47 protein-coding genes and 2 pseudogenes (2 of these 49 cut by a window edge) are annotated in these 57,671 nt (G+C 63.8%); 24 read left to right on the plus strand and 25 right to left on the minus strand.

Annotated elements, in window-relative coordinates; all coding sequences use genetic code 11:
• The 7 genes from NLY42_RS18605 to NLY42_RS18635 form a co-directional block, all read left to right on the plus strand.
• A protein-coding gene (locus tag NLY42_RS18605; protein WP_023670403.1) for a trimethylamine methyltransferase family protein crosses the window boundary here: on the plus strand, nucleotides 1-94 show its final stretch. 1,481 nt of this gene lie to the left of the window's left edge; the window shows 94 of its 1,575 coding nt (coding positions 1,482-1,575); the start codon falls outside the window, past its left edge; the stop codon is at nucleotides 92-94.
• Between the two features lie 89 nt (nucleotides 95-183).
• A complete protein-coding gene (locus NLY42_RS18610) occupies nucleotides 184-870 on the plus strand; it encodes a hypothetical protein (RefSeq protein WP_023691016.1) in 687 nt (228 codons plus the stop codon).
• A gap of 104 nt (nucleotides 871-974) precedes the next feature.
• A complete protein-coding gene (locus NLY42_RS18615) occupies nucleotides 975-1,712 on the plus strand; it encodes a dienelactone hydrolase family protein (RefSeq protein WP_023753432.1) in 738 nt (245 codons plus the stop codon).
• A 95-nt stretch (nucleotides 1,713-1,807) separates the two neighbouring features.
• Nucleotides 1,808-2,986: a BaiN/RdsA family NAD(P)/FAD-dependent oxidoreductase gene (locus NLY42_RS18620; protein WP_023753431.1), complete on the plus strand. Its 1,179-nt coding sequence runs from the start codon at nucleotides 1,808-1,810 to the stop codon at nucleotides 2,984-2,986.
• A 215-nt stretch (nucleotides 2,987-3,201) separates the two neighbouring features.
• Nucleotides 3,202-3,762, plus strand: coding sequence for an RNA polymerase sigma factor (locus tag NLY42_RS18625; RefSeq protein WP_023688122.1), 561 nt, complete (start codon nucleotides 3,202-3,204; stop codon nucleotides 3,760-3,762).
• Nucleotides 3,763-3,764: 2 nt separating this feature from the next.
• On the plus strand, nucleotides 3,765-5,876 hold the full coding sequence (locus tag NLY42_RS18630) for a vWA domain-containing protein (protein ID WP_023753430.1): 2,112 nt from the start codon (nucleotides 3,765-3,767) through the stop codon (nucleotides 5,874-5,876).
• A gap of 240 nt (nucleotides 5,877-6,116) precedes the next feature.
• Nucleotides 6,117-6,383: a hypothetical protein gene (locus tag NLY42_RS18635; RefSeq protein ID WP_023753429.1), complete on the plus strand. Its 267-nt coding sequence runs from the start codon at nucleotides 6,117-6,119 to the stop codon at nucleotides 6,381-6,383.
• Between the two features lie 8 nt (nucleotides 6,384-6,391).
• Here the strand turns inward: NLY42_RS18635 and bmt are convergent, their stop codons facing one another.
• A complete protein-coding gene (gene bmt, locus NLY42_RS18640) occupies nucleotides 6,392-7,414 on the minus strand; it encodes a betaine--homocysteine S-methyltransferase (protein WP_023725605.1) in 1,023 nt (340 codons plus the stop codon).
• A 114-nt stretch (nucleotides 7,415-7,528) separates the two neighbouring features.
• Nucleotides 7,529-8,386: a helix-turn-helix domain-containing protein gene (locus NLY42_RS18645; protein WP_023681768.1), complete on the minus strand. Its 858-nt coding sequence runs from the start codon at nucleotides 8,384-8,386 to the stop codon at nucleotides 7,529-7,531.
• A 224-nt stretch (nucleotides 8,387-8,610) separates the two neighbouring features.
• On the opposite strand from NLY42_RS18645, the gene NLY42_RS18650 reads away from it, so the two are divergent.
• Both NLY42_RS18650 and NLY42_RS18655 read left to right on the plus strand, forming a co-directional pair.
• Nucleotides 8,611-9,621 (plus strand): fatty acid desaturase, encoded by a 1,011-nt coding sequence (locus tag NLY42_RS18650; protein ID WP_031244520.1) that lies wholly within the window; start codon nucleotides 8,611-8,613, stop codon nucleotides 9,619-9,621.
• Between the two features lie 91 nt (nucleotides 9,622-9,712).
• Complete coding sequence (locus tag NLY42_RS18655; protein ID WP_023753428.1) at nucleotides 9,713-10,540, plus strand: phosphate/phosphite/phosphonate ABC transporter substrate-binding protein; 828 nt, start codon at nucleotides 9,713-9,715, stop codon at nucleotides 10,538-10,540.
• On the opposite strand, the gene NLY42_RS18660 is transcribed toward NLY42_RS18655, so the two are convergent.
• The 4 genes from NLY42_RS18660 to NLY42_RS18675 all read right to left on the minus strand — a co-directional run bounded on the left by NLY42_RS18660 (nucleotide 10,505) and on the right by NLY42_RS18675 (nucleotide 17,702).
• Nucleotides 10,505-11,812, minus strand: a complete 1,308-nt coding sequence (locus tag NLY42_RS18660) for a M24 family metallopeptidase (protein ID WP_023753427.1) — start codon at nucleotides 11,810-11,812, stop codon at nucleotides 10,505-10,507. The genes NLY42_RS18655 and NLY42_RS18660 overlap by 36 nt on opposite strands.
• Nucleotides 11,813-11,867: 55 nt before the next feature.
• Nucleotides 11,868-13,436 (minus strand): ArnT family glycosyltransferase, encoded by a 1,569-nt coding sequence (locus NLY42_RS18665; RefSeq protein WP_023744719.1) that lies wholly within the window; start codon nucleotides 13,434-13,436, stop codon nucleotides 11,868-11,870.
• Nucleotides 13,437-13,480: 44 nt separating this feature from the next.
• Nucleotides 13,481-16,051, minus strand: a complete 2,571-nt coding sequence (locus NLY42_RS18670) for a GcvT family protein (protein WP_023753425.1) — start codon at nucleotides 16,049-16,051, stop codon at nucleotides 13,481-13,483.
• A gap of 73 nt (nucleotides 16,052-16,124) precedes the next feature.
• Nucleotides 16,125-17,702, minus strand: a complete 1,578-nt coding sequence (locus NLY42_RS18675; RefSeq protein WP_023753424.1) for a trimethylamine methyltransferase family protein — start codon at nucleotides 17,700-17,702, stop codon at nucleotides 16,125-16,127.
• 271 nt (nucleotides 17,703-17,973) lie between these two features.
• Here NLY42_RS18675 and NLY42_RS18680 point away from each other — a divergent pair, with 271 nt between their 5' ends.
• The 5 genes from NLY42_RS18680 to NLY42_RS18700 all read left to right on the plus strand — a co-directional run bounded on the left by NLY42_RS18680 (nucleotide 17,974) and on the right by NLY42_RS18700 (nucleotide 24,190).
• Nucleotides 17,974-19,167: an MFS transporter gene (locus NLY42_RS18680; RefSeq protein WP_023753423.1), complete on the plus strand. Its 1,194-nt coding sequence runs from the start codon at nucleotides 17,974-17,976 to the stop codon at nucleotides 19,165-19,167.
• A 110-nt stretch (nucleotides 19,168-19,277) separates the two neighbouring features.
• The gene (locus tag NLY42_RS18685) at nucleotides 19,278-20,435 is read left to right on the plus strand and encodes an MFS transporter (RefSeq protein ID WP_023753422.1); all 1,158 of its coding nucleotides are present in this window, start codon (nucleotides 19,278-19,280) and stop codon (nucleotides 20,433-20,435) included.
• Between the two features lie 110 nt (nucleotides 20,436-20,545).
• Nucleotides 20,546-22,603 (plus strand): prolyl oligopeptidase family serine peptidase, encoded by a 2,058-nt coding sequence (locus NLY42_RS18690; protein ID WP_156933746.1) that lies wholly within the window; start codon nucleotides 20,546-20,548, stop codon nucleotides 22,601-22,603.
• Nucleotides 22,604-22,635: 32 nt separating this feature from the next.
• Entirely contained in the window at nucleotides 22,636-22,758 is a 123-nt protein-coding gene (locus tag NLY42_RS18695; protein WP_023670422.1) for a hypothetical protein, read from the plus strand.
• A gap of 52 nt (nucleotides 22,759-22,810) precedes the next feature.
• The gene (locus tag NLY42_RS18700; protein WP_023670423.1) at nucleotides 22,811-24,190 is read left to right on the plus strand and encodes an aspartate aminotransferase family protein; all 1,380 of its coding nucleotides are present in this window, start codon (nucleotides 22,811-22,813) and stop codon (nucleotides 24,188-24,190) included.
• Between the two features lie 425 nt (nucleotides 24,191-24,615).
• On the opposite strand, the gene mmsB is transcribed toward NLY42_RS18700, so the two are convergent.
• Nucleotides 24,616-25,500, minus strand: coding sequence for a 3-hydroxyisobutyrate dehydrogenase (gene mmsB / locus NLY42_RS18705; protein WP_023753420.1), 885 nt, complete (start codon nucleotides 25,498-25,500; stop codon nucleotides 24,616-24,618).
• Nucleotides 25,501-25,523: 23 nt separating this feature from the next.
• A complete protein-coding gene (locus tag NLY42_RS18710; protein ID WP_023753419.1) occupies nucleotides 25,524-26,690 on the minus strand; it encodes an isobutyryl-CoA dehydrogenase in 1,167 nt (388 codons plus the stop codon).
• Between the two features lie 149 nt (nucleotides 26,691-26,839).
• On the opposite strand from NLY42_RS18710, the gene NLY42_RS18715 reads away from it, so the two are divergent.
• Together NLY42_RS18715 and NLY42_RS18720 are read left to right on the plus strand one after the other, a co-directional pair.
• Nucleotides 26,840-27,448, plus strand: coding sequence for a dimethylsulfonioproprionate lyase family protein (locus NLY42_RS18715; RefSeq protein ID WP_023753418.1), 609 nt, complete (start codon nucleotides 26,840-26,842; stop codon nucleotides 27,446-27,448).
• A gap of 2 nt (nucleotides 27,449-27,450) precedes the next feature.
• The gene (locus NLY42_RS18720; RefSeq protein WP_023753417.1) at nucleotides 27,451-28,926 is read left to right on the plus strand and encodes a cobyric acid synthase; all 1,476 of its coding nucleotides are present in this window, start codon (nucleotides 27,451-27,453) and stop codon (nucleotides 28,924-28,926) included.
• Between the two features lie 107 nt (nucleotides 28,927-29,033).
• Here the strand turns inward: NLY42_RS18720 and NLY42_RS18725 are convergent.
• The 3 genes and pseudogenes from NLY42_RS18725 to NLY42_RS18735 all read right to left on the minus strand — a co-directional run.
• A pseudogene (locus NLY42_RS18725) lies at nucleotides 29,034-29,252 on the minus strand (AraC family transcriptional regulator); the annotation flags it as partial.
• Nucleotides 29,253-29,350: 98 nt separating this feature from the next.
• Nucleotides 29,351-29,521: a hypothetical protein gene (locus NLY42_RS18730; protein WP_023670429.1), complete on the minus strand. Its 171-nt coding sequence runs from the start codon at nucleotides 29,519-29,521 to the stop codon at nucleotides 29,351-29,353.
• Nucleotides 29,522-29,573: 52 nt separating this feature from the next.
• A complete protein-coding gene (locus NLY42_RS18735) occupies nucleotides 29,574-30,359 on the minus strand; it encodes a TSUP family transporter (protein ID WP_023753415.1) in 786 nt (261 codons plus the stop codon).
• Between the two features lie 195 nt (nucleotides 30,360-30,554).
• Between NLY42_RS18735 and NLY42_RS18740 the strand changes: the two genes are divergently transcribed.
• Entirely contained in the window at nucleotides 30,555-30,986 is a 432-nt protein-coding gene (locus tag NLY42_RS18740) for a TerB family tellurite resistance protein (RefSeq protein WP_023691035.1), read from the plus strand.
• Between the two features lie 115 nt (nucleotides 30,987-31,101).
• Here the strand turns inward: NLY42_RS18740 and NLY42_RS18745 are convergent.
• The 5 genes and pseudogenes from NLY42_RS18745 to NLY42_RS18765 form a co-directional block, all read right to left on the minus strand.
• Nucleotides 31,102-32,723: pseudogene (locus NLY42_RS18745) on the minus strand (ABC transporter ATP-binding protein).
• Nucleotides 32,720-33,589 carry an ABC transporter permease gene (locus NLY42_RS18750; protein WP_023706066.1) on the minus strand — a complete coding sequence of 290 codons (870 nt, stop codon included), beginning with the start codon at nucleotides 33,587-33,589 and terminating at the stop codon, nucleotides 32,720-32,722. The pseudogene NLY42_RS18745 and the gene NLY42_RS18750 overlap by 4 nt, the downstream one beginning before the upstream one ends.
• The gene (locus tag NLY42_RS18755) at nucleotides 33,586-34,533 is read right to left on the minus strand and encodes an ABC transporter permease (protein WP_023753413.1); all 948 of its coding nucleotides are present in this window, start codon (nucleotides 34,531-34,533) and stop codon (nucleotides 33,586-33,588) included. Before NLY42_RS18755 ends, NLY42_RS18750 begins: the two co-directional genes overlap by 4 nt.
• 325 nt (nucleotides 34,534-34,858) lie before the next feature.
• Nucleotides 34,859-36,334 (minus strand): ABC transporter substrate-binding protein, encoded by a 1,476-nt coding sequence (locus NLY42_RS18760; protein WP_023753412.1) that lies wholly within the window; start codon nucleotides 36,332-36,334, stop codon nucleotides 34,859-34,861.
• Between the two features lie 121 nt (nucleotides 36,335-36,455).
• A complete protein-coding gene (locus NLY42_RS18765; RefSeq protein ID WP_023753411.1) occupies nucleotides 36,456-37,736 on the minus strand; it encodes an acetylornithine deacetylase/succinyl-diaminopimelate desuccinylase family protein in 1,281 nt (426 codons plus the stop codon).
• A gap of 223 nt (nucleotides 37,737-37,959) precedes the next feature.
• On the opposite strand from NLY42_RS18765, the gene NLY42_RS18770 reads away from it, so the two are divergent.
• Nucleotides 37,960-38,391, plus strand: a complete 432-nt coding sequence (locus tag NLY42_RS18770) for a L,D-transpeptidase (RefSeq protein ID WP_023681747.1) — start codon at nucleotides 37,960-37,962, stop codon at nucleotides 38,389-38,391.
• 13 nt (nucleotides 38,392-38,404) lie between these two features.
• On the opposite strand, the gene NLY42_RS18775 is transcribed toward NLY42_RS18770, so the two are convergent.
• The 7 genes from NLY42_RS18775 to NLY42_RS18805 all read right to left on the minus strand — a co-directional run bounded on the left by NLY42_RS18775 (nucleotide 38,405) and on the right by NLY42_RS18805 (nucleotide 47,231).
• The gene (locus NLY42_RS18775) at nucleotides 38,405-39,412 is read right to left on the minus strand and encodes a lipid A biosynthesis lauroyl acyltransferase (RefSeq protein ID WP_031196649.1); all 1,008 of its coding nucleotides are present in this window, start codon (nucleotides 39,410-39,412) and stop codon (nucleotides 38,405-38,407) included.
• 4 nt (nucleotides 39,413-39,416) lie between these two features.
• Nucleotides 39,417-40,445, minus strand: coding sequence for a zinc-binding dehydrogenase (locus NLY42_RS18780; protein ID WP_023753409.1), 1,029 nt, complete (start codon nucleotides 40,443-40,445; stop codon nucleotides 39,417-39,419).
• 36 nt (nucleotides 40,446-40,481) lie between these two features.
• Nucleotides 40,482-41,753 (minus strand): beta-ketoacyl-ACP synthase, encoded by a 1,272-nt coding sequence (locus NLY42_RS18785; protein WP_023753408.1) that lies wholly within the window; start codon nucleotides 41,751-41,753, stop codon nucleotides 40,482-40,484.
• Between the two features lie 42 nt (nucleotides 41,754-41,795).
• Nucleotides 41,796-42,986, minus strand: coding sequence for a beta-ketoacyl-ACP synthase (locus tag NLY42_RS18790; RefSeq protein ID WP_023753407.1), 1,191 nt, complete (start codon nucleotides 42,984-42,986; stop codon nucleotides 41,796-41,798).
• 55 nt (nucleotides 42,987-43,041) lie between these two features.
• Entirely contained in the window at nucleotides 43,042-43,323 is a 282-nt protein-coding gene (locus NLY42_RS18795) for an acyl carrier protein (protein ID WP_010909964.1), read from the minus strand.
• 209 nt (nucleotides 43,324-43,532) lie between these two features.
• Complete coding sequence (locus NLY42_RS18800) at nucleotides 43,533-44,081, minus strand: histidine phosphatase family protein (RefSeq protein WP_023753406.1); 549 nt, start codon at nucleotides 44,079-44,081, stop codon at nucleotides 43,533-43,535.
• Nucleotides 44,082-44,180: 99 nt separating this feature from the next.
• On the minus strand, nucleotides 44,181-47,231 hold the full coding sequence (locus NLY42_RS18805) for a caspase family protein (protein ID WP_023753405.1): 3,051 nt from the start codon (nucleotides 47,229-47,231) through the stop codon (nucleotides 44,181-44,183).
• A gap of 143 nt (nucleotides 47,232-47,374) precedes the next feature.
• Between NLY42_RS18805 and NLY42_RS18810 the strand changes: the two genes are divergently transcribed.
• The 3 genes from NLY42_RS18810 to NLY42_RS18820 all read left to right on the plus strand — a co-directional run bounded on the left by NLY42_RS18810 (nucleotide 47,375) and on the right by NLY42_RS18820 (nucleotide 51,253).
• Entirely contained in the window at nucleotides 47,375-48,325 is a 951-nt protein-coding gene (locus tag NLY42_RS18810; RefSeq protein ID WP_023735255.1) for an AEC family transporter, read from the plus strand.
• Between the two features lie 251 nt (nucleotides 48,326-48,576).
• Entirely contained in the window at nucleotides 48,577-50,034 is a 1,458-nt protein-coding gene (locus tag NLY42_RS18815) for an NAD-dependent succinate-semialdehyde dehydrogenase (protein WP_023753404.1), read from the plus strand.
• A gap of 193 nt (nucleotides 50,035-50,227) precedes the next feature.
• Nucleotides 50,228-51,253, plus strand: coding sequence for an aldose epimerase family protein (locus NLY42_RS18820; protein ID WP_023714373.1), 1,026 nt, complete (start codon nucleotides 50,228-50,230; stop codon nucleotides 51,251-51,253).
• 4 nt (nucleotides 51,254-51,257) lie between these two features.
• Here the strand turns inward: NLY42_RS18820 and NLY42_RS18825 are convergent, their stop codons facing one another.
• Nucleotides 51,258-52,178, minus strand: a complete 921-nt coding sequence (locus tag NLY42_RS18825; protein ID WP_023725631.1) for a sugar kinase — start codon at nucleotides 52,176-52,178, stop codon at nucleotides 51,258-51,260.
• Between NLY42_RS18825 and NLY42_RS18830 the strand changes: the two genes are divergently transcribed.
• Together NLY42_RS18830 and NLY42_RS18835 are read left to right on the plus strand one after the other, a co-directional pair.
• Complete coding sequence (locus NLY42_RS18830) at nucleotides 52,102-52,776, plus strand: FixH family protein (protein ID WP_245260578.1); 675 nt, start codon at nucleotides 52,102-52,104, stop codon at nucleotides 52,774-52,776. The two genes, NLY42_RS18825 and NLY42_RS18830, sit on opposite strands and share 77 nt — an antisense overlap.
• Before the next feature lie 4 nt (nucleotides 52,777-52,780).
• Nucleotides 52,781-53,980 carry a cytochrome-c peroxidase gene (locus NLY42_RS18835; protein ID WP_023696486.1) on the plus strand — a complete coding sequence of 400 codons (1,200 nt, stop codon included), beginning with the start codon at nucleotides 52,781-52,783 and terminating at the stop codon, nucleotides 53,978-53,980.
• A gap of 1 nt (nucleotide 53,981) precedes the next feature.
• Here the strand turns inward: NLY42_RS18835 and NLY42_RS18840 are convergent, their stop codons facing one another.
• Nucleotides 53,982-54,434 (minus strand): Lrp/AsnC family transcriptional regulator, encoded by a 453-nt coding sequence (locus tag NLY42_RS18840; RefSeq protein WP_023688158.1) that lies wholly within the window; start codon nucleotides 54,432-54,434, stop codon nucleotides 53,982-53,984.
• Between the two features lie 163 nt (nucleotides 54,435-54,597).
• Between NLY42_RS18840 and putA the strand changes: the two genes are divergently transcribed.
• Nucleotides 54,598-57,671: the 5' portion of a bifunctional proline dehydrogenase/L-glutamate gamma-semialdehyde dehydrogenase PutA gene (putA, locus tag NLY42_RS18845; protein ID WP_023753403.1), read on the plus strand. Its footprint extends 535 nt past the window's final position; only the first 3,074 of its 3,609 coding nucleotides appear in the window; it begins with the start codon at nucleotides 54,598-54,600; its stop codon lies off the right edge, out of view.

Below are 57,671 nucleotides of genomic sequence, written 5' to 3' on the forward strand. Positions count from 1 at the left end.
CTATGAGGCGCCGTATCTCGATCCGGGCATCGACGACGGGCTGAAGGACTACATCGCGACGAAGAAGGCGTCGATGGCTGACGCCTTCACCTGAAAGGAGCCCGAGTCAGGCGGGGCTAAAGTCGCCAACATCATCCACAAGGAAGTCTGGCGGAGCGCTTTCTCCGACCCGGACAAGAAGGGATGATTGCGCGGCGCCGGGCTGACGAGATAGCGGCCGCGCTTTCCGCCGACGGCCTCATCCTGCGCGGCGGCTTCAATTTCGCAACAAGCGAAACGCCGCCGCATGGCCCTTCAGTTGCCCCCGCCAAATCCGTGCTGTTGGTGGGGCAGGCGGGAGCGGCACCCTGGCCGCATTTCCTGCGCTGGCGCGACCGGCAACCGCAAACCATTGCTAATCCGCTCGACACATGGTCGCGCGCAGTGATCGGTGCGGTGGCGGAGAAATTCGGCGCGCGCGCCGTTTCGCCTTCGGACAGACCTTATCTGCCGTTCCAGCAATGGGCGATGCGAGCGGAGGGGCTGAGACCGTCGCCGCTGGGCATCCTGATGCATCCGCAGTACGGGCTCTGGCATGCCTATCGCGGCGCGTTGCTGTTCGAGGATGAGATCGCGCTTCCTGAACGTCGCGAAGCGATTCACCTTTGCGACGCCTGTGTTGCAAAACCTTGCCTGAAATCCTGTCCGGTTGACGCCTATTCCGCGGATGGTTTCGCTCATCAGGCTTGCCTGGCGCATGTGCGGGGATCGAAGGGCGAACCATGCCGCGGCGGCGGCTGCCTCGACCGCAACGCCTGTCCGTATGGCACGGCCCATCGCTATCCGCCTGAGGTTCAGGCCTTTCACATGACGGCGTTTGCCGGCCTGTAGCCGGGTCGAAAGCCCGCACAAAGTGTTGAACGGGATTGTCAGGGAACGGCTTGCCCTGACGGTGCCTGCTTATATGTATCGCACGACATTTAACGGAGCGGGCCATGGCGAAGCAGGACATTGAGATCAAGACCGGGGACGGCGTGGCGAAAGCCGGGCTGTTCCGCTCGGCGACCGCTTCCTCGTCCAGGGCCGGCATCATTCTCTATATGGACGCTTTCGGTCCGCGACCGGCGCTCGACGCAATGGCGGAACGGCTGGCAGGCGAGGGCTATGCCGTGCTGGTGCCGGATCTTTTCTATCGCAAAGCACCCTACGGGCCGTTCGAGCCCAAGACCGCTTTCGTCGTCGAGGAGACCAAGGTCGCGCTGACGGCGTTGGTCCACGGCACGACACAGGACATGACCATCCGCGACAGCAGGGCGTTCCTCGACACGCTTACCGCTGAAGGTGTCACCGGACCGGTCGGTGTCGTCGGTTACTGCATGGGCGGGGCGCGGGCTTTGAATGCGGCTGCAACCTATCCCGATCGCATCGTGGCGGCGGCGAGCTTCCATGGCGGCAATCTGGCCAGCGATGCCGCCGACAGCCCGCACCGCAAGGCCGCAATGATCAAGGCGCGCGTCTATGTCGGGACATCGGGCGTCGACCGCAGCTTTCCGCCGGAGCAGTCGGCGCGGCTGGTCGAGGCGCTGCGCGTGGCGGAGGTCGACCACGCCATCGAAAACTATGCCGGCATGGCGCATGGCTGGTGCGTGTCGGACCACTGCGTCTTCAACGCGGCCGGCGCCGAACGTCATTGGAAGCGACTGACGACGCTGTTCGCCGAGACGCTGATCTAACGAGGCGTTGCCTGAAGTCGCAACGAACGGGTAGAGACTGCACGATTGGCGCGGCCTGTTAAAACAGCGCCAGTCGAGCGGGAACGAACAGCCTGATGCAATCCTATGATGTCGTGGTGATCGGCGCCGGTGCGGCCGGAATGATGTGCGCCATCGAGGCGGGCAAGCGCGGCCGCTCGGTCCTGGTGCTCGATCACGCGGCAAAGCCCGGCGAGAAGATCCGCATCTCCGGCGGTGGCCGCTGCAATTTCACCAACATCCACACCAGCCCGAAGAATTTCATCTCCGGCAATCCGCATTTCTGCATTTCGGCGCTCAGCCGCTACACGCAAGGCGACTTCATCGCGCTCGTCGAACGCCATGGCATTGCCTATCACGAGAAGACGCTGGGACAGCTGTTTTGCGACGGCTCGGCGCGCCAGGTCATCGACATGCTGGTTTCCGACATGCAGGATTGGGGTGTGGAACTGGCGTTGTCGACCGAGGTGAGGAACGTCAGCAAGACCGCGGACGGGTTTGTGCTGACGCTCTCCGCTGGCAGCGTCGCTTGCAGCTCGTTAGTCGTGGCTTGCGGGGGCAAGTCGATCCCCAAAATGGGCGCGTCCGGTTTCGGCTACGAGCTTGCGGCGCAATTCGGCCTTCCGGTGGTGGAAACACGGCCGGCGCTGGTGCCGCTTACCTTCGACGCAAGAACGCTGGAGCGGCTGGCGCCTTTGGCCGGCAATGCCGTCGATGCCGAAGTCGCCTGCGGCAAGACGCGGTTTTCAGAAGCGATGCTGTTTACGCATCGCGGCTTGAGCGGGCCTTCCATCCTGCAAATATCGTCCTATTGGCGCGAGGGCGACGAGATCCGCATCGCCATGCTGCCGGGGAGGGATGTGGCGGAACTGCTTCGCGCCGCCCGGCGCGTCAACGGCAGGCAAGCGGTGCAGACGGTGCTTGCAAACCATTTGCCGAAGCGCCTTGCGCAAGCAGTCGCCGAGCGCAGTGGGATCGATGGCAATCTCGCTGATTTGACAGACCTGCAAATGAAAACCGTCGAAGCCGCCGTCAACGACTGGCGCATCAAGCCGGCCGGCTCCGAGGGTTACCGCACGGCGGAAGTGACGCTTGGCGGTGTCGATACCAACGGGCTCGATCAGAAGACGATGCAGGCGAAATCCGTGCCGGGGCTGTTTTTCATCGGCGAAGTCGTCGATGTCACGGGCTGGCTGGGCGGCTATAATTTTCAGTGGGCTTGGTCGTCCGGCTGGGCCTCGGGCCAGGTGTGCTGATATTCAGGTGAGGCCGGCCTGCAAACGACGGCTTTCAGTGCTTCCGGTGCTCGCGTACCAAAAGTACGCTCCACTCCGGTTCTCGAAATCCATCGTTTTCGGCTCGGCCTCACCTGAATCTCAGCGCACCTGTTGCGCGTGCATCCGTCGCCTCGGAAAAAAATCTTTCCATAACCCCAAGGATTGGCCATTAGCCTTCGTCCAACAGGCAAATGATGGCGATGATGCTGGATGAAAGCGAAGCCTCCGACGCCGAATTGATCGGGCGGGCGAAGGGCGGAGACAGGGGTGCCTTCGGCAAATTGCTGGAGCGGCACTACGACTTCGTCTATCGCGCCGCCTATCGCTGGTGCGGAAAGAAGGCCGATGCCGAAGACATCGCCCAGGAGGTCTGTGTCCGTCTCGGCAAGGCGATCCGCGACTACCGCGGCGGCGGCGCGTTTACGACATGGCTCTATTCCGTGACGCTGAACGCGGCGCGCGACATGATGCGCAAGACGACGCGCGAAAACGTCAAGACCGAGGCTTTCGGCGCCTACAGCATGATATCGGGAGAGGCATCCGCCGAGCCCGAAGATCCGACTGAGGCGCTCTGGGCAGCGGTGCGGCAACTGCCGGACAAGCAGCGCGATGCAGTACTTCTGGTCTATGGCGAAGGGTTGAGCCATGCGGCCGCCGCCGAGGCGATGGCAATCTCGGAGACGACGGTTTCCTGGCACATCCATGAAGCGAAGAAACGGCTGAAGACGTTGATTCGTTCAGCCGGGGAAGTGTGACCATGGTCGACGACAACGAACTCAACAGGCTGCGCGATGCAGCAGTACCTGCGCCGGGCGAGAGCGCGAAGACACGCGCCTTCGAAGCCGCCATGCGCGCCTATGATCAGGAAAATATTTCTGCCGTCACCCAAGGATCGGTCGGCGGGCTTCGTCTCACAGAGCGAGCACAAAAGCTCTGGAGCGAGATCATGCAAAAGAAACTCATCGCCACGCCAGCCATTGCCGGGCTCGTCGCCCTGCCGATCGCCGGATACGCCACCTTCCACATGCTGAGGGAACAGCCGTTGCCGTTCGGTAGCGACGAGAAGATCACCGAGACGCTGGCCGACAAGCCGGCAACCAATGGGCCGGCGATCAACGCGCCGGTAAAAGAAAAGCAGGCGCCTGAAGGCGACAAGAAGGCCGACGCCGATGTGCGAAGCCGCGACACCACTACGCCGCTTACGCCACCCGCGTCGCCGAAGCCCGAATCGACCGTTGCTGTCGCCCCGGCGCAGCAGGATGCGCTGGGACGCGGCGTGTTGGCCGAGCCTGCGCCAGTTGAGAGCCGCGAGTTGTCGCTTGACGGCACCGCTGCCCCGGCCGGCGGCGCGCGGGTCGACCGCATGGCCGGCGCGACCGAATCCAAGTACCTGGCGCAGCCTTCGACGATGCCGGCCGACCAGATAGCGCCGCAGGAGCCAAACCGCGACCGCGTCGAGGATTTCAAGACCAATCCTGTGCATGCAGCGCTTCAGGATCCGGTCTCGACCTTCTCGATCGACGTCGACACCGCTTCCTATTCCTTCGTCCGCGGCTCGCTGAAGCAGGGCTACCTGCCGCAGGCCGACACGGTGCGCGTCGAGGAGATGGTCAATTACTTCCCCTATGACTGGAAGGGGCCGGACTCGGCTTCGACGCCGTTCAATTCGACCGTCAGCGTCATGCCGACGCCGTGGAACGGGCACACCAAGCTGATGCACGTCGCCATCAAGGGCTTCGACATCAAGCCGGTCGAGCAGCCGAAGGCCAATCTGGTGTTCCTGATCGACGTCTCGGGTTCGATGGATGAGCCGGACAAGCTGCCGCTGCTCAAGTCGGCTTTCCGGCTGCTGGTCAGCAAGCTCAAGGCGGACGACACCATCTCGATCGTCACCTATGCCGGTGACGCCGGCACCGTGCTGATGCCGACCAAGGTCACCGAGAAGGACAAGATCCTCAACGCTATCGACAATCTGCAGCCGGGCGGCTCGACGGCCGGCGAGGCGGGTATCAAGGAAGCCTACAAGCTTGCCCAGCAGTCCTTCGTCAAGGACGGCATCAACCGTGTGATGCTGGCCACGGACGGCGACTTCAATGTCGGCCAGACCGATGACGACGATCTGAAGCGACTGATCGAGCAGGAGCGCAAGACCGGCGTCTTCCTGTCGGTGTTCGGCTTTGGACGCGGCAATCTGAACGACCAGATGATGCAGACCATCGCCCAGAACGGCAACGGCACCGCCGCCTATATCGACACGCTGGCCGAGGCCGAGAAGGTTCTGGTCGAGGATGCTTCCTCGACGCTGTTCACCATCGCCAAGGACGTCAAGGTCCAGGTCGAGTTCAATCCGGACAAGGTCTCGGAGTACCGGCTGATCGGCTATGAAACCCGCGCCTTGAACCGCGAGGACTTCAACAATGACGGCGTCGATGCCGGCGATATCGGCTCCGGTCATTCGGTGACCGCCATCTACGAGATCACGCCGAAGGGCAGTGGCGGCGAGCAGATGGATCCGCTGCGCTACGGCCAGGCCGCGGTCGACAATGGCGGCGTCGCCAACGCCGACGAATATGCCTTCGTGAAAATCCGCTACAAGCTGCCGAACGAAGACGTCTCGAAGCTGATCACCACGCCGGTGACGTCGGCCAACGAGGTCGCGTCCTTCGACCAGGCCAGCACCGACCAGCGTTTCTCCGTCGCTGTCGCCGCCTTCGGCCAGAAGCTGCGCGACGAGGATGCGACCGCGAAGTTCGGCTACGACAAGATCATGGAGATTGCCACCGCCGCCCGAGGAGCCGACCCGTTTGGGTACAGGTCCGAGTTCCTTTCGCTTGTGCGCCTTGCCTCGGCGCTCGGCGGTAACCGGTAGTGGCAATACAGCCGGTTCCTTTCAGACGGGGGTCGTTCTGATACGGGGAACCGGCTACGGGCGGGTGAGGCAGGCCGGCGGGGGAAACCCTGCCGGCCTTTTTTCGGATCGATTGATCCGAAGCGCACAGATGATCCGCCTGATCGTTAAATTGCGCAGCTTTTCCGGAACGTCATCGCAATGCCCTGCTATTATTGCATGGGGTCGGGACTGGGCTTGGGGAGCCGGGAATTGCAGATCATGAACATTGGAAACACGACGCCGGCGGTGAGACACACGCAGGCGTCGGGAACGCTGTCGCCAGAATCCAGGCGCATCATGGATGACGTCGACGCAGCCCGGAATACCGCAAAGTCGGCGCTGACCAATGACCGCTTTCGCGTCATGCTGGAGCAGATCGGCAATCCGCAGTCGTCGGGTGACCTGGTGACGATGAATGAAAGCGCCGACAGCACCGCCCTGGATTTCAAGACGGCGCTATCGCGTTACGCTGAAAACAGCGAATAAGTTCGATATCAGGCCCGGGTGCGGCGGCGTTCGCGGCGGGCTTCGCTGGTCTCGGCGGTGTTTTCCGTCGCCACCTTGTTGCGCATCGGACCGATGCGCTCGACGATCGCCGCGACGGTCGGGCGTTCGGATTTGGTGTGCGCGTCGAGCGCCTTGCGCATGGCGGCAAGGTGCTGGAACGACGTGCCGCAGCAGCCACCGATGATCTTCGCGCCGCCATCCACCGCCAGCCGGACATAGTCGGCCATCAGCTCCGGCGTGCCGGAATAATGGATCTCGGTGCCACGAAATTCGGGAATGCCGCAATTGCCCTTGACGATCACCGTCGCTTCCGGCTTCGCCTCGGTCATGTCGAGCAGCGAGGCCAGGATGTCGGAGGCGCCGACACCGCAATTGGCGCCGACACCGAGCGGTGTCTCTGAAAGTCCGTCGACGACGCCGTGGATATCCCTGGGCAGCAGGCCCATCATGGTGCGGCCGGCAGTGTCGAACGAACCGGTATAGGTGTAGGGCAGGCCGACGCGGATGGCGGCCTCCGCCGCGGCGCGGATTTCGTCCGGCGCAGACATGGTCTCGATCCAGGCGACTTCGGCGCCGCCTTCCTTGAGACCCTCGATCTGCTCGGCAAAAGCCTCGACTGCTTCGTCATAGGTCATGGCGCCGAGCGGCACCAGCAACTCGCCGGTCGGACCGACCGAGCCGGCGACGATGACTTTCCTGTCGGCCTTGTCGGCGACCGCGCGGGCAATCTCTGCGGCGCGCTTGTTCAACGCATGCACGCGGTCCTGCGCATGATGCAGCTTCAGCCGGTGGCGGGTGCCGCCGAACGAGTTGGTGAGGATGATATCGGCGCCGGCGTCGACGAAATTCTGGTGCAGGCTGGTGATGGTGTCGGGCGCTGTCTCGTTCAGCAACTCGGGCGCTTCGCCGGCCTCCAGACCCATGGCGAACAGATTGGTGCCGGTGGCGCCATCGGCGAGCAGCACGCCCTTTTCGGCCAGCAGAGCATCGATGGGATTGTTCGCGGTCATCGGATCGACTTTCAGATATTTGAATGGAATAAGGATATAAAGAAGTCTTTATGTCCAGTCAATGTGTTTGCGACCGGCAATGCCGCGCGGCGCACCTTTCCGGGGCGTTGGGGATCAGGCAGAACCCGATGGAAATGACGCGCCGGCCAGATTGCGCGCGTAGGCGGCGGCCTCATGCGGGTTGATGTCGGCGGCCCGGATCAGATTGTCGAAATGCTGGGTCAGCGCTTGGACCGGCTGGGTGGCGTTCAGCACGACATACATGTCGCCGACATAGATGGCGGCGCGGTAGGGACCGAAGATTGTCAGCGGGATCGAATAGCGCATGCGGCCGTCATAGAGGAACAGGCGGAAGGTGGGGTAGAGATCGTCAAGCAGCGTCGCCATATGGGCAAGCTGCTGCCGGCGGTCAGCCTCGGGAAAGCGGTCCCAGACGCCCAGGCCGCGGGCGAAAATCTCCAGCGTGTGGCGCGGCATGCAGACCTCCATATCGGTCTCAGGGCGCCGGTTGTACTCGATGCGGTACTGCGTCTCGCTGGCCTGCGCCAGACGGCTGCGGTTGGTGATGTTGGCTTCGTAGTCGACCAGCTGGCGTGTGCGCAGGAGATCGGGAATGCCGGCCGGCACATAGCGGATCTTGGTGCCTGCGGCTTCCGCGAACCATTTGGCGAGCAGCGTGCGGTCGAAGCCGTCGGGCGCCTCTTCGATCTCCAGGCTTTCGCGGATTTCGCCGGTGACGCCTTCGTCTTGGGAGAGGCCGAGCAGCCAGTCCAGCGAGATCTTGAATTCGGCGGCGATGTTGAGCAGCGTTTCGGCGCGTGGCAGGCGCGTCGAGGCGCCGGACATCAGTTGCGACAGCGCCGACCGGTCGATGCCGACTGCTGACGCGAAAGCTGACTGGTTGAGATCGGACCGTGTCAGGAGCAGCTTCAGGCGCTCCCGGAAGATTGCCGAAAGGTCCCGTTTGTCCACTGTTCGTTCTCCGCACTCTCTTAGGAAAAATTTGCGCCCGAGCCGTCGAATCAGCACTTCCAGCGTAAATGAATCCGTAGGGTTGTTTACAATGTATAACATCTGCGGTCGAAAATGCGCAATCGCAACATTTTGTACACTTTGTCTCGTTGAGCGGAATCGCTTCTCCTGACACTATGCTGTCAGGAACCAATTCCGGCGACTGAGGGACAGTGGTCGATAGCATGACAGGCAAGCGCATCAAGCGACGCGACGCAGCCGCCATCGAGTGGCCGACCGTGGTGCTCGCTTTCTTCTGTTACGGAATGTGGCTCGCTGCCGGGCTCCTGCTCTGGCCCTCTTATCCGATCCCGGCACTTCTTCTCCTCGGCTTCATCCTGGCCTTGCAGTCGTCGATCATGCACGAAGTGCTGCATGGCCATCCGACGCGCAGCGCGCTCATCAACGAAGCCTTCGTCTTCCTGCCGATCGGCCTGGTCTGGCCGTTCCGTCGCTTCAAGACGCTCCATTTGCGCCACCACGCCGACGAGCGCCTGACCGATCCGCTCGACGATCCCGAGAGCTATTACCAGGCGTTGTGGATGCATGACGATCTGCCGCCGACGATGAAATTCCTGCTCAAGATCAACAACACCATGGCCGGCCGTTTCTTTCTCGGCCCCTGGCTGTCCTGCATCGGTTTCTTCGTCGACGACGCCAGGCATGTGATTGCCGGCGATAAGGTGATCGGCAAGGCATGGCTGCTGCATGCGATCGGCCTCGGCATCGTGGTGCCGATCGTGCAGTTCGGCTTCGGCATTCCGGTATGGCTCTACATTCTGGTGCCGGTCTGGCTCGGCCAGTCGCTGATCGCGGTCCGGACTTTCGCCGAACATCAGTGGTCCGAGCACCCTGAAGGACGCACGGTGATCATCGAGCGCTCGCCGCTGTCGTTCCTGTTCCTCAACAACAATCTGCACTTCGTTCACCACAAGACCCCGACCGTTGCCTGGTACAGGCTGCCAAAAGTGTTTGCCGACCGCCGCGACGAGTGGCTGCGGATGAACAATGGCTACGCCTATCCGAACTATTTCGCACTGATCAAAGCCTACGCCTTCAAGGCCAAGGAGCCGATCGTGCACCCGGTGCTGCGCCGCCAGCCCGAGCCGGGCAGGGCGTTCAAGCCGCGCATCAGGGCGCGCAGCATCAGCGGGCTTGGCAGCGCGCCGGTTCCGGCCGAGCCGCCGAAGGAATAATCCCCGGACTTCCCGAACCCGTGTCGGCCAATTCTGATTGGACGCCGCGTTTTTGCGATCCTTTCCCGAGCCATGATGATTGAGTGTCGGCATGAGTGATTTGGTTGCGGCATTGCCGATGTATGACTGGCCCGAAGTGCGCGACGAGGTCGACGCGCAATGGGCAGCGTTGCGCGATGCTTTTCGGCACAAGGGCGTCGATGGGCCGCAGACAATCGTGCGCCGCAATGGCGACCTGCCGCCGGTGCCGGGCGGTATCCACGACGCCGAGGGCAGACTGATCGCGCCCGATCCGGCGATACTGCCGCCGGACGAACTCGACCATCACCAGCTTTGGCTGCATCCGGCGCTGCTGTTCGCGCAGACCTGCTGGGGGCCGATGGAACTCGGCCTGAGCAAGCATGTGCAGGTGGTCGGCCAGCCGAGCTACGACGCTTACGAGGGCGGCGAAGGCGAACTCTATTCGAGCGCGCTGGTGATGCGGACGGGCGAGGGACCGGAGGTTCGCTCGCCCGCGGATGGCAAAGCCTCGCTGCCGCTCGATCTGATGCGCGGCAAGAGTTTTACCTACAACAGCCTCGATTCGATGTCGGGCATCATTGCACTGGCGCGCGATCTGCAGGCCGCCGGCGAAAGCCTGGATATCTTTTCCTCGCGCAGCGAAAGCGGTGGCCATCGCGGCTCGATCGTCGCGGTCGCCGAGGGCAAGGCGGATATAGCTGCCATCGACTGTGAGAGCTGGGCGCTGGCGCAGCGTTTCGAACCTGCGGCAAACGCCGTGAAGGTCGTCGGCTGGACGGCAAGGCGCAAAGGCCTGCCCTACATCACCGCCAGGACGACGCCGGAAAAGACGCTCAAGGCTCTGCGCGAGGCGCTTGCCGGATCAGCCGAGCAACCTCGCATCCAGCTTGTAGGTTGAAAGCTGCTCGTTACCGGTCGCGGTGATCAGGATCTGTTCCTCGATCTTGACGCCCTCATGGCCGCCGAGACGGCCGATATAGCTTTCCACGCACAGCACCATTCCCGGCTCCAGCGCGCCGTCGGGCGTGTCCGGCGTCCAGTCGCTTGCATGCGGCAGGGTCGGGTACTCGTCGGCCAGGCCGACGCCGTGATAGAGCACGCCGTAGCGTGTCGGGAAGCAATCTCCCGGCGGCACCACGGAGCGTTCGACCAGGTCGCGAAAGGATATGCCGGGCTGCATCAATTGCGTGTTCTGGGCGATCTGGTCGGCGGCGATGCGGAACAGGTCGCGCTGCTCGTTCGACGGCCTGGCGTCACCGCAAAGCCAGGTGCGGGAGAGATCGGCGCAGAAGCCGTAGGGACCGATCAGGTCGGTGTCGAAGGCGACGAGGTCGCCTTCCTCGATCACCCGCGACGAGCATTCCTGGAACCACGGATTGGTGCGCGGCCCCGAGGCAAGCAGCCGGGTTTCGATCCATTCGCCGCCGCGCGCAATGTTGCCGCGGTGGAGTTCGGCCCACAATTCGTTTTCGGAAATGCCCGGCGTCAGCGCCTTCTCCATTTCACCCATCGCCGCTTCGCAAGCGACGATTGCGCGGCGCATGGCGAGGATCTCGTCCGGCGATTTGATCAGCCGCGCATTTTCCATCACCGCTTCGCCATTGCCGATCGAAATGCCGAGCCGGGCGAGTTCCTCGACGCCTTCCGGGTTGATGTGGTCGACCGCAATGCGGCTGTTGCCGCCGCCATGCTCCTTGACCAGATCGGCGATGCCGGCCGCCCAGCGGCGGACTTTGTGCTCGGTCAGCTCGCCGCCATAGAGATACATCCACGACACTGCCGGCCGCACCTCGTCGACGACGCCGGAATGATCGGACAGATGCTCGCAGGAGAAATAGTCGAACAGCACCACGGGTCCCTCAGTGGCGACGAAGCAGTGGCGGGTCGGATTGTGCGCGACCCACAGCTGCATGTTGGTCGAATCGGTGGCGTAGCGGATGTTGACGGGGTCGTAGAGCAGCGCGCCGGCGTAGTTTCGGCGCCTCAGTTCGGCGCGGAGGCGCTCGAGCCGGTATTTGCGCATCGCGGCAAGATCGGGCGCGGCGATGCCTGCCGCTTGCCATTCGGCTTCAGCCAGCGCGCCATAGCCCAGCACATGCTGGTTCAGCGACGCCGCCTTCTGGCGCGATGTTTCGCGCAAGGCTTCGACGGAGCCGGGCTCGAACGGCATGATCTTGCGATGACGACCGAACCCTTGTTTCTCCACCCGACGCCTCCCTGCCGACTTACTGTGGCGCTGCGCCCGCGGCCGCTTTCTTCAGCCGCGTGACCGTCAGCGTGCGGGTGGGCGGCTCGCTGTCGAACAGCATCGGAACGACCAACTGCTGCGGCGAGCCGTCAGCGACATAGCCGGCCTCGCTCAAGGCCCGCAGGATGCCCTCGGGAGGTTCCTTGTCATTGGCCATCACGAGCACCGCCGGCTCGATCAGCAAATGGCCGAAGTCCGGCATCTCGTCGTCGAGCACGACCAGATCGGGATCGACAAGACGCAGATTTCCCACCCAGTGCCAGCTCGATATCGCCGTGCGAACCGGACCGTTTGCCGTCAGCTGGCCATAGAGCGACTGGTAGTCGACACGCACGATGCTGCCGCGGCTGTCGCCGCCATTGAGGTGCGTGTACCAGGTCACCGGCAGCACGAGGATGGCAAGCGTTGCGCCGACAAAGACGACGACGTCCTGCACCTTCCTTCCCTTGTCGCCTCTGGCATCCATCCGCAAGGCCAGCGCGACCGGCAGCAACACAAGAATGGGAAGCATCCAGCGATCGCGAAATTGCGTCGTCCCGCTCGCCAGGACGAGCACGATGGTCATCGCCAGGGCAAAAGCGATGGTGCGCCACACCAGTTTCTCGGTCCATGGCGCCGGTTGCAGAGCCGGCGCCGGCTTTTTCCATGCGATGAGCAAAGCCGCGACGAATATGCCGGCCGGCAACACGGCGAAATACAGGATAGCCTTGCCCAGTCCGCGCATTCCGTAGAATGCGGTTTGTATGGCGCTTTCTCCTCTGCCCATGCCGAAGCCGCCGCTGTGCGACAGCAGCTGGTCGGTGTAGGTCAGGTTCCAGTAGAGCGTCGGCAGGCAAAGCAGCACCGCCACGACAAGGCTGATCGAAAACCGGCGGTTGAGGATGACGCCGCGCGTTTCGCGCAGCGACAGGGTGGACAGGATCAGCGCGCCGAGAAAGATCGCGTTGTTGTATTTCGACAGGATGGCGGCGGCCATCGCCACGCCAAACAGCACATAGGTGGCCAGGGAACGCCGCTGCACCAGTTCGACGAGCGCAAGAAACAGCACCACTGAAAAACAGAAAGCGGCGATCGAGTGGGTGAGGGCGTGCTGCATCTCCCACACCATCTGCGGAAACAACAGCAGGCCGAACAATGCGGCGGCGCCAGCGCGGCTGGAATAGCCCAGGCGGCGGACAGCGATGAAAACCGACGCCAGCGCCGCTCCGATCAGTAGGTACTTCACGATCTTGAGCGCGAGGATGTTCGTTCCGACCACGGCGGCGACGAGGCGGGCGAGCCAGGTGTAGAGCGGCGGCTGCGAGCCGCCATAGCCAGCCCAGAGGTAGCGCATGTACATCAGCTGTTCGGAATCGTCGACGCCGACACCGGTTCCCACGACATGGGACAGCAGCGCCATCACCACGATCTGGACGACGCAATAGACCGCGACGCAGACCAGTGCGGCGTTGAAGGGACCGACCTTGCCTTCGCCGAGCCAGTCCGTCCATTTCTCTAGATACTGCAAGGGGATCGTCTTCTCATCGAGGGAAATGCCTGCGGCCAACTGCCGAAGGCCCCTTACACGATCTCACGCTCCCTGTCGCCTTTTCAGGTCCGCATCTTCTCGCCGCTGGGGTCGAAGGGCGCCTCGACATTGATACGCGCCGGACGCCGGTGGCCGAGGATCTCGATCTCGAGCAGTCCGGCACTTTCGTCCTCGGCGAGTGCCGCCGGCACATAGCCCTGCGCCATCGATTTCTGCACATAGTGCGCGTAACCGCCCGAGGTGACCCAGCCGACCACGCGCCAGTCGCCGTCGACGATGCCGCGCACGGCGGAAGCGCCTTCGGCAGCCTTCGAGCCACGCACTTCCTTGCCCGCCATGTCGAAGCGCGGCGCGCCATAGCCATGCGGCTTTTCCACCGTGCCATAGTCCTTGCCGACCTTGGCCCAGATCGGCTCGTCGCCCATGACATCGGCGTCGGCCGCATCGATGATGAAGGAGACACGGCGCAGTTTCGGTCCTTCCGCCTGTTCCTTGGCGGCGGCCTCGCGGCCGATGAAGTCGTTCTTCTCCAGCTTGATGAAGCGGTCCATCCCGCCTTCGAACGGGCCGTAGATCGGCCGCAGCTCGCGGTACCAGGTCGGGAAGTTCTTCTCCAGGCGCATGGAGAGCAAAGCGCGCATGCCGAAATCGACGAGGCCGAACTCCTCGCCGGCGTCCTTGATGGCCTTGTAGACCAGACGCTCATAGGCCGGCGCCATCCAGATTTCATAGCCGAGATCACCGGTATAGGTGATGCGGTTGACCATGCAGGGCGCGCCCCCGACCGCCATTTCGCGGAAATCCATGAAGCGAAACGCCTTGGTCGAGATGTCGACATCGACCAGCTTCTGCAAGAGATCGCGCGATTTCGGCCCGGCGATCGACAGGCCGACGAGCGTCTGATCGAAGCGGTGGATGCGCACCGAACCATCCTTCGGCAGGTGCTTTTCGAACCAGCGCATGTGGTACTTCTGCGCGGCGGACGAACCCCAGATCATAAATCTGTCTTCGCCTGCCTTGGCGATGGTGAAGTCGCCGATCAGCTTGCCGAACTCGTTGATCATCGGCGTCAGCACGATGCGGCCGATCTTCGGCATGCGGTTGGTCATCAGCCGGTTGAGGAAATCCTCAGCCGCAGGTCCCGACACTTCGTATTTGGCGAAGTTGGCGATTTCGGTGACGCCGACGCGTTCGCGCGTGGCGCGCACTTCCTCGCCGATAGGACCGAAATCGTTTGAGCGGTGGAAGGAGACGACGTCCTTCGGCTCCTTGCCCTTCGGCGCGAACCACAGCGGGGTCTCCAGGCCCCAGCTATCGCCCATTACGGCGTTGTTGGCGAGCATCGTGTCATAGAGCGGGGTGGTTTGTGCAGGGCGCGCAGCCGGCAGCTCTTCATTGGGGAAGCGGATGGAGAAGCGGCGCGAATAGTTTTCGCGCACCTTTGCGTTGGTGTAGCGCAGGCCGGCCCACTCGCCGAAGCGGGCGACATCCATGCCCCAGACGTCGAAGCCGGGATCGCCATGCACCATCCAGTTGGACAGCGCGAGGCCGACGCCGCCGCCCTGGCTGAAGCCGGCCATGACGGCGCAGGCGCACCAGAAATTGGTCAGGCCCTGCACCGGCCCGACCAGCGGATTTCCGTCGAGCGCGAAGGTGAAGGGGCCGTTGATGATCTGCTTGATGCCGGCTTTCTCGATGCCGGGGAAATGCTTGAAGCCGATCTCCAGCGACGGCGCGATGCGGTCGAGGTCGGGCGGCAGCAGTTCATGGCCGAAATCCCACGGCGTATTGACCGGCGACCAGGGTTTGCAGGCATTTTCATAGGTGCCGAGCAGGATGCCGTTGCGCTCTTGGCGGGTGTAGATCTCGCCCTTGAAGTCGAGCACGCCGATCATCTCGCGGCCGGTCGATTTGTTGAATTCCTCGACCTCGGGCATCGGCTCGGTGAGCAGGTACATGTGCTCCATGGCCAGCACCGGCAGTTCGACGCCGACCATGCGGCCGATCTCGCGCGCCCACAGGCCGCCGCAGTTGACGACATGCTCGGCGTGGACGGTGCCCTGTTCGGTGACGACGTTCCAGGTGCCGTCAACTTCCTGCGTCAAGTCGACGACGCGGTTGCGCAGCACGATCTCGGCGCCCAGCTTCTTGGCCGCCTTGGAGTAGGCGATCGTCGTGCCGGAGGGATCGAGATGGCCTTCGACCGGATCCCACATGGCGCCGACGAAATTGGTCTCGTCCATCAGCGGGAACATCGCCTTGGCTTCGGAGGGCGTGATCAGCTCGGTGTCCATGCCGAGATAGCGGCCCTTGGCGTGGGCCAGGCGCAGAAAATCCATGCGCTCGGGCGTATCGGCCATCATCACGCCGCCGGTCAGATGCAGCGAGCAGGACTGGCCGGAGATTTCCTCGATCTCCTTGTAGAGCTGCACCGTATAGGCCTGCAGTTTGGCGACGTTGGGATCGCCGTTCAGCGTGTGGAAGCCGCCGGCTGCGTGCCAGGACGAGCCGGAGGTGAGCTCGGACCGCTCGATCAGCATGATGTCGGTCCAGCCGGCCTTGGCCAGGTGATAGAGCACCGAGCAGCCAACGACGCCGCCGCCAATGACAACCGCTTTTACATGAGATTTCATGAGAGATAGGTCCGTTTTTGCGTAAATTGAATCAGGTGTGTCGGTTGGCGGGATGCCGCCAGTTGCTTGCCGATCAAAAATCGGTCGGCGCGCCGCCTTCGGCCGTGCGCTTTTCGACGAAGTCGTTGAGCTCTTCACGGATCGCCGGGTCCATATAGGGTTCCTCGTAGGATGCCAGCCGCTCCTTCCAGACCTTGTTGGCCTTTTCCAGCGCGGTCGGCGATCCGGCTTCGGCCCAGGTCTCGAAATTGCGCCAGTCGGAGAGGATGGGCGAGTAGAAGGCTGTCTTGTAGCGGTCCTGCGTGTGCTGGGTGCCGAAGAAATGGCCGCCGGGGCCGACCGACTGGATGGCGTCGAAGCCGAGCGCTTCGTCGGACAGGTCGAGCGGAGTGAGGAACTCGGCCACCATCTGCAACAGGTCGATGTCCAGCATGGTCTTCTCGTAGGAACAGCGCAGGCCGCCTTCGAGCCAGCCGGCCCCGTGCATCATCAGATTGCCGCCGCCCTGGATGGCGCCCCACAGCGAGAACACACTTTCATAGGCTGCCTGCGCGTCGACGGTGTTGGCGGCGCAGGTATTGGAGGTGCGGTAGGGGATCTTGTAACGGCGGGCAAGCTGGCCGCCGACAAGCTGCGCCTTCATATATTCAGGCGTGCCGAAGGCCGGCGAGCCCGACTTCATGTCGACATTCGAGGTGAAGCCGCCATAGCCAACCGGCGCGCCCTTTCTCACCATCTGGGCAAAGGCGATGCCGGACAGCGCCTCGGCATTTTGCTGCACCAGCGCACCGGCGATGGTCACCGGCGCCATCGCGCCGGACAGGGTGAAGGGCGTGATGACGACGACCTGACCCTTGCTCGACATCTGGATGATGCCTTCCATCATCGGCACATCCAGTTTCAGCGGCGAATTGGTGTTGATGATGGTGAAGACGGACGGCTCTTCGAGCATCTGCTCATGGCTGATGCCGCGGGCGATCCTGGCGATCTCGATGCCGTCGACATTGCGCTCCTTGCCGAGCGAATAGATGTGGAACACCTTGTCGGTCAGCGTGGCGAGGTCGCGGATGCATTCAAGGTGGCGCACGGAAGGATGGATGTCGGTCGGCTCGACCGGATAACCGCCGGTGCAGTTCAGGATGTTGTGCATCTGCGCCAGACGCAGGAAGTTGCGGTAGTCCTGCTGGTTGCCCGGACGGCGGCCGCGATCGAGGTCGGAGCAGTTCGGTGCCGACGCCATCATCGACAGGATCACATTGTTGCCGCCGAAGCGCACATTGTGCGCCGGGTTGCGGGCATGGAGCGTGAATTCCGACGGGCAGTTGGAGATGAGATCGAGGATCATGTCGCTGTCAAAGCGCACGCGCTCGCTGCCCTCGCGGACATCGGCGCCGTTTTCCTTCATCATGCGGCGCGCTTCGTCATGCAGCACGTCGACGCCTATTTCCCTCAAGACGCGCAGCGAGGCGAGGTGGATCGATTCCAGCTCGTCGTCAGAGACCAGCTTGGTCGGCGTCAGCGGATTTCTCAGTTGCCGAAAAGCCGGCTGTTCGAAGGCGGCCGAGCCGCCGGCGCGCTTGCCCGCACGGCCACCGCGACGGGCACGGTCGGTTGCCAAAGGCGGTTCGGCTGGATGCAGGGCGGCGGTCATGATGGTCCTCGTACGATGCTGGTAGCGGGCGGCATAATGGACCGGCGGCTGTCCGACCATTGCGGAGGCGGCGACCACTAGGACGAGGGAAGCGACATGCCCGAACGGCAGTCCGATAGCTGACAACCTTGCCGGGGATTGGCGGACAGGACGCGCCCACTGCGGCTCTTGGCGCAAGGGGATTTCAGGCGCGGCCCTTCCTTTCCCTAAATCGAACCGCTAGCTCAGTGGTTTGCCGCTGGATGGGCCGGCAATTCATGTGGAAGGCATCATGGCTGCGACCGGTTCGAGCGATGGCGAAGCGGGGACGCAATGGGCGGCGCTTGCCGGCGTAACTGCCGCCCTCGCGATGTTCGGTGCGGCGCAAGGGCTGAGCTCGCCGCTGTTTACGCTGCTGATGCAGAAGCAAGGCATGTCGCCGGCGCTGATCGGCTTGTCGGCAGCGATGATGCCGCTTGGCCTGATCCTTTCGGCCTCGTTCGTGCCGGCAGCCATTCGGCTGGTCGGCGCGCGCAACCTGGCTGTGGGTTGCTCATTGATTGGGGCGCTGTGCTTCCTCGGCATCGGCTACCTGCAGGACTGGGTGGGCTGGTTCGTCATCCGCTTCATCATCGGTATCGTCATCAACCCGCTCTATATACTGGGCGAAGTATGGGCGCTGTCGCTGGCGCCGCCGTCGCGCCGCGGCAGGGTGATGGGGGCATTCAACACCGTGCTGGGCGCTGGCTATGCTGCGGGGCCTTTGGTCCTGACCGCGGTAGGGATATCGGGCTGGGTTCCTTTCCTGGTCGGCATGGCCGGCTTCATCCTGTGCGCCGCGATCCTTCGTGCTGTTTCGTCAAGCCTCGCCGGCTTCGAGGATGACGGCCAATTGCCCGGCGGCTTTTTCGGTTTCGCCAGGCTGGCGCCGGCGCTGTTGTTTGCCGTGCTGGTTTCGGCGGCGGTCCAGCAGGGCACCTACGCTTTGATGCCGGTCTTCGGTGCCGCCTATGGCCTGCCCGAAAGGACGCTGGCGGCCCTGGTGATGGCACTGTCGCTGGGAAACATCTTCCTGCAGATCCCGCTCGGCCTGCTGGCCGAGCGTTTCGGCGGGCGGGCGATGATCATCTTCTGTGCGTTGGCGACAACGACCTGCGCGGTTTTGCTGCCGTTGCTGATCACGACGCCGGCGATCTGGCTCGTCCTTCTCGTCATGGGCGCTGTTGGCTACGGCGTCTACACCATGGCGCTGGTGGAGCTCGGCAGCCGCTTCAGGGGAACCGTGCTGGTCGCCGGCAACGCCGCCTTCGCATTGATGTGGGGCGCCGGCGGCATTGTCGGCCCGCCTGGCGCCGGTGCCTTGATGCAGACCATCGGTCCGCTCGGTCTGCCGGTGGTGATCGCCGGACTCGACGCGCTGCTGGTGAGCTTCGCGCTTTACCGATCGTTCAAGCGCCAAACTCCTGACAGGCCCAAAAACTCCTGACAGGCCCAAACTCATGACAGGCCTTGTCTGGAGCAAACGGTTTTTCCCGGGGCGGGGCTTACCCGCGTCGGACAGAAAAGCTAGTCCTGAATCTGGTTTAGGTCCCAATGATGAACCTGGCGGAAGCTGACAACGAGAAGATGCAGTGGGCGGCGATCAGCGGCGTGATCGCGACCGTCTCGGTGTTCGCCATCGCGCAAGGCCTGTCCTATCCGCTGCTGAGCTTCATCCTGCAACGCCAGGGCGTTTCGCCGGCCATCATCGGGCTCTCGGCGGCAATGACGCCGATCGGCTTCATTGTCTCGTCGCCGCTGATCCCGGCACTGGCGCGCCGGTTCGGGGCAGGGCGCACCGCGCTTACCTGCGCGGCGTTTTCGGCTATTGTGCTTGCGCTGATCGGCTGGACGCAGAATGTCTATCTGTGGTTTCCGCTGCGCTTCTTGATCGGGGTGGTGACCAATCCGCTCTATGTCTTGAGCGAAATCTGGGTCATTGCACTGGCGCCGCCATCGCGCCGCGGTCGCGTCATGGGTGTCTATTCAACCATCATCTCGGCCGGCTTCGCTGCCGGGCCGCTCTGCCTGCTCGCTGTCGGCACCGTGGGATGGCCGCCATTCCTGGTGGGGATCGCCGCCTTCATCTTTTGCGGCGCCTGCCTCGCGCTGGTGCTGCCGCGACTGCCGAAGGTCGACGAAGCTGGGCGCCGGGTTTCGGTCATGGGCTTCGTGCCACTGGCATGGCTACTGCTGTCGGCGGTGGTCGTTGCCGCCGGTTTCGAACAGGGCGTGCTGGCGCTGCTGCCGGTCTACGGCACGCACTATGGCATCGCGGAAGCGCGCATGTCGGCGCTGCTGTCGGTGATGATCGCAGGCAACATCGCCATGCAGGTGCCGCTCGGCTTGCTGGCGGAACGGCTGACGGCGCGGCTGGTGCGATTCGTCTGCGTCGTGGTGACTGTGCTGGGCTGCGTGCTGCTGCCGCTGCTGATCGAGACGCCGTTGATCTGGCCTTGCGTCTTTATCTGGGGCGCGGTCTCCTATGGCATCTACACCATGTCGATCATCGAGCTCGGCGAGCGCTTTACCGGCTCGGCGCTGGTCGCCGGCAATGCCGCCTTCTCCCTGATGTGGGGCATCGGCGGCATCGTGGTGCCGCCGCTGGCGGGTGGCGTCATGGATGTGATCGGCGCCTCCGGCCTGCCGATCACGCTGGGCACAATTTGTCTGGCACTGGCTGTGGCCACGGTCCTGCGCCGGCGGATGGTTTGAGGCCGCATTCCCCCGATGACCTGACGTCACCATCTTGAATAAAACCGCTTGCAACGCGATGTAGGCAGGGCTGCCCGCCACTAGCCTGGAGACCATGCGTGACCCAATCGATGACAAAACGCCAGACGGATGCCACCGCGGAGGACAAGTTCCTCTGGCTGGAGGACCGGACCAGCAAGGAATCGCTCGACTGGGTGCATCGCCAGAACGAGATCACCGTGGCCGAACTACAGGGCGATCCGTCCTACCAGGCGGCCTTCGAGACGGCGCTCGACCTGATGACGGCCGAGGACAACATTGCGGCCGGTGCCGCGCTCAACGGCCAAGTCTATAATTTCTGGCAGGACAAGACCAATGTGCTCGGCCTCTGGCGCCGCACGACGGTTGCTTCCTACAAGACCGAGAAGCCTGCGTGGGAGACGATCATCGACTTCGACGTGCTGTCGGCCAAGGAGGGGGTGAAGTGGGTGTTCAGCGGCGCCAGCCGCCTTTACCCCGATTTCAACCTTTGCCTGGTGGCGATGTCGCCGGATGGCGGCGATGCCAGCGAGATGCGCGAATTCGACATCGAGACCAAATCATTCATCGAGGGCGGCTTCCGCGCTCCCGCCTCGAAATCCGGCTTTTCCTGGCTGGACAAGGACACGGTCATTGTCTCGGCTGCCTTCAATGAAGACGACAAGACCCAGTCCGGTTATCCGCGCGTCGTCAAGCTGTGGAAGCGCGGCACCCGGTTGGAGGAGGCGACGCCGATCTTCGAGGCCGAGAAGCAGGATCTCGCGGCCGGCGCGGGGGTCGAGCATGATGGCGACAGGCAGTATTTGTTTCTGGCCCGCACGATCGCCTTCTTCTCCTCGCACAGTTTTCTGCGCCTGCCGTCGGGCGAAAACCGGCGCATCCCGCTGCCGGACGATGTCACCGACACCGCGCTGTTCAAGGGCCGGTTCGTGTTCGGGGTGCGCAGCCCATGGACGGCGCCGGGCGGCACTGAGTGCTTGCCGGACGGCCTCTATTCCTTCGATTTCGAACACTGGATGGACACCGGCGACCTGGGCCCTGTTGAAACCATGCTCGCGCCAGCGCACCGTGTTTCGGTCGCCGGCATTGCCCGCACTCAGGACCGGCTGTTCATCAATCTGATGGACAATGTGCGCGGCAAGGTCGTTGTCGCCGAGCGCAGCGGCGACCGCTGGTCGCTGAAGCCGGTGGCGCTGCCCGAGAACGGCAATGTCGGCATCGCGCATGCTGAGCATTTCGGTTCCAGCGTCTCCTTCTCCTTCACCGATTTCCTGACGCCGAGTTCGATCATCTGGTCGGATGATAACGGGGCGACGCTGGCCACCGTGAAATCGCAGCCGGCTCGGTTCGACGCCGCGCCGCTGGTCTCCGAACAGTTCGAGGCGCGCTCGAAGGACGGCACAATGGTCCCGTATTTCGTCGTCAGGCGGCGCGACCAGAAGGGTCCGGTGCCTACGCTGCTCTACGGCTATGGCGGCTTCGAAATACCGCTGCTGCCCGGCTATGCCGGCGTGCGCGGCAGGCTGTGGCTGGAAAAGGGCAACGCCTATGTGCAGGCCTGCATCCGCGGTGGCGGCGAGTTCGGGCCGGCCTGGCATCAGGCCGCGCTGAAGGGCAATCGCCAGACTGCCTTCGACGATTTCGCCGCGGTGGCTGAGGACGTCGTCAGGCGCGGCATAGCCACGGCTGCTTCCCTCGGCATCCAGGGCGGCTCGAATGGCGGCCTGCTTACCGGCGTTTCCCTGACGCAGCATCCCGAACTGTTCGGCGCCGTCATCATCGAGGTGCCGCTGCTCGACATGCTGCGCTACACCGAACTGCCGCCAGGCGCCTCGTGGATCGGCGAATATGGCGATCCGGCAAAACCGGAAGAAGCCAAGTGGCTCGCCGCCTATTCGCCGTACCATCATGTCTCGGCCGATGCCGACTATCCCCCGGTGCTGCTCACGACATCGACCGCCGACGACCGCGTCCATCCCGGCCATGCCCGCAAGATGGCCGCGAAGCTGCAGGAAGCAGGTCACGGCAAGACGTTGTTCTTCGAGGAGACGGAAGGCGGCCATGGCGGGCGCGGCGACCGCCGGCCGCAAGCGGCGCAAACCGCCATGAAATACGTGTTCCTGCAAAGGGTATTGAGCGGCACCGCTTGAATTCCGGGCCTCGGGCGGCATAGACTGCCGCCATGGTCTACATGAGCACATCCGGCGCCTTCGGGGTCGCGGTGACACCGTCGCCGCGCACGCTGCGCGCCGAACTGCTCAGGCTGTGCGCCCGCATCGGCTATTCGCCGCCCGCCGTCCTCTGACGAAGTCGCCCCGGCAGCTTGCCGGTTTGATTCCAGAGGAAAGAGCAAACCCATGACTTACCAGAACTATTCGCTGAAGCAGCTTCAGCAGATTGACGCCGCGCATCATCTGCATCCCTTCACCGACCACAAGGAATTGCGCGAGACCGGCTCGCGCATCATCACCCACGCCAACGGCCCGTTCATCTACGATGCCGACGGCACCGAAATACTCGACGGCATGGCCGGGCTGTGGTGCGTCAATGTCGGCTATGGCCGCGACGAGCTGGCCGACGCCGCTTACGCGCAGATGAAGGAATTGCCCTACTACAATTCCTTCTTCAAATGCTCGACGCCGACGCCCGTGCTGCTGTCGAAGAAGCTGGCCGAGCTGGCGCCCAAGGGCATCAGCCAGGTTTTCTACGGCTCCTCCGGCTCGGAGGCCAACGACACGGCGCTGCGGCTCGTGCGCCACTATTGGGTGCTGGAAGGCAAGCCGGAGAAGAACCGCATCATCTCGCGCAAGTCGGCCTATCACGGCTCGACCGTCGCCGGGACGTCGCTGGGCGGCATGGATTTGATGCACAAGCAGCTCGGCGGGGCGGTTCCCAACATCGTCCATGTCATGATGCCCTATGCTTATGAGTTGGCGCTGCCCGGCGAAAGCGACCATGATTTCGGCCTGCGCGCGGCCAAGGCCGTCGAGGACGCCATCCTCGAAGCCGGTGCCGACAAGGTGGCGGCCTTCATCGGCGAGCCGGTGATGGGCGCGGGCGGGGTGAAAATACCGCCGATGAGCTATTGGCCGGAAGTGCAGCGCATCTGCCGCAAATACGATGTGCTTTTGATGCTGGACGAGGTCATCACCGGCTATGGCCGCACCGGCGAATGGTTTGCGGCGCAGACCTTCGGCGTCGAGGCTGACACCATCACCACGGCCAAGGCACTGACCTCGGGCTATCAGCCGCTGTCGGCGCTGCTGGTCGGCGACCGTATCGCGGCGACGCTGGTCGAAAAGGGCGGCGAATTCTACCACGGCTATACCTATTCGGGTCACCCGGTGGCCTGCGCGGTGGCGCTGAAGAATCTCGAGATCATGGAGCGCGAAGGCTTGGTCGACAGGGTCAGGAACGACACCGGACCTTACTTCGCCCAGGCGCTGCAAGAGCGCATTGCCGGCCACGAACTGGTCGGCGAGGTGCGATCGATCGGGCTGATGGGCGCGATCGAGATCGTCAAGGACAAGGCGACCAAGGAGCGCTTCCTGCCGGCGGGCAGTGCCGCCGTCACCGTCCGCGACCACGCCATCGCGCAAGGCCTTATGCTGCGCGCCACCGGCGACACGATGATCCTGTCGCCGCCGCTGATCTGGACCCGCGCGACGATCGACATGGCTTGCGATCGCATCGCCAAAGCGCTGGATCTGGCGCAAGCGGATTTGCGCAAGAAGTAGATGGAACGAGCGCCGGGCGCCTTGCAAACAGGGCGCCCGGACTGTGCGCCTGCTTATCGTCAGGGTCGACGGGGTCAGCGCACCGATCGTGCTGGTCAATAAAGGCCATGAGGCAATTCCGAACGCTGCAATCGGAATAATAATTCAGACCGAGCAGTATAGTACTGCAAAACGCAAAAACCGCGCTCCATAGGAACGCGGCTTTGCCAGATACGCATGGCATTTCGCCAACAATACACTTGCGAAACTTACGGGCTCCGGTACGCGAGACCTGATCCGGAGCGCCGGGCGGATGCGATATGTCCGCCTCGCCATCCGTTATATAGGCACATCGTTACCGCCGGGTTATCGAGAGCTTAAGCAAATCTAAATTTGCAATTTTTCCGGGCAATAAAAATCGAGAAAAGCGCTGCCAAATTCGAAACTTATAGAGAACTGCCGCGAAGGAAATTTATGATGCCGGAAAAATCCGATCCGCCATTTCCCTGGGCGTTGAACAGCGCATAAAGCTGGGCCGCTTCGGCCCCCATTGGCGTCACCGCGCCGGCGCTTTGGGCCGCCTCCTGCGCCAGTTTCAGGTCCTTCAGCATGAGTGCTGCGGCAAAGCCCGGTTTGTAGTCGCGGTTGGCGGGTGAGGCCGGCACGGGACCCGGCACCGGGCAATAGGTGGTCAGCGACCAGCACTGGCCCGACGAGGTCGAGGCAACGTCGAACAGGGCCTGATGCGAGAGGCCGAGCTTTTCGGCCAGCACGAAGGCCTCTGCGACGCCGATCATCGAAATGCCGAGCATCATGTTATTGCAGATTTTGGCTGCCTGACCGGCGCCGTCGTCACCGCAATGGACGATGCGGCCTGCCATCGGCCTCAGGACCGGTTCGGCCTTGGCGAAGGCATCCTTGGCGCCGCCGGCCATGAAGGTCAGCGTTCCCGCAGCAGCACCGCCGGTGCCGCCGGAGACGGGGGCGTCGATCGAATGCAGCCCGTGCTTCCTTGCTACGGCATGCGCCTTGCGGGCCGACTCGACATCGATGGTCGAGGAATCAATGAACAGGGCGCCTGGTTTGGCCTTGGGTGCGATGTCCTCGTAGACCGAGAGCACGTGCTTGCCGGCGGGAAGCATGGTGATCACGACATCGGCGTCTTTCACCGCCGCCACGGCATTCGCCGTGACAATGACGCCATGCTCGTGGGCGACGGTGAGGTTCTCCGGCATCAGGTCAAAGCCGTGCACCGCGTGCCCCGCCTTGACGAGATTGGCAGCCATCGGGTTGCCCATATTGCCGAGACCAATGAAGGCGATGGTGGTCATCAATCTCTCCTGAATTGTTGCCGTCAGCGTCCGATCAACGCCCGCGCGATAATCACGCGCATAATCTCGTTGGTGCCTTCGAGGATCTGGTGGACGCGCAGGTCGCGCACCAGTTTTTCGATGCCGTAATCATGGAGATAGCCGTAGCCGCCATGCAGCTGCAGCGCCTCGTTCGCGACGTTGAAGCCGATGTCGGTGACGAAGCGCTTGGCCATGGCCGACCATTTGCCGGCATCCGGCGCCTTGCGGTCGAGTTTCGAGGCGGCGGCGTAGAGAAAGATCCGCGCTGCCTGCAATTCGGTCTCCATGTCGGCCAACCTGAACTGCAGCGCCTGGAACTGGTTGATCTTCGAGCCGAAAGCCTTGCGCTCGGCGGTATAGGACAGCGCCTTGTCGAGCGCCGATTGCGCGCCGCCGAGCGAGCATGCCGCAATGTTGAGGCGGCCGCCGTCAAGGCCGGCCATGGCGATGCCGAAACCTGCGCCTTCCCCCGACAGCAGGGTTGCAGCCGGCACCTTGCAGTCCTCGAAGATCACCTGGCGGGTCGACTGCATGTGCCAGCCCATCTTGTGCTCGTTGGCGCCGAAGGACAGGCCGGGCGCATCCTTCGGCACGACGAAGGTGGAAATGCCCTTCGGCCCGTCGGCGCCGGTGCGCGCCATGACGACATAGAGGTCGCTGTCGCCGGCCCCGGAGATGAACTGCTTGGCGCCGTTAAGCACATAGTCGTCGCCGCTCTTCACCGCGCGCGTCTTCAGCGCCGCGGCATCCGAGCCTGAGCCCGGCTCGGTCAGGCAGTAGCTCGCCAGCCATTCCATCGAGGTCAGCTTCGGCAGGAAGCGTTGGCGCTGCTCGTCGTCGCCGAAGCGGTCGATCATCGACGCCGCCATATTGTGGATCGAGATGAAGGAGGAAAACGCCGGATCGGCGTGCGACAGTGCCTCGAAGATCAGCACGGCGTCGAGCCGGCCGAGCGCCGAGCCGCCGACATCGTCCCTGACATAGATGCCGCCAAGGCCAAGCGGGCCGGTCTCGCGGATTACATCGGCGGGAAAGTGTCTTGCCCGGTCCCATTCGAGCGCATTGGGCGCAACGCGATCGGCGGCGAAGGCCTGTGCCATCTCCTGGATGGCGCGCTGCTCCTCATTGAGTTCGAACTGGCTGGTGCTCGCATCGACCGCGGCGTCCATGGCGTGCTCCCTGTGTTTCCCCAGCTGGGGTTGGCTTGCTGGCCTGTTGTTTTTGGCTTTGCGCGCCGCTCAATCTAGACCAATGATGCCGCCGCGCAACCCGGCTCGCCGCGCAGCCGCTGTGCATGAATGGATCAACGGAGCATTGCGTGCCGACGTATTTCGACGAATTGCTCGACCGCTTCCATGCCTATCTCCGGGGCGTGGACAACGCGCTGGTGCGGGACGCCGTGACCCGGATCGGCTGGAATATGACGGCGCGCGTGCTCGAAGCGCATCCGCTGCCTTGCCTTGGTCTGTTCGACCGCATTGTCGAACTGGCGCCGCCGGACCCGCAGCCTCTGGTGCAACTGCTGGCGGAGCGTCGTGACGATCTGTGCTGGGGGCAGACCTACAACGCGAGCGATTTTGGTGAAGCGTTCTTGCAGAACTACGGCTGGCTGGAGGTGTTTGGCACGCGCGGCCATTTCGCCAATGAAGAGGTCGCGGCCGGATTGCTGATCCTGGGACCCGGCATCACCTATCCCGACCATCATCACATTGCCGAGGAGATCTACATTCCGTTGACCGGCGGCACCGAATGGCGCATGGGCGAGGGCGGCTTTCACATCCGCCAGGCGGGCGAAATTATCCATCACGCCTCCAATGTCAGCCATGCCATGCGCACCGGCAGCGAACCGTTGCTGGCGCTCTACATCTGGCGCGGCGGGCCGCTGTCGCAGAAGTCGACCGTTTCCGGCGCGAAGGGCAGGGGCTGAGCATGGCAAAGGCGATCATGCTGCAAGGCACGGGTTCGGATGTCGGCAAGACGGTGCTGGTGGCGGGGCTCTGCCGCGCGGCCAGGAATCGCGGGCTGAAAGTCAGGCCGTTCAAGCCGCAGAACATGTCGAACAATGCCGCCGTCGCCGACATTCCGGGCGACAACCGCCCCGGCGGCGGCGAGATTGGCCGTGGGCAATGGCTGCAAGCGCTGGCGTGTGGTGTTCAGCCGACCGTGCATATGAATCCGGTGCTGCTCAAACCCCAGAGCGACATCGGTTCGCAGGTGATCGTGCAAGGCAAGGTGTTCGGCGAGGCGCGAGCGCGCGACTACCAGACAATGAAAGCGGGGCTGATGGACGCCGTGCTGGAGTCCTGGACGAAGGTCGGTGAGGCCGCCGATCTGGTCGTCGTCGAGGGCGCCGGATCGCCGGCCGAAATCAACCTGCGCAGCCGCGACATCGCCAATATGGGCTTTGCCACGCGCGCCGACGTGCCGGTCATCCTGGTCGGCGACATCGACCGCGGTGGCGTCATCGCTTCGGTCGCCGGCACGCATCTGATCCTGCCGGAGGAAGACAGGCGCATGATCGTCGGCTACCTCATCAATAAGTTCCGCGGCGATGTCTCGCTGTTCGACGACGGCATCCGGTCGATCGAAAACTTCACCGGCTGGCGCTGCTTTGGCGTCGTGCCGTGGCTGAAGGCGGCGACGCGATTGCCTTCGGAGGATTCGGTCGTGCTCGAACGCCTGGCATCGGGCGAGAAGCGGGCGTTGAAGGTCGCCGTGCCGATGCTTGGCCGCATCGCCAATTTCGACGACCTCGACCCGCTCAAGGCCGAGCCGCAGGTCGAAGTGGTGTTCGTGCCGCCGGGGCAGCGCTTGCCGGAGGATGCCGGCTTGGTGGTCATTCCCGGTTCCAAATCGACGATCGGCGATCTCATGAAGTTCCGCGAGAATGGCTGGGATCGCGATCTCCTCGCCCACCGCAAAGGCGGCGGCCATATCGTCGGCATTTGCGGCGGTTTCCAGATGCTCGGCCGCCTGGTGCGCGATCCCGATGGCATCGAGGGCAGCGTCACCGAGGCCGAGGGACTCGGCCTGCTCGACATCGAGACGGTGATGGAACCGGAAAAGACGGTGCGCAATGTCAGCGCCCGCTCAGTGCCGTTCGGCCTCGCGCTCGAGGGCTACGAAATTCATCTCGGCCGCACCACCGGGCCGGACATGGCGCGGCCGTCGGCTGTGATCAACGGCATCGACGACGGTGCCATTTCCGCCGACGGCAAGGTTTTTGGCACCTATCTGCACGGCCTGTTTTCCGCCGACGCTTTCCGGGCGAGATTCCTGGAAAGCCTCGGCGTGAAAGGCGGCGGCATCGACTATCGCGCGGACGTGGAAAAAGCGCTGGACGAGATCGCCACCGAGCTGGAGCGCCATCTTGAGTGCGATGCGATTTTTGGGTTAGCAAGGTAGGACCGTCCACCGTTTCGCCATCCTCGGGTCTGCGCGTCCGCTTCGTTTCCACTCCGTGGATGTCGAAGTTCGGGCGCTTTCGCCGACCTTCGACGCGGCGCTGAAGGACCAAGGCCGATGGCGAAGGATTCTGCGAAACTGATCACCAGCGGGACGGTGAGCGAGGCGTATTCGACATTGCGAAAATGGCCGGGCGCCGTTTCGCGATAGCCACAAATGTCGGTGACCGCGTTCTGCAGCCGCAGGCCCGGCGCGCGCTGCACCATCTCGAACCGGTCGGCTACCGGGCGGTGCTGTTGATCGTGGCGCTCCGTCTCGCCGGACATGGTCATCCTCCGCGCGGAAGAGCCTAACGGACCATGCATCCAAAGCAAAAGCGCCCGGCTTTTGACCGGGCGCTTCGAATTGCAGAAGTCGCGGGCGCCTAGGCGCCGCGCATCAGGCAGGCGGCGGCAAGCACGATGTATGCGATGAGGACAATCCACACCGCAGCCAGAGGAATGAACGCAAGAACGCCAAGCGCGGCGAGCACGCCGATGATGGCGATGACAAGGGATATGATGAAAACAAGCTGAGTGGGTGCACTAAGATTCATGTGTGGTCCCTCCAACATGATTCGTACAACGGCACTCTATCAGGCGTGAGGCTTATACACCAATCAGCTGGCGCAATGGGTTCGCCGGGTCGGCCAGCAGCTTCACCGCCAGAGCCAGGCAGATGATCACCAGCAGCGGCTTGATCAGCCGGGCGCCGATGCGGATGGCAAGGCTGGCGCCGAGCCGGGCGCCGAGGAACTGGGCGACGCCCATCATCAGCCCGATCTTCCAGCAGACGACGCCGGCGACGGCAAAGACGATGAAGCCGCCAATGTTGGAGGCGAAATTGAGCAGCTTGGTGTGTGCCGTGGCCTTGAGCACGCCGAAGCCGGCGAGGCTGACGAAGGCCAGCATGTAGAAGGAGCCGGCTCCCGGCCCGAACAGCCCGTCATAGAAGCCGACCAAAGGGGCGATGACCAGCCCGAACAGGAAGGGCGACAGGCGCTCGGCGCGGTCGACATCGTTCATGTTGGGTTTCACGGCGAAGTAGATCGCGATGGCGATTAAAAGCAGCGGCAGCAGCGCCCGCAGGAGATCACCCGGCACGAATGCCGCCAGCAAGGCGCCGACGGCACTGCCGGCAAGGGCCAGAAGCGCCGATGGCAGCTGTCGGCGCAGATCGACATGGCCATTCATGGCGTAGTGGATGGTCGCCGAAGCGGTGCCGAAAATGCCCTGCAGCTTGTTGGTTCCAAGTGCTGCGACGGGCGGGAAGCCGGCAAGCAGCAGGGCCGGGATGGTGATCAGCCCGCCGCCGCCGGCTATCGAATCGACAAAGCCGGCTGCAAAGGCGGCGAAGGCAAGCATGATGACGGTCTGGGTAGCGAGGTCGAGCATCGGGATTTTCTGAACATTCCGGCGGGAAAGGTGGTGCCGCGCCTTCTCATGGCCATCCGGTTTGCGCAAGGCCGATTCCGCGCTACGTCCATCCAAGCGCGTTGCGCTTGGATTTCCTGTGGTGCATGTCATTATCCCAATACCGCGGCGCAGTTTTGGTCATGTGCGCTGGGCGGGCTCGGGAAAGGGACACTGTTGGCGATGGCATTGCTCGACCAGATACGCTCGATCTTCGATGGTGACCCCGGCGTGCGCAAGGTTGCCGACGACCCCGTGCTGTCGGCGGAACTCTTGATGCTGTTTCGCATGATCCTGGCCGACGGCTCGGTTTCGGAGAGCGAAATGGTCGCCTTCCGGCGCATCTGCAAGGACGCCTTCGGCATCCCGGAAACCAGCATCGACGCGGTCATCGAATATCTCAATGATTTCGGCTACGAGACCAACGGTTCGCAAGCCATGGCGCTGTTCCGCGATCTCGATGTCGAACGGCGCAAGTTGCTGGCGCTCCACATGGCGGAGATCGCCAAAGCCGATTCCAAACTGGCCGAGAGCGAAGTGCGGCTGTTGCGCCGCACGCTCGATTTGCTCGACATCAGCCCGGTCGATGTGGTGAAGCCGGAGGAGTGAGGCAGACCAGGGGCAACGGCCGCCCGGCCGGGTCCCCGCTGCTTCGCAGCGTCCCAGCGTTCGTGACCTTTCATCGTGCCACTGGCACGATGAATTCGCTGCGCGAACCGGTCACTCACCCCTGTTCCTGCATACGGTGAGCATCGCCCGATGCAGATCGGGCGCAGCCGCGACCAGCGCCCTGGCCGCCTCCGACTGCGGATGATCGAGCACGTCGCCGGTCTTGCCGCGCTCGACGATCCTGCCGTCATGCATGACCAGCACCTCATCGGTGATGGCGCGGGCGACGGTCAAATCGTGAGTGATGAAGAGATAGCCAATGCCGAGCTTCTGGTTGAGCTCTGCGAACAGATCGAGGATCTGGGCGCGGATCGACACGTCGAGCGCCGAGACCGGCTCGTCGGCGACGACCAGCTTCGGCCTTGTGATGATGGCGCGGGCGATCGACAGGCGCTGGCGCTGGCCGCCGGAAAACTCATGCGGATATTTGTCCATGTCGCTGACGCCGAGGCCGACCTCGTGCAGCGCATGCGCCACCATCTCGCGCCGCTCGGCCGGTGTCGGCTTCTTTTCCAGTACATGCAGCGGCTCGGCGACCAGTTTCTCGACCTTCTGGCGCGGGTCGAAAGAGCCGTAGGGATCCTGGAACACCACCTGCATGTCGCGCCGCGCGGCTTTGAGCTCCGCCTCGCTTTTGCCGGTGATGGTCTCGCCGCGAAAGCGGATCGTTCCCGATGTCGATTTGTCGAGCGCCAGGATCATGCGGGCAAGCGTTGACTTGCCGCAGCCGGAGCGGCCGACCAGCGCCACCGATTGGCCCGGCGCCAGCGACAAGGACACGTCGTCGACGGCGCGGATTGGAGCCGCTGACTTGAACAGGGAGGTGCGCCGGCCCGGATAGTCCCGTGTCACGCCTTCGACCTCAAGCAGCGGTTTGCCCTGGCCGGTGGCGTGAACCTTGGCGCGCGCGGGCACGTGCATGGAGGCCAGCGCCAGCTGGCGCGTGTAGGGATGCAGCTGTTCCGATAGCGTGCGTGCGGTGTCGCCGGCTTCCATCACCTCGCCATGACGCAGGATGGTGATGCGGTCGGCCATTTCGGTGACGACGGCGAGATCGTGCGAGATCAGAAGCAGGCCCATGCGGTTTTCGCTGACAAGGCCGCGCAAGAGGTCGAGGATCTGCGCCTGCAGCACCACGTCGAGCGCCGTGGTCGGCTCGTCGGCGATGAGCAGCTTGGGTTTCAATGCGCAGGCAATGGCGATGACGACGCGCTGGCGCTGGCCGCCCGACAGTTCGTGCGGATAGCGCGACAGCGGGAATTTGGCCTCGGGCAGGCCGACGCGGTCGAGCATTTTGCGCGCCCGGTCTTCGGCTTCCGCGCGGCTTGCCCTGGTGTGCCAGCGTATGCCTTCAGCGACCTGCTCGCCGATCGTCTTGACCGGGTTAAGCGCCGTCATAGGTTCCTGGAACACCATGCCGATGTCGTCGCCGCGCAGCGCGCACATCTGGTCCTCGGTTGCGGCCAGAATATCGATGCCGTCGAAGGTCACGCGGCCGGTGGCGCGCGCAGCATGCGGCAGAAGCTGCATGATGGTCAGCGCCGTCATCGATTTGCCCGAGCCGGATTCGCCGACCAGCCCCATCACCTCGCCGGGCGCGACGGAGAGGTCGACCCCTTTCAGGATCGGCGTGTCGCCGATGGCCAGCGACAGGTTCTCCATCTGCAGCAGGCTCATCGCTGCCGCCGCGATTTCGGGTCGAGTATGTCGGCGATGCCGTCGCCGAGCAGATTGAGCCCAAGCACCGTGACGACGATGGCCATGCCGGGGAAGATGGCCATCCAAGGCGCCACCACCATGCGCGTCTGAGCGTCGAACAGCATGCGGCCCCAGCTCGGCATTGGCGGCTGGGCGCCGAGGCCGACATAGGAGAGGCCGGCTTCGGCCAAAATGCCAAGCGCGAACTGGATGGTGCCTTGCACCAGAAGCAGCGTGGCGATGTTGGGCAGCACGTGCTCGGTTGTAATCTGCGCTTTGCTCTTGCCGGCGGCGCGGGCGGCGAGGATGAATTCGCGCGGCCAGATCGCCAGCGCGCCGGCGCGGGCGACGCGCGCAAACACCGGGATGTTGAAGATGCCGATGGCGATGATGGCGTTGATTGCGCCCGGTCCGAAGATGGCGGTGATCATGATCGCCGACAGCAGCGCCGGGAAGGCGAAGACGAGGTCGGTCAGCCGCATCAGCGCCTCGTCGACCAACCCGCCGCGCGCCGCGGCGAAGGCGCCGAGCGGCACGCCGACGCCCATGCCGATGCCGACCGCGACCAGCGCCACGGCAATCGAGTTGCGGGCGCCGACCATGATCATCGACAGGATGTCGCGGCCGAAATGATCGGTGCCGAACCAGTGCGCCGCAGAGGGCGCCAGCGTCTTGTCCGAGATCACCAGTTTGGTCACGTCGTAGGGCGTCCAGACGTAGGAGATGACCGCTATTGCAGCCACCAGCACCGTGATGGCGAAGCCGATGAGGAAGGAGCGGTTGCGGAAGGCCTTGGCCAGAATGCTGCCCAACGTCTCCTGCGGGATGTCGATGTGCAGCGTCATTGCCGGCCTCGAAGGCGCGGATCGACGATGGCGTAGGAGACGTCGACGACGAGGTTGACCGCAATGACGGCGACGACCAGCAGCATGACGATGCTTTCCACCACGATCAGGTCGCGCTGAGTGATCGCCTGGAACACCAGCCGTCCGAGGCCGGGGAGATAAAAGACGTTCTCGATGATGATGGTGCCGGCGAGCAGGAAGGCGAATTGCAGGCCCAGAATGGTCAGAACCGGGATCATCGCGTTGCGCAGCGCGTGCTGCCATAGCACGGCGCGGTAAGGCAGGCCCTTGGCGCGGGCGGTGCGGATATAGTCCTCGTTCAGCACCTCGATCAGCGCCGAGCGGGCAACGCGCGCCAGGATCGCCGCCTGCGGCAGAGCGAGGGCGATGGCCGGCAGCAGCAGCGATTTCAGCGCCGGCCAGGCGCCGGCGCTCCAGCCGGGAAAGCCGCCGGCCGGCACCAGCCGCAGCCAGACGGCAAAGAGGTAGATCAGCATCAGCGCGAACCAGAAGTTCGGGATGGCAACGCCGAGCTGGGCGGCGCCCATGGCGATCGTATCGCCGGCCCGCCCGCGCCGGCTGGCGGAATAGAGCCCGACCGGGATGGCAATGATGGTGGACAGCGCCAGCGCGATCAGCGCCAGCGGCAGGGAAACCGCCATGCGCTCGCGGACAAGGTCGATGACCGGCACTGAATAAGTGTAGGAGCGGCCGAAATCGAGGCTGAGCAGACCGCCGACCCAGTGGAGGTAGCGCAGGAGAAGCGGCGCGTTGAGGCCCATCTGGTTGCGCAGGAGTTCGACCTGCTCGGCGCTGGCGTTGAGGCCAAGCATCAGCCGCGCCGGATCGCCGGGCAGGATTTCTAGCACGGCGAAGACGACCATCGAGGCCAGGATCAAGGTTGCGATGGCGATGGCGAGGCGTTTGAGGAGGTAGGCGGTCATGGTGGAGGGGCGCCCGGTGCGGCTGCGCCTTGAAAGTCGAGTTCCCCCCCACCCCCCTCTGTCCTGCCGGACCCGGCCCTTCGCTGTCGCTTCGGGCGTTCGTTGTTCGGAAAGCCAAGCAGTTGGCTTTCCGTCCGCTGCGCGGACCACTCCTCACCCCCCGCAAGGGGGGAGATCAGCAGGTTCTGTGTCGTCGACCAGCGTTCAACGTTCGCGATAGGCGAAAGCGGAGATGATAGCCCGATCTCCCCCCTTGCGGGGGAGATGCCCGGCAGGGCAGAGGGGGGTGTGACGGAGCGCAAACGCCGCCCTTTGGCCCGCCGCCTCAATCCGTCCACTTCACCTTGGTCAGATCATTCGCCTGGATCGGCGCATTCTCCCACAGGCCCTGCAGCTTGGCGTCCCAGACGCCGACCTTCGGCAGTTCATAGAGGAAGCCGACCACGGCGTCGTCGGCCAGGATCTTCTGTGCTTCGCCGAGCAGCGTGTTGCGCTTGGCGTCGTCGGAGGTGAGGTTCAGCTCGGCGATGATCTTGTCGAAGGCGGGGTTGTCGTAGTTGAAGTAGTAGTCCTTGCGCGAGTAGATATCGATGTCGTTGGGCTCGGTGTGGGAGACGATGGTCAGGTCGTAATCCTTCTTGGTGAACACCTGGTCCAGCCACTGCGCCCATTCGACCGGAATGATTTCCAGGTCGATGCCGACATCGCGCAGCTGCGAAGCGATGATCTCGCCGCCAAGCCGCGCATAGGAAGGCGGCGGCAGTTTCAGCATCGCCTTGAAGCCGTTCTCCAGGCCGGCTTGCTTCAGCAGCTCCTTGGCCTTGTCGACATTGTGCGGGTACAGGCCGGTGAGGTCGACATAGGCTTTGCTGGCGGGCGACATGTGCGAGCCGATCGGCACGCCGAGGCCGGCCGAGGCGCCGTCGATGATCGCCTTGCGGTCGAGCGCGAAGGCAATTGCCTGCCGCACCTCGAGCTTGTCGAAAGGCGGCTTCTTGTTGTTGATCGCCAGAATGGTCTCGCCCTCAGTCGAGCCGATCACCACCTTGAAGCGCGGATCGTCCTTGACCTGCGCGACGCTGTCGGGATCGAAGAAAGGGAAAGCCTGGATGTCGCCGGAGAGCAGCGCCGGCACGGCGGCAGCGGCGTCGGGAACGATGCGGAACTCGGCCTTGTCGAGGAACACCGGGGCGCCCCAGTAAGTGTCCGATTTCACCAGCGTGATCGACGAGCCCTTGGCCCAGCTCTGGAATTTGAACGGGCCGGTGCCGATGGGCTTTTCCTTGTTGGTGTCGGCGCTCTCGGGCGCCACAATCACCGCGTCGCCCCAGCCCAGATTGTAGAGGAACGACCCCTGCGGGTTCTTCAGCGTCACCTTGACCGTCGTCGGATCGACGACTTCGACCGTATCGATGGAGGCGAACAGGGCTTTTTGCGCGTTGACCGAATTGTCGGCGCGGGCGCGGTCGAGCGAGAACTTCACGTCGCCGGCGTCGAAATCGCTGCCGTCATGGAATTTGACGCCGGTGTGCAGCTTGAAGGTGTAGACCTTGCCATCGTCGGAAATGGCCCAGCTCTCGGCAAGGTCGGGCAGCACTTCGCCATTCGGACCGATGCGGGTCAGGCCCTCGAAGACGTTGGCGTAGAGCACTTCGTCGATCGCCGCGGCAGCACCGGCGGTCGGATCGAGATGTGGCGGCTCGAGCGTAATGCCGATCACCAGGTCGGTGCGTGCGGCAAATGCCTGACTGCCGGCCAGTGCCAGCACCGTGGCGGCAAGAATGGTTTTCCACAATTTCATCGTGCAACTCCCAAATGCTCGAACCCTGGTACGATAGAAGCGTGATTTCGAGGTGGAGTAAATTGCGTTTCGTGCTCTGCAGCGGCGCGGGGAGGAATGTTTTTTCAGCGAAGTCGATGGTTCAGTCCGCGGCCGTGCCCCTAAGCAGCACATTCAGCCCGATCGCCATCACCCTGGCCGACTCCACCATATCAGAGATACCGACCCATTCGTCGGGCCGGTGGGCGAGGTCCAAAATGCCCGGGCCATAGGCGATGCAATCATAGATGTGGCCGATGCGGGCGATGTGCTTCTGGTCGTAAGTGCCTGGTGAAATGACATAATCCGGCTCACGGTCGAAGATCGCCATGATGCCTTGCGCCACCGCCTTGACCACCGGCGCGTCGCGCTCGGTCATCAGCGGCAGCACCTCCATCAGGTCGCGAATCTCGTAGTCGAACTTTTTGCGCTCGCGCTTCAGCCGGTCGAGGATATCGGTCACCTCGCTCTTGACCGTGGCAAGGTCCTCCTCGAGCAGGAAGCGGCGGTCGATGGTCAGCCGGCAGGCGTCGGGCACGTTGGGTGAGGGCAGGCCGGGGCGGAAATCCTCGGTCTGGCCGCCATGGATCGAGTTGATGTTCATGGTCGAGCGCTTTGCGCCTTCGGGCACGACAGGCATGCGCGTCACCTTGCGGTCGAGCGCCGGAAACAGTTCATCCTCGAAGGCCTGCAGCACGGCGCCCATGTGGCGCACGGCATTGTCGCCGAGGAACGGCATCGAGCCATGCGCGATCTCGCCCTTGGTCTCGATCTCCGCCCACCAGACGCCGCGATGGCCAAGACAGATGCGGTCCTTGTTCAGCGGCTCGGGGATGATGACGTGGTCGACCTTGGGTTTCGAGAAATAGCCAAGCTTCGCCAGATGGGCGACGCCGCCGAAGCCGCCGGACTCTTCATCGACGGTGCCGGAGATTTCGATGGCGCCAGGAAAGTCGGGGAATACCTCCATGAAGGCTTCCGCCGCGATGATCGAGGCAGCCATGCCCCCTTTCATGTCGCAGGCGCCGCGCCCGTAGACCTTGCCGTCCTTCACCACGCCGGCAAAGGGATCGACGCTCCAGCCCTCGCCGGCTTCGACCACATCGATGTGCGAGTTGAAATGGACGCAGGCTCCAGGCGAGCGGCCGTCGAAGCGGGCGACGACATTGACGCGGGGATAGCGGTCGGTGTCGCCGGGCGTGCCTTCGGCGCGGATGAATTCGGTTTCGAAGCCAAGCCTGCCTAGGCGCGCACCGATATATTCGGCGCAGGGGCGATAGGCTTCGCCAGGCGGGTTGATGGTCGGGAAGCGGATCAGGCCGGCGGTCAGTGCGACCAGGTCATCAACACGGGCGTCTATCGCTTTGAAGAGTCGTTCGTTCATTCCCGGATTTGAGCAGGCAAGGGGGTGGTTTTGCAAGCATCGCGCCACTGGCGCCGAAACTTCGTGTCGCAGCGGCAACTATGGCGGGAAAATCGTTCAAATTCGCTGCTTTAGATTGGCGAATTTATCAAGGAGTGTGTGTTAGATCACTCACCTGTCGTTAAAAAGATGAAAAACCGCGTGATGACAGGGCAGGCAAGGGGCATCAAAGGGGTTTGATCTCATGACTAAAATCGTTCTCATGGCAGCTGCTTTTGCTGCGATGCTGTTCGGCACGTCCATCGAAAGCAGGGCTGCCTCGCTGGTGGCCAGCATCGACGTCTCGTCGCAGACCATGACCGTCAGCCAATACGGCCAGGTGCTTTATCGCTGGAGCGTGTCGACCGCGCGCAGCGGCTATTTCACGCCGCGTGGCACCTATCGGCCGCAACGCACGGCGCGGATGTGGTATTCGAAGAAATACCACATGTCGCCAATGCCTTACTCGGTGTTCTTCCATGGCGGCTACGCCATCCACGGCACCGGCGCGGTCAGGCAGCTAGGGCGTCCGGCATCGCATGGCTGCGTGCGGCTGCACACCGCCAATGCCGCGATGTTCTATGCGATGGTGCGCGAAGTCGGCTTCGGCAATACGCGGATCGTTGTGACGAACTGAGGCTTTCGACCACTTAAGATTGACGCTGCCCCTGGCCGGTGGCGTTGGCCTGTCCGCGCCGGCGGCGACGCCGGCCTGAGATTTCCCACCTTTTGTGGAACCACATCCACTGTCCCGGATCTTCGCGCACCCAGCGCTCGACCACGTCGGCGAGCAGTTGGGTGGTGGCCGCGACATCGACGCTGCCGCTTTCATTGCGCGGCAAGGTCAGCTTGTCCTCGATCTCGAGGCGGAAGCGGTTGCCTGGCAGCCGCACACATCGCGCCGGATAGACGTCGCAATCATAGTGACGAGCGAGCATGCCCAGAACCGGATTGCTCTGGCATGGGCGACCGAAGAAGATCGTCTCCAGCCCACTGGAGAATTTCTGGTCGACCAGCACGCCGATATTGCCGCCCTTCTCCAGAATCGACGCCAGCGCGAAGGAGGCGCCGGTCGAAGACGGCAGCAAGGCGCCCATGCTCGAACGCCGCGTCGAATGGATATAATCGGCGAGGTAAGGATTGTTGGGCGGACGAAACAGCGCCGTGATCTTCATGCCGAACGTCGCGGCTGCCACGGGCAGCAGCTCGAAATTGCCGAGATGGCCGGTGAACAGGATATGCGGTTTGTCCTCGCCAGCTATCTGATGGAAATGATCGGCGCCACCGACTTCGACGCGGCCGGGCTTCGCTGCCTTCGGATCATAATCGAAGAGCGCGTCAAGAAAGATGTATTCGGCGGCGAGCCGGGCCATGTTGCCCCACATGTCGGAGGCGATGGCCTCGATCTCGACATCGCTCTTTTCGGGATAGGCAAGGCGCAGATTGTCGATGGCGACACGGTGGCGCCCGACCCGCGGACCGATGCGCCGGGCCGCGCGGTCGGCGAAATTGAGCGCCCTGTCCGCGGGCAGGAGGCGCAGCAGCGAGATGATCGTCATCGCCACGCGCGCCACCAGCCAGTGCTCCATCTGGCGCAGTCTTCGGCCATAGCGGAACATGAAGTCCCGGCGGGCTTTCTTGAACACCGAGCCGGCCATTGTCCTAGGAAACGCGCAGGATGATCTTGCCGAACACGTCGCGGCCTTCCATGCGCTTCAACGCGGCGTCGATGCCGTCGAAGCCGACCTCGGTGTCGATGACAGGTGCGACCTGTCCCGCCGCCATCTTCTGCATGGCGTTGGCCATGTTCTCCATGCGGCAGCCGAAGGACCCAAGCAGCTTCAGCTGTTGCTGGAACAGCTGCATCAGATTGATCTGCGTCGACACGCCCGAGGTCGAGCCGCAGGTGACCAGGCGGCCGCCGCGCTTGAGGCACAGCATCGAGGCGGCAAAGGTGTCGGCGCCGACATGTTCGAAGACGACGTCGACGCCCTTCTTCCTGGTGAGCTTGCGCACGACGCCTTCGAAACGGTCGTCGCGGTAGTTGATGACGTGATCGGCGCCGAGGGCCTTGGCCTTGTGGATCTTGTCGTTGGAGCCGACCGTGGTGATGATGGTGCAACCCATGCGCCTGGCCAGCTGGATCGCCGCCGAGCCGATGCCGGAGCCGCCGGCATGGATGAGGATGGTTTCGCCGGGCTGCAGCTTGGCATTGTCGAACAGCATGTGCTCGACGGTGCCGAAGGTGACAGGGGCGACGGCAGCGCCGACATCGGTCACGCCGGGAGGGGCAGGGACCAGCAGGCGCGCCGGCAGGTTGATCTTCTCCTGCGCAAAGCCGTCGAGATGGAAGCCGTGGACGCCCGAGACATGTTCGCAGAGATTGTCACGGCCTTCGCGGCAGGCGCGGCAAAGGCCGCAGGTGCGAGCGCCGTAGATCGATACCAATTGTCCGGGCAGCAGGCTGGACACGCCGGGGCCGACAGCCTCGACCTCGCCGGAGGCTTCGGCGCCGACGACCAGCGGCAGCTTGCGCTTGGCGAAGGCCATGCCGCGCCAGCCCCAGACGTCGATATGGTTCAGCGCCACCGCCTTGATGCGCAGCGTGACTTCGCCCAATGTGGGGGGCGGCGGGGGCGGCAGGTCCACCGTTTCAAGACGGCGGTCCTCGATAAGTTGCAGTGCGCGCATGGAGCCTGTCAGTTCAGTCTGGCTGAAAAAGGTCGCTTAGACCGGTTCCCGCGCCATGACAAGGCAAGTGTTCTGGCCGCCGAAGCCGAACGAGTTCGAGAGCACGGTGCCGACTTCGGCATTGCGCTTCTTGTTGGGCACCACGTCGAGCACGATTGCCGGGTCGGGATTGTCGTAGTTGATGGTCGGCGGAATGACGCTTTCGCGCATGGTCATCAGCGAAAACGCCGCTTCGACAGCACCCGCCGCCGACAGCGTGTGGCCGATCATCGACTTGTTGGACGAGACCGGCATCGAGCCGATGCGATCGCCGAACACGGTCGACAGCGACAGATGCTCCATCTTGTCGTTTTCCGGCGTCGAGGTGCCGTGAGCGTTGACGTAGTCGATCTCGTCCTTGCTCAGGCCGGCATCCGCAAGGGCGGCGCGGACTGCTGCGATCGCCGGGGAACCGTCGGGCTTGGAACGGGTGCGATGGAAATCGTCGGCCTTTTCACCGCAGCCGCGCAGGATGCCGAGAACGCTGGCGCCCCGGGCAAGGGCTGCCTCAAGCGATTCCAGCACCAGAGCGCCGGAGCCTTCCGCCAGCACAAAGCCGTCGCGGTCCTTGGAGAAGGGTTTTGACGCCTTTTCAGGGATGTCATTGTGGGTCGACAGCGCCGAGAGCAACGAAAAGCGGATCAGCGCCTCGGCGGTTGCCGAACCGTCGGCGCCGATCGACAGCGCCCGGTCGCATTCGCCGCGGCGGATCGCTTCGACGCCGAGCTGGATGGCGGTGGCGCCCGAAGCGCAGGCCGTCGACAGCGTGATCGGCAGGCCGCGCGTGCCAAAGCGGTCGGCCAGCCGGTCGGCGATCGCGCCGAACTGCGTGCTTGCGAACGTATCTGTTTCCTTCAGCCCGCGCGCCACCCTGAGCAGCCTTTCGGCGCCGGCGCCTTTGCCGTCGGAATTGTAGAGCGCGAAGCGGTCGTGCCAGTCGAGTTCGACCGGCGGCGAGGCGAGGAACAGAGGCCCGCCAAAATCAGAGGAATCGAGGCCGGATTCGGCCACCGCCTCCTTCGCTGCGGTTTCGGCCAGCTCGTAGGTCAGCAGGCTGGCGCCTTTCGAGCTTGAGTCGAGGAAGTCGACCATGCCGGAGATGCGGGTGTTGAGGTGGTCGACGGGAAAGCGGGTGATCGGGTGGATGCCCGATTTGCCGGAGGTCAGTGCCGCCCAGTTATCGGCCTTGCCGATGCCGAGCGACGTTACCACGCCGATGCCGGTGACGGCGACGATCGGCCTGCCCATGTAATCTCTGAGATTGGCCATCCGGAACCTCTTAACTTTGCAGCATGATCGCGCAGCGCTGCTTCAAGCAGCGTTGACCAGCGCCATGCCCTCGAATTGGTGATAGCCGATCGCCGTTGCGAGCACGGTTTCGGGAATGCCTTCGAACGGCTTCTCGGCCGCGGCGTCGAAAACGGGGTAGGCGGCCTTGCGGTCGACGGCCAGGGCGGCGAGGGCGACCGCGAATGGAAACTGCGCTTCCTTCATATGCCCGGTCAGCGTCGCGAAGCCGCGCGCCGATATCGCCGGATTGGCATCCAGCGCTGCCTTTTCGGCTGACGTTGCGGTATGCGCCCCGGATGCGCCCGACAGGGCCAGCAACTTGCCGTTCGGGAGAGCCGCCTGTTTGAGCAATGCCGCGATCTCGGCGTCAAGCTCGCCGCGCGAGCGCCGGGCGCGGCCTGAGATGACCGGTCCGAGCTCGGCATAGATTTTCCGCCCACGGCTTTGCGCGTGTTCGCGCTGCTCCAGCACCAGGAAGGCGCCACCGGAGCCGGAGACCAGGCCGCCGCCCTCGGCGCCCTGTCTCTGCCAGACCGGCTTCCATGGGCCGCGATGCAGATAACCGGCCAGCTCATAGCCGAGCAGCATGTCGGAATGTTCGGTCTGGAAGGCGCCGCCGACCAGTATGTGCGTCGACTGTCCGGAGCGGATGCGCGCGGCGGCGGTCTCGACGGCGGCGACGCCAGCACCTTCCTCGCCCATGAAGGTCCTCGACGATCCCGTCACCTTGTGGACGATGGAGATGTTGCCGGCGAGCAGATTGGAGAGCTGGGCCAGGAAAAGCGTCGGCCGCAATTCGGTGGTCAGCTTCTCGTTGAGCAGCACGTCGCGGTCGTTGCGGCTCTCGGACGCGGCGAGGATGGCGGCATCGACCGCCTCGTCTCGCTCGCCGCCGCCGGCAGCGACAACCATGTCCATGGTCGTGCAGAGATCGTCATTGCCCTTGATGCCGGCGTCGTCCAGCGCCATGCCGGCGGCATAGGTGCCGAGCCTCTGCCATGTTTCCATCTGCCGCTGGTCGCCGCGCTTGGCGATCTGCAGGTTCCAGTCGATCTCCGGCAGTGGATGCACGGTGTAGGGCGCAAAGCGCGCGGCTTCGAGCACCGGCTGCAGGCCGGGCTGCGCCAGCTTCTGCCAGTGGGTATCCGGACCCTCTCCCAGCGAGGAGACAAGGCCGATACCGGTGATGACGACGTCGCGAGGGCTGCTCATGAGCGGCTTTGTGGGTCAGGCGGCGCAGCCCGTCAAGGCCGCGCGCCAGCCGATATCAGGCGGTCTTGGCGGCGACCAGCGCGTCGATCTTGGCGCACAGGTTCTTCATGACGAAGTAATCGTCGGTCGAAGCCTTGCCGTCATTGACTTCCTGGGTCCACTTTTCCAGCGGCACCTTGATGCCGAATTCCTTGTCGATGGCAAAGACGATATCGAGGAAATCGAGACTGTCGATGCCGAGATCGTCGATCGTGTGGCTCTCGGGAGTGATGGTGTCGATATCGATCTCGCTGGTGTCGGCAATGATCTTGGCGACTTTGTCGAACGTGGTGGACAAGGGCTCTTCCTTCGGTTGCGGGCGGAATCTGTCCGCATCTGGTTTGGGCGCTGTCTAATCGGTTTTTCCCGGCAGGAAAAGGCCTGATGCGCGGGGCGCAGATGGTATGGCCTTCCCATAAAGACAAGAAGGGCTGCCCGACAAGCCGGCGGCCCTTCCAGTTGACGTCACGTCAGATCAGTTTTTAGGGAGCTTGACCACTGGCTTTCTCAGAACGTGACGCGGCCGAGCACGCGCAAGCCATCGCCCTGCGGCTCGACCACCACCGCTTCGCCCTCGCGCGGCGAGACGCCGGTCAGCGCGACGATGTTTTCGAGATGCGTGACCATGACCAGATTGTCGGAACCGGTGTAGGCGCGGATTTCCTTCATCACCGCGTCGAGCTGCGCGGCCTTCTCGGTCGGATCGCTCTTCAGGAGGTCGAGCGGCGCAAAAAGCTCCGGCTCCGCTTCGAAGGCGATGCGGGCAGTGTCGAGGCAGCGGCAATATCGGCTGGACAGCACCCGCTCGATGGGGGCGGCGCGGGCGCCGAACAGCGCGCCGATCTTGCTCGCCTGCTGCTTGCCGCGCGCCGATAGATTGACCTGGGTGGCACAGTTGTCGATGACGAAATTGGCGGGGTCGGTGGTGCCGGTGACCAGTGCGTGGCGAAGCAGCACGACATGCCCGCCGTCACGCAGCAGCGCCCAGCCGGCGTCGGTCGCGTGGGCGACGGCGGGAACAGCAAGCAGGAACAGCGACAGCACAAATCGAATCATCGAAACCTTTCCGGGAGCCGGATGCCGGCTCCGGTCATTCTGATATAGGGATCGGAAAGCCGGCACAAAGACAAGCGAAAGGCGAACCCTCGGTTCGCTTCACATTTTCGCCATTTGCTTCTTCGCCAGCTCGATCTTCTGATCGGTGAGCGGGATAGGGATCGTGTAGCCGGCTTCGGTGAAGCCCTGCTTGGCGTTCTCGAAGAATTCGATCGCCTTGAGATATTCCGGCTTGCCCGCGCCATAGCTGGCGCGGTTCCAGTGGACGTCGCCGATATTGTTCTGCTCGAAGGCCCACTGCAGCGGCTGACTTTCGCGCGTAAACACCTTCAGCGCCGCCGTGAACGCCGCTTCGGCGTCGTTGAGATATTTGTCGGTCCGCTGGAGATTGCCGAGATTGAGCAGGCTCATACCGAGGCCATTTTGAGCGTTGGCCCAGTCGACCGGCGCGGCCTCGATGGTGAGTATTTCGAGCGCTGCCCGCCGCGCCGCAATCGAATCCTGCAGCATCTTGGCATCGCCATTGCTCATGCTCAACCAGTGCAGCGTCGAGCCCAGGCCGGCCTGGGCCATTGCCCATTGCCGCGGGTTGGTCTCGCGCTTGTACTCGCGCAACGCATTGCCGTAGGCGTCGACCGCCTCGCTGTAATGCTCGGGCTTGTCGGTGACGCCGCCGAGAAGCTGCAGCGTGTTGCCGAGATTGTAGTAGCTCATCGCCCAGTCCTGCGGGAACTTCCGCCTGACATAGACCTGCCGTGCCGCCTGGAAGGCTGCCGCCGACTGTTCCAGCTTGGCCGCATCACGCGTGCGCTGGCCCAGCGTCTGATAGATCGAGCCGAGATTGTTCTGGGCTGACGCCCAGTCCATCGGGAAGCGCTTGCGGGTAAACACCGTCAGAGCGTCGTCATAGGCAGCAGCAGCTTCTTCGAGCGTAGCCGTGCCCATATCGAAGCGGGCGATACCGCTCAGCGCATTGCCCAGGTTGAGGCGGCTGGTCGCCCAGGACACCGGGAAAGTTTCGCGGGTTCGCACTTCCAGCGCGGCGCGGAAAGCGTCGGCCGCCTCATTGATCTTGGCCTTGTCGTTGAGCTGGATGCCAAGCGTGACCAGCGTGTTGCCGAGATTGTTCTCGATCATCGCCCATTCTACCGGCGTTTTTTCGCGCGTGTACTCCTCGAGCGCGAGCCGGTAGGCGGCTTCGGCCTGCTTCAGATGCTCGCCGGTGGGTTCGCGTTCGGAGAGCGCATAGAGGGCGAGGCCAAGATTGTTCTGCGAAGAGGCCCAGTCCAAAGGCAGCTTGTCGCGCGGGCGCTTCTCCAGCGTGGCGCGCATTGCCGCCACCGCATCGTTCAGGCGCTTGGGGTCGCTTTCGCGTTCGCCGATCTTAAGCAGCACATTGGCCAGGTTGTTCTGCGCAGCGGCCCAGTTGCGATCATCTTTCTCGCGCTCGAAAACGGCAAGCGAACCGCGGAAGATCTGCGCTGCCTCTTCCAGATGCGCGGTCTCGGTTTCGCGTTCGCCGATGGTTTGCAGCACGACCGCCATGTTGTTGCGAGTGATTGCCCAATCGCGGCTCTGTTCGCCATTGGGAATGAAGTTCAAGATGACATGATAGGCCTCGATGGACTGTTGTAGTGCATCGAGGTCGCCGGTGGCGTAGCCATGAGCGTTCAACGCCTCGGCCTCCTGGTTCTTGTAGTTCCAGCGCAGCTTTTCGTCCCACTTCTCGACCAGCGAATACGCCTTGGCATAGTCGTTGGCGGCGGATTTGTAGTCGAAGACCAGCGCGGCGGCGTCGGCGCGTTTGGCATAGATGGCGGCGTCGGCGATGCGCTTTTGCCGGAGCAGGTCCTCGGCCTCGTCGACCGCACCGCTGTTTTCCTCGATCCGGCCGACCGCGTCGTCGAGGAATTTGCGCGCCGTCACCATGGCGCCCTGGCCTATGGCCTTGTCGGCGGATGCGACCAGGCGACTGATCTCGGGATCGTCGGTGCGCAGCGCGGCGCGCTCGGCCATCATCTTCTTCAGACGCTCGGCCTGGCTGTCCAGCACCTTCTGCAGGTCGTTGGGATCCTCAGGGATCTTTTCCGTGCCGAGCGCCTTGAGCACGCCGTAGAGCGCGTCAAGGGGCACGCCGTCCTGGAGAGAAGCCAACTCCACCTGAGCCCGCTTGGGATCGGGCAGGTCGGAAATGGTCAGCAGCAATTGCCGCCTCTCGCCGGTGATCAGCCCGTCGTCGCCGGTCGGTTCGGGCGGCGCGACGCCGAAATAGAGCAGGCGACGCAGGCTCTCGCTGACCCAGGGGCGCTGCTTTGCCTTGGTGTCGAGATAGACCTCCTCGGTTACCATGCGCATGACCGAGCCGAACTCGGTGCCTTTCATCGCGGTGAGGTGGCGCAGCAGGGCGGCGGCGTAGGGACTGTTTTCGCCGGCGACGCCATCGAGCGCCGGTCGGCCCGGCTCGGCGGCGAAGCCGACCACGGTTCCCAGGCTGGCATCATCCACTGAGGCATCGGCGAGGGCCTTGGCGCCGCGCACCGGTTCCAGCCCGCCGGCGCCGACGGGCTCGGCGGAAGCCGTCGGCCCGCGTCGCACGACCGCGTCCGGCGGAAACGGGTTGGTGCGGCAGGCGTCAAGCAGCACGATCGTCACCGGCATGGTCTTTTTCAGCTCGTCCATGACGGCTGAAATCGGCACCAGCGCCTCACCAGCATTTTTCAACGACGAGACGTCGGCGTCGACCGGCACCAGATAGTTCTCGCCGCCGGCCTCGATGCCGTGGCCGGAATAATAGATGAAGGCTACGTCGGCGCCTTCGGCGTCCTCGACAAACCGATCGAGATCGCGCTTCAGCTTGGCGGCATCGCGATCGGTGACGTTGCGGGCGTCGAAGCCGAGGTCGGTCAGCATCTTGGCCATGTCGCGGGCGTCGTTGGCCGGGTTGGCAAGGGCTGCGATGTGTTCGTATTTCGACTGGCCGATGATCAGCGCCACGCCCTTGAGACTTTTGGTCTCGGCGGCCTGGGCCTCAGATACGCCAAGGCAAAGCAGTATAACGACGAAACCCGCCAGCCACCCCTGTCTGACCAGCCACCCCTGTCTGACCAGCCACTCCCGTCTGAAATGACGCTGTTTCGGCGTCGCGACCATTCTTTGTGTCCGCCCTAATGATCCCAAGCCTGTATAGCGCTGTCACCCGACCATGATCAAATTCAGGCGCCGGCCGGATCGAGGATCGATTTCTGAAGATCAGGGCGATTGCACTGCAATCCGGGCTCGCCTATCCCTGAAAAATGTCGCCGCTCACGGAAACCGTTCTTTTCGTCTTCAGCCTTGTCGCGCTCGGCTATCTCGCCGGGCTCACCGGCTATCTAAAGCCGGCGAGCGGCGAGGGTATCGCCGAGTTCGCCATCAACGTGGCGATGCCGCTGCTGCTGTTTCGGACGATGGTGAATTCGGATTTCCACGGCGTGGCGCCCTGGTCGCTGTGGGGTGCTTATTTCGCGGCGGTTGCAATGACATGGGCCGCCGGCCATCTGGTGACGACACGGATCTTCGGGCGGGACGCGCGCACCGGCATCGTCGGTGGAGTGTCGTCATCCTTCTCGAATGTGGTGTTGCTGGGCATTCCCTTCGTTCTCGGCGTATTCGGGTCCAGCGGATTCGAAGTGCTGTCGCTGCTCGTTTCCGTGCATCTGCCGACCATGATGATGGCTTCGATCATCATGTTCGAGATATTTGGCCGCGGCGGCAGCGAGCCCGTACACCCGCTGCGCATCATCCAGAGCTTTCTGAGAAGACTGTTCACCAATCCGTTGATCATCGGCATCCTGGCCGGGCTGGCATGGCGCCTCACCGGCGCGCCGCTGCCGAACCTTGCCATGCGACTGGCCGATGCGCTGGCTAACACCGCCGGGCCGGTGGCGCTGTTCGCCATGGGGCTCAGCCTGCGCCGTTTCGGCATTTCCGGTAACATCCGACCGGCGCTGGCGCTGTCGACGCTGAAACTGTTCCTGATGCCGGCGCTGGTGCTCGGCCTGGTCTGGCTGTTTGGCCTGCCGCCCTTGACGGCCAAAGTGGCGGTCGTGGTGGCGGCGCTGCCGTCCGGCATCAATTCCTATCTCATCGCCGTGCAGTTCAACACCGGCCAGGCGCTGGCGTCGAACCAGATGACCATCGCCACGGCAAGCGCGGTTGTTACAACCGCCTTTTGGCTGACGGTGGTGGTGCATGTCTTTGGGTAGGCTTGGTCTTCTGTAAGGCTGGTCTTTGGCAAGGCTGGTCTTTGACAAGGCTGCGGCCCAAACTAATTTACATGTGAATTTTCTCTGGCGTTGGGCTGGCCCAAAGCCTATATGCCATCTTGCAATTGCTTGCCGGGCTTGCCCTAGGTAAAGAGCAGTGGCTTCAGCGTGTCGGCTCCGCCGCCATTGTGCACGCTCGTTCAAGAGATCCAGGAAACCGGCCCGTCAGTGCGCCGAACGGAGGCTAGACCATGCTGCAGAAAACCAGCCATTTCATGCGCCAGGCCAATCTCATCAACGGCGAATGGGTGCAGGCCGACAGCGGCCAGACGGTCGACGTCAACAACCCGGCCACCGGTCTCAAGATCGGCACCGTGCCGAAGTCGGGCAAGGCGGAAACCCGCCGCGCCATCGAAGCCGCAAGCGAAGCCTTCAAGACCTGGCGCAAGACGACCGCGCTCGAGCGCTCGAAGCTGTTGCGCAAGCTGCATGACGCGATGATGGACAATCAGGATGTGCTGGCCGAACTGCTCACCATCGAGCAGGGCAAGTCGCTCGCCGAATCCAAGGGCGAGATCGGTTCGGCCGCCGCCTATATCATGTGGTTTGCCGAGGAAGGCCGCCGCACCTATGGCGATGTCGTGCCATCGCCATGGGGCGATCGCCGCATCCTGGTGACCAAGGAGCCGGTCGGCGTCATTGCCGCCATCACGCCGTGGAATTTCCCCTCCTCGATGCTTGCCCGCAAGCTCGGCCCCGCGCTTGCCGCCGGCTGCACCGCCGTGGTCAAGCCCGCCTCGCAGACGCCGTATTCCGGCCTTGCATGGGGCGCGCTCGCCGAGGAAGTCGGCTTCCCAAAGGGCGTCATCAACATCCTCACGGGTGCTGCCGGCGAAATCGGCGACGAGATCTGCGCCAATCCGCTGGTGTCGAAGATCACCTTCACCGGCTCGACCGAGATCGGCAAGCTGCTGATCCAGAAGTCGTCCGTCACCGTCAAGAAGGTCTCGATGGAACTCGGCGGCAATGCGCCGTTCGTGGTCTTCGACGATGCCGACCTCGATCGCGCCGTCGCCGGCGCCATCACCGCCAAATACCGCAATTCAGGCCAGACCTGCGTGTGCACCAACCGCTTCCTGGTGCAGGCCGGCATCTACGACAAGTTTGTCGAGAAGCTGGCCGCTGCCAGCAATGCGCTGAAGGTTGGCTCGGGCCTGGAAGAGGGCGTGCAGCAGGGACCGCTGATCGACGTGAAGGCGGTCGAGAAGGTCGAGGAATTCATCGCCGACGCCACGTCGAAGGGCGGCAAGGTCGTTGCCGGCGGCAAGCGCCACGCGCTTGGCGGCTCATTCTTCCAGCCGACCGTCATCGCCGATGCGAAGCCTGACATGCGCTTCATGAAGGAAGAGATTTTTGGCCCGATCGCCCCGGTGTTCAAGTTCGAGACCGAGGAGGAAGCCATTGCGCTTGCCAACGACACCGAGTTCGGCCTTGCCGCCTATTTCTACACCGGCGACCTCGGCCGCGCCTTCCGGGTCATGGAAGGCCTGAAATACGGCATGGTCGGCGTCAATGAAGGCCTGATCACCACGCCGGAAGCGCCGTTCGGCGGCGTCAAGGAATCGGGCCTCGGCAAGGAAGGCGGACATCAGGGCATCGAGGACTATCTCGACACCAAATATGTCTGCATCGGGGGTCTCGGCCTCTAAATCATTGACGGGCAGGGCAGGCCGCGGGCCGGCCCTTGCCAGACGACATTCAGCCGGCCTGGAGCGGTTCAGCGTTTCACGGAAACGCCGAACCGCTCCAGTTCTTTGTTTTTTGCAATTCCGGACGGAAAACCGTTTCACACTTTTCCTGGAATTGCTCTAAGTCGATAGATCGACGAATTAGCATTTGGACATAGCGATGAAGGACGGCGAAGTCTTCGGCACGACGCAGGCGGGCGAACCCGTTCGCCGTTTCACCATCCGGGGCGGCGGCATCAGCGCCAACATCATCGGGCTCGGCGCAATCATCCAGGATCTGCGCCTCGCCGGCCACGATGCGCCGCTGGTGCTGGGCTACGACCGCTTCGAGCCTTACGAGACCGACCGGGCCTTCTTCGGCGCGGTCGTCGGCCGTTACGCCAACCGCATCCGCGACGGCCGCTTCACCATTGCCGGCCAGCGCTACCAGACCGAGCGCAATTTCCTCGGCAAGCACACGCTGCATGGCGGTTCGGAGGGCTTCTTCCAGCGGCCGTGGACGGTTTCGCTGCATGGCCGGGATTTCGTCACCCTGACCCTGCACGATCCCGAGGGCACGATGGGCTTTCCCGGCGCGCTCGACGTCACCTGCACCTACCGGCTGAAGATTCCCGGCACGCTCTCGATGGAGCTGACCGCCACCTGCGAGGAGCCGACGCTGTGCAATCTGGCGCAGCATTCCTATTTCAATCTCGACGATGGCGGCACCGGTGACATTCTCGACCACCGGCTGATGCTGAATGCCGGCGCCTATACGCCGGTCGATGGCGAGATGATCCCGACCGGCGTCGTCAAACCTGTCGACGGCACGCCCTTCGACTTCCGCCAGGCGCGGCCGCTGCGCATGGAAACGGAAGGCGAGCAGCTTCCCTACGACGTCAATTTCTGCCTGGCGTCAGCCCGGGGCCCGCTTCACCAGGTGGCGTGGGCGCAAGGCGCCAATTCCGGCGTCGAGATGGAAGTCTGGACCACCGAGCCGGGCCTGCAGCTTTACACCGGCCAGTATGTCGCGCCGACCTCGGGCGGCCTGGACGGACGGCGCTACAAGGCGTTTTCCGGCTTTTGCCTGGAAGCGCAGACCTGGCCCGACGCGCCGAACCGGCCCTATTTCCCGCAGGCCACGCTGTGGCCGGGCCAGATCTATCATCAGGTGACGGAATATCGTTTCAGGCTTCCCTAAGGTCTTAGCCCTCGAAAGCGGTTCTTAGAACCTCGAACGGCGCCAGCGCGCCTCGCACCTGCACGACAGCGGCGGCGACGCGATGCGCGCGCTGCACGGCATCCGCCGGGGCATGGCCGGCAAGCCGGGCGGCGAGATAGCCGCCATTGAAGGAATCGCCGGCGCCGGTGGTGTCGACCGGGGTGGCGACATGCTGGGCCGGAACCGGCTGCAGGGCTCCGCCAGTGGCGATCAGCGCGGGTTCCTCGCCATTCTTGACGACGACTTCGCCGACCAGTTTTCCGAACCGCTCGGCGGTCGCTTGCGATGCCGTGTCGCCAAACAGCATCTGCTCGTCGGGAAAGGTCGGCAGCGCGATGTCGGTGACGGCAAGCGCGTCGAGGATCGCGGCTTGCGCCTCCTCGCGGCTCTGCCACAGGCGCGGCCGGTAGTTGGGGTCGAAGGCGACGAGCGAACCGGCAGCCCGCGCCTTGGACACTTCCGCCAGCAACGTCTTGCGCGCGGCGGCATCCAGAATTGCCAAAGTGATTCCGGAAAAATACACAAGAGCCTGGTTTTCAAGGCTTTTTGCCAAGGCGGCCGGGTCCGAGGCGAGCCGCCTGGCCGCCGCGTCGCTGCGCCAGTAGGTGAAGGCGCGTTCGGCGCCGGTCAAGGTGATGGCGTAGAGGCCGGGCCGCGCGCCTGGGATGACCGGGCTGGCGCCGATGTCGATGCCGTTTTCGGCGAAGAACGAAATCTGGCCCTGCGAGAAGGGATCGTCGCCGAAGGCCGAGACATAGGTCGCCGGCCGCTCGCCGCTCAGCGCATGCAGCGCCCACAGCGTGTTGAACGTGTCGCCGGCAAAGCCCATGCGCCAGTTCGGCCCGGCCTGGCCGGACAGCTCGAGCATGCATTCACCGATCGAAGCGACGCCGTCTGCTGCCATGTATCTGTCTCCGGATCAGTTCGCTGCTGTAGCTTTTTGCGGCCGGCAGCGCCATGCTTGGCGGCGGCGGTTTTTTGCGCCAGAAGCGTTTTCCCACAGAAGCGGCGGGACGCGAATTGCTTCCCGAGACGTTATGCCCAGAAGAGGAACCGGTTTGGCATCGATATGGCGTTATCTTCTTGCGGGCGTTGGTCTGGCCGGCTTGCTGGCTGGCATATTGGCGATCGTCTATCTGACCGCGCCGCAGTCGGCGCCGGGCCCGGATATTTCGCGCTCGAAGAAGACGGCGAACGGCTTGTTTGTCGCCAGCATTCAGCCGGAACGCGGCGTTATCCGGCAAGGCGAACTGCAATCCTGGTTGCTGACCCTGAAGACGGTCAACGGCGATTCCGTGGAAGGTGCGGCGATCTCGGTGTCCGGCGGCATGCCGCAGCACAATCACGGCTTGCCGACCAGTCCGCAGGCGACCGATTATCTTGGCGAGGGGCGCTACAGGATCGAGGGGCTGAAATTCACCATGAGCGGCGTGTGGCAGTTGCGCTTCGCCATTTCGGCGGCGGCCGGTTCCGACACGGTCGTCTTCAACGTGGTGCTGTGAGCGGATGAACGGCCTGTTGCGCCTTCTGGCATTGGCGGCGGTCGTGCTCGTTGCCGGCTGCGGCAAACCGGATTTTTCCGATGCCGAGAAGAAGACCATCGCTTCGCTGGCGCTGAACACCTTGCCGGCGCTCAAACCCGACACCACCAACCGCTTCGCCGACGTGCCGGCCGCCGCCGCCCTGGGCTCCACTCTGTTCTTCGATCAGGGGATGAGCCGTGACGGGAACGTATCCTGCTCGACCTGCCACAAGATCGACCGGCAATTCCAGGATGACCTGCCGCAATCCGTCGGCGTTGGCCGAACCAACAGGCGCTCGATGCCGCTGGCCGGCATTGCCCGCAATCCGTGGTTCTTCTGGGATGGACGGCGCGACAGCCTGTGGGCGCAGGCGCTGACGCCGCTGGAAAACCCGCTTGAGCAGGCGGGGAACCGCGCGGCCTTCGCGCATTACATCCAGAAGCGGTTCGGCGAGCGCTATGAGCGCATCTTCGGGCCACTGCCGGATCTTTCCGCCGTGCCGGCCAACGCCAGCCCGCTCGGCAATGAGGCCGAGCAGGCGGCGTGGAAGGCAATGACCGCGGCGCAAATGGACGACGTCAACCGCGTCTTTTCCAACATCGGCAAGGCGATCGCCGCCTTCGAACGGTCGATCGAACCGGCACAGACGCGCTTTGACCGCTTTGCCATCGATCTTGCGTCAGGCGCCAAGCCGAAAGCCGACGATGCCTTTTCGCAGGAGGAGATGCTCGGGCTGAAACTGTTCATCGGCAAGGCCAATTGCGTCACCTGCCATAACGGCCCGCGCTTCACCGACAACGCTTTCCACAACACCGGCGTGCGGCCGGTCAGGGATTTGCCATTGGATCGCGGCCGTTTCGATGCGGTGGCCCAGGTTCAGGCCGACCCATTCAACTGCTTCGGCGCCTTCCGCGATGGCGACGCCGGCGCCTGCGGAGAACTGCGCTTCATCGTCAAGGCAGCACCCGAACTGATGCGTGCCTACAAGACGCCGTCGCTGCGGGGCGCGGCGACACGGCCGCCCTATATGCATGCCGGACAGTTCTCCACGCTGGAGGAGGTGGTGGCGCACTACGCGAAGGCGGAGGCGGCCGTTGAAGGCACCTCCGAAGTGCACCCGTTGCAACTGTCGGACCGCGAACGCGCGGCGCTGGTGGCGTTTTTGAAGACGCTGTCGGAGTGAGCTAGCGATCCTTCACCGTCTCCATCGCCACGAAGGTCGAGGTCTGGGCGACGTGGGGGAGCGCCGAGATGCGCTCACCGAGAACACGGCGATAGGCGGCGATGTCGGTGGTACGGACTTTCAGGAGATAATCGAAGCTCGACGCCATCATGTGGCACTGCTCGATCTCCGGCACGGCCTGCACCGCGCGATTGAAAGCATCGAGCGCGGCCGAGCGTGTGTCCGACAATTTGACCTGGACGAAGGCGACATGACCTTCGCCCATGCGCTCGCGATCGATGATCGCCTGATAGCCCCTGATATAGCCGTCCTTCTCCAGGCGCTTCACCCGCGCCTGCACCGGCGTCTTCGACAGGCCGACCTTGCCGGCCAGTTCCGACATGGACAGCCGCCCGTCGCGCGCCAGCGCCGACAGGATGTTTCTGTCGATGCGGTCCAATTGGTCTCCTGTCACGGATATCACAGTCCATCTGATAACAATTTAGCCGCATGATAGACCGCTCGGCCTGCCATGTCGATTTCTTTGGACCGCCCGAAAATGCGGCTCTGTGCTAGCTTGCGCCATTCGGTCCGGCGACCGCCGGCCCGCTCCCAGATGCTTGCTCCGCAGGACCGCCATGCCGCTCGACACCATCCGCCAGCAGATCCGCGCCAACTACCTGCCCGACGAAGACGCGGCTGTGAAGCGCCTGGCTGCCGCGACAGAACTTTCGGCCGATGACCGCAAAGCCGTCTCGGCCCGTGCCGCGGATCTGGTGCGCGCGGTGCGCGGCTCGTCCGACCCGCGGCTGATGGAGGTTTTTCTCTCGGCCTACGGCCTCTCCACCAAGGAAGGAGTGGCGCTCATGTGCCTGGCCGAGGCACTGCTGCGCGTGCCTGACACCGAGACCATGGACGACCTGATCGCCGACAAGATCGCACCGCATGACTGGTCGGCGCATTCGGGCGGTTCGAGCTCGATCTTCGTCAACGCCTCGACCTGGGCGCTGATGCTGACCGGCCGTGTGCTCGACGAAGGCGAGGGCGGCATTGAAGGCACGCTGCGCTCGATGGTTCGCCGGCTGGGCGAACCGGTGATCCGCAAGGCGGTCGCCGCCGCCATGCGCGAAATGGGCGAGCAGTTCGTGCTCGGCCGCACCATTGCGGAAGCCGTCAAGCGCGGCAAGTCGATGATCCAGAAAGGTTATCTCTATTCCTTCGACATGCTGGGCGAGGCCGCCCGCACCGAGGCCGATGCGCTGCGCTACCTCAAGGCCTATGCCGACGCGATCTCCTCGCTGGATTCAGGCTCCAACGGTCCCGATATCCGCCAGAACCACGGCATCTCGGTCAAACTGTCGGCGCTGCATCCGCGCTATGAAGAGGCACAGAAGGAAAAGATGCTGCCGGTGATGGCCGAGCGGCTGCTGTCGCTGGCGCTGGCCGCACGCCATTCGCGCATGGGCCTCAACATCGACGCCGAGGAGGCCGACCGGCTCGACCTGTCGCTCGATGTGATCGAGCGTGTGTTGTCCGAGCCGGAGCTTGCCGGCTGGAATGGCTTTGGCGTCGTCGTCCAGGCCTACGGCCCGCGCGCGGCCTTCACCATCGACTGGCTCTATGCGCTGGCGGAAAAGTACGACCGCAACATCATGGTGCGGCTGGTCAAGGGCGCCTATTGGGACACCGAGATCAAGCGGGCACAGACGCTGGGGCTTTCCGGCTACCCCGTCTTCACCCGCAAGGCCAACACCGATGTTTCCTACATGGCCTGCGCCAAAAAGTTGCTGTCGATGACCGACCGCATCTATCCGCAATTCGCCACGCACAACGCCCATACAGTCGCTGCCGTCCTGTCGATGGCTGACAACCGTGACGCTTTCGAATTCCAGCGCCTGCACGGCATGGGCGAGGCGCTGCATGAGACGGTGCGCCAGGCCGAAGGCACGCGCTGCCGCATCTATGCGCCGGTCGGCGCGCACTCCGACCTCTTGGCCTATCTGGTTCGCCGCCTGCTGGAGAATGGCGCCAACTCCTCCTTCGTCCATCAGCTCACCGACGAGGACGTCGAGCCGGAGGATATTGCGCGCGATCCGCTCGAGACGGTCGAGAGCCAGGGCCCCGCCGCCAATCCGGCAATCGCTCGTCCTGCAACGATCTTCGGCGCTGGTCGGCGCAACTCGAAGGGGTTCGACATCACCGATCCGGTGACGCTGGCGGCGATCGACAAGGCCAAGGCGGCCTTTGCCGGGCCCGAGCGCTGGCATGCCAAGCCGATCACGCGCGCCGCCGGCTACGGCAAGCAGCGCCCGGTGGTCAATCCGGCAAAGCCTGCCGAGATCGTCGGCACGGTCGCCGAAGCCGCTGCCAAGCAGGTCGCGACCGCGGTGCGCTTTGCTGTGGAAGCGCAGCCGGCCTGGGCGAAGCGTCCCGTCGCCGAGCGCGCCGCCATCCTCAACCGCGCCGCCGACCTCTATGAGGCCAATGCGGTCGAGTTTTTCGCGCTGGCTACAAGGGAAGCCGGCAAGTCGCTGGCCGACGGCGTGGCTGAAGTGCGCGAAGCCGTCGACTTCCTGCGTTACTACGCTGCCGAAGCGGCCAACAACGAAGCGGGCACCGAGGCGCGCGGCGCGATCGTGTGCATTTCGCCGTGGAATTTCCCGCTCGCCATCTTCACCGGCCAGATCGCGGCAGCGCTCGTCACCGGCAATTCGGTCATCGCCAAGCCAGCCGAACAGACGCCGCTGATCGCCTTCCGCGCCGTCGAGCTGCTGCGCGAGGCCGGCGTGCCGGAAGATGTGATCCAGCTTCTGCCGGGCGACGGCCCGTCGGTCGGCGGACCGCTGACCGCGGATCCGCGCATTGCCGGCGTCTGCTTCACCGGCTCGACCGAGGTTGCAAAGCTGATCGAGAAGCAACTGGCCGAGACAGCTGCGCCCGACGCCATGCTGATCGCCGAGACCGGCGGTCTCAATGCCATGATTGTCGATTCCACAGCACTGCCCGAACAGGCGGTGCGCGACATCCTGGCGTCCGCCTTCCAGAGTGCGGGCCAGCGCTGCTCGGCGCTGCGCGTGCTTTACGTGCAGAAGGATGTCGAGAAGAAGATGCTGGAGATGCTGAAGGGCGCCATGGAAGCGCTCACCATCGGCGATCCCTGGCAGATTTCGACCGATGTTGGGCCGGTTATCGATGACGAGGCGCAGAACTCGATCCGCGAGTATTGCACCAAAATGGGGCTGCAGGGCCGGCTGATCGCCAAGCTCGAAGCACCCAAAGATGGCCGCTTCGTTGCGCCGCATGTGTTCCGGGTCAAAGGCATCGAGGAGATGGAGCGCGAAGTGTTCGGTCCGGTGCTGCATGTCGCCAGCTTCGACGCCGACGGGATCGACGCCGTCATCGCCGCCATCAACCGCAAAGGCTATGGCCTGACCTTCGGCCTGCACACCCGCATCGAAGGCCGCGTCCAGCATTTCGTCGACGGCATCCATGCCGGCAACATCTATGTCAACCGCAACCAGATCGGCGCCGTCGTCGGCTCGCAGCCCTTTGGCGGCGAGGGGCTTTCGGGCACCGGGCCGAAGGCCGGCGGGCCGCATTATCTCCGGCGGTTCCGCAAGGGGCCGGAGGCGGGCACGGAGATTGCCGAGGGCCACAAGGTGACGGCGACCGAACTGGCCGACAATCTGCCCGATCCGACGCTTGGCGGCTG

It is taken from the genome of Mesorhizobium sp. C372A (genome assembly GCF_030323245.1).
Taxonomy (GTDB): Bacteria; Pseudomonadota; Alphaproteobacteria; order Rhizobiales; family Rhizobiaceae; genus Mesorhizobium.

Bases quoted from the DNA above. Each gene is read 5' to 3' on its own strand.
- NLY42_RS18610 (WP_023691016.1), top strand. From the start codon at position 184: ATGATTGCGCGGCGCCGGGCTGACGAGATAGCGGCCGCGCTTTCCGCC.
- NLY42_RS18615 (WP_023753432.1), top strand. From the start codon at position 975: ATGGCGAAGCAGGACATTGAGATCAAGACCGGGGACGGCGTGGCGAAA.
- NLY42_RS18620 (WP_023753431.1), top strand. From the start codon at position 1,808: ATGCAATCCTATGATGTCGTGGTGATCGGCGCCGGTGCGGCCGGAATG.
- NLY42_RS18625 (WP_023688122.1), top strand. From the start codon at position 3,202: ATGGCGATGATGCTGGATGAAAGCGAAGCCTCCGACGCCGAATTGATC.
- NLY42_RS18630 (WP_023753430.1), top strand. From the start codon at position 3,765: ATGGTCGACGACAACGAACTCAACAGGCTGCGCGATGCAGCAGTACCT.
- NLY42_RS18635 (WP_023753429.1), top strand. From the start codon at position 6,117: ATGAACATTGGAAACACGACGCCGGCGGTGAGACACACGCAGGCGTCG.
- bmt (WP_023725605.1), bottom strand. From the start codon at position 7,414: ATGACCGCGAACAATCCCATCGATGCTCTGCTGGCCGAAAAGGGCGTG.
- NLY42_RS18650 (WP_031244520.1), top strand. From the start codon at position 8,611: ATGACAGGCAAGCGCATCAAGCGACGCGACGCAGCCGCCATCGAGTGG.
- NLY42_RS18655 (WP_023753428.1), top strand. From the start codon at position 9,713: ATGAGTGATTTGGTTGCGGCATTGCCGATGTATGACTGGCCCGAAGTG.
- NLY42_RS18660 (WP_023753427.1), bottom strand. From the start codon at position 11,812: ATGCCGTTCGAGCCCGGCTCCGTCGAAGCCTTGCGCGAAACATCGCGC.
- NLY42_RS18670 (WP_023753425.1), bottom strand. From the start codon at position 16,051: ATGAAATCTCATGTAAAAGCGGTTGTCATTGGCGGCGGCGTCGTTGGC.
- NLY42_RS18675 (WP_023753424.1), bottom strand. From the start codon at position 17,702: ATGACCGCCGCCCTGCATCCAGCCGAACCGCCTTTGGCAACCGACCGT.
- NLY42_RS18680 (WP_023753423.1), top strand. From the start codon at position 17,974: ATGGCTGCGACCGGTTCGAGCGATGGCGAAGCGGGGACGCAATGGGCG.
- NLY42_RS18685 (WP_023753422.1), top strand. From the start codon at position 19,278: ATGAACCTGGCGGAAGCTGACAACGAGAAGATGCAGTGGGCGGCGATC.
- NLY42_RS18690 (WP_156933746.1), top strand. From the start codon at position 20,546: ATGACAAAACGCCAGACGGATGCCACCGCGGAGGACAAGTTCCTCTGG.
- NLY42_RS18695 (WP_023670422.1), top strand. From the start codon at position 22,636: ATGGTCTACATGAGCACATCCGGCGCCTTCGGGGTCGCGGTGACACCG.
- NLY42_RS18700 (WP_023670423.1), top strand. From the start codon at position 22,811: ATGACTTACCAGAACTATTCGCTGAAGCAGCTTCAGCAGATTGACGCC.
- mmsB (WP_023753420.1), bottom strand. From the start codon at position 25,500: ATGACCACCATCGCCTTCATTGGTCTCGGCAATATGGGCAACCCGATG.
- NLY42_RS18710 (WP_023753419.1), bottom strand. From the start codon at position 26,690: ATGGACGCCGCGGTCGATGCGAGCACCAGCCAGTTCGAACTCAATGAG.
- NLY42_RS18720 (WP_023753417.1), top strand. From the start codon at position 27,451: ATGGCAAAGGCGATCATGCTGCAAGGCACGGGTTCGGATGTCGGCAAG.
- NLY42_RS18730 (WP_023670429.1), bottom strand. From the start codon at position 29,521: ATGAATCTTAGTGCACCCACTCAGCTTGTTTTCATCATATCCCTTGTC.
- NLY42_RS18735 (WP_023753415.1), bottom strand. From the start codon at position 30,359: ATGCTCGACCTCGCTACCCAGACCGTCATCATGCTTGCCTTCGCCGCC.
- NLY42_RS18750 (WP_023706066.1), bottom strand. From the start codon at position 33,589: ATGACGCTGCACATCGACATCCCGCAGGAGACGTTGGGCAGCATTCTG.
- NLY42_RS18755 (WP_023753413.1), bottom strand. From the start codon at position 34,533: ATGACCGCCTACCTCCTCAAACGCCTCGCCATCGCCATCGCAACCTTG.
- NLY42_RS18760 (WP_023753412.1), bottom strand. From the start codon at position 36,334: ATGAAATTGTGGAAAACCATTCTTGCCGCCACGGTGCTGGCACTGGCC.
- NLY42_RS18765 (WP_023753411.1), bottom strand. From the start codon at position 37,736: ATGAACGAACGACTCTTCAAAGCGATAGACGCCCGTGTTGATGACCTG.
- NLY42_RS18770 (WP_023681747.1), top strand. From the start codon at position 37,960: ATGACTAAAATCGTTCTCATGGCAGCTGCTTTTGCTGCGATGCTGTTC.
- NLY42_RS18775 (WP_031196649.1), bottom strand. From the start codon at position 39,412: ATGGCCGGCTCGGTGTTCAAGAAAGCCCGCCGGGACTTCATGTTCCGC.
- NLY42_RS18780 (WP_023753409.1), bottom strand. From the start codon at position 40,445: ATGCGCGCACTGCAACTTATCGAGGACCGCCGTCTTGAAACGGTGGAC.
- NLY42_RS18785 (WP_023753408.1), bottom strand. From the start codon at position 41,753: ATGGCCAATCTCAGAGATTACATGGGCAGGCCGATCGTCGCCGTCACC.
- NLY42_RS18790 (WP_023753407.1), bottom strand. From the start codon at position 42,986: ATGAGCAGCCCTCGCGACGTCGTCATCACCGGTATCGGCCTTGTCTCC.
- NLY42_RS18800 (WP_023753406.1), bottom strand. From the start codon at position 44,081: ATGATTCGATTTGTGCTGTCGCTGTTCCTGCTTGCTGTTCCCGCCGTC.
- NLY42_RS18805 (WP_023753405.1), bottom strand. From the start codon at position 47,231: ATGGTCGCGACGCCGAAACAGCGTCATTTCAGACGGGAGTGGCTGGTC.
- NLY42_RS18810 (WP_023735255.1), top strand. From the start codon at position 47,375: ATGTCGCCGCTCACGGAAACCGTTCTTTTCGTCTTCAGCCTTGTCGCG.
- NLY42_RS18815 (WP_023753404.1), top strand. From the start codon at position 48,577: ATGCTGCAGAAAACCAGCCATTTCATGCGCCAGGCCAATCTCATCAAC.
- NLY42_RS18830 (WP_245260578.1), top strand. From the start codon at position 52,102: ATGCGCCAGTTCGGCCCGGCCTGGCCGGACAGCTCGAGCATGCATTCA.
- NLY42_RS18825 (WP_023725631.1), bottom strand. From the start codon at position 52,178: ATGGCAGCAGACGGCGTCGCTTCGATCGGTGAATGCATGCTCGAGCTG.
- NLY42_RS18835 (WP_023696486.1), top strand. From the start codon at position 52,781: ATGAACGGCCTGTTGCGCCTTCTGGCATTGGCGGCGGTCGTGCTCGTT.